This is a genomic window from Terriglobales bacterium, assembly GCA_035567895.1.
Classification (GTDB): domain Bacteria; phylum Acidobacteriota; class Terriglobia; order Terriglobales; family Acidobacteriaceae; genus Gp1-AA112.
In genome coordinates this window covers 1-55,000 of record DATMPC010000074.1, presented here as the reverse complement: position 1 = coordinate 55,000, position 55,000 = coordinate 1, and the positions used below count along the sequence as shown (strand labels likewise).

Genomic DNA, 55,000 nt, shown 5'->3' with positions numbered 1-55,000 from the left:
GGTTTTGTCTAAGCTGACAGTGAATTGCTCCACTGGTTCCCAAGGGACTACTTTCATATCCACTCGCGCCAGATCCTGACTCTGATCGTAGTCCGTGCCCCACTGTCCGTTCTGCTTGTTGATAATCAGTTTCCACGAACCTTTGGACGGAATTGTGTACAGCGTATAGCTCCCGGCATGAACAGTGGCGTCGCCTATGACCAAGTCGGTGTCGGTCTTGAGAGACGTGGCTTCGTTTGCTCCGGTTCTCCAGACCTGATCGTATGGGACCAATCCACCGAAGATCTCGCGACCTTTGGCGAATGGACGGCTGTATTCGATTGTCACCTTCTTGCCGTCGGCGAAAGTAACCGTTGCCGTGCCCGGAGGGCTCGGACGTTTGCTCTTGTCCTGCTGTTGTGCCGACAAGCTCATCGTGAGCAAAACAACCAATGTAGCGACCGCAATATGTCTCTTCATAACGAATGATCTCCTGAACCAACGTCTTCCGTTCTACTCAGTTGTCAGTAACCGCCGCCGACAATACTAGAGGTTCTTGCCGGCGGCTTATGTTTGACGAGCGACTCCGATTTTCGTAACGGCGCTTCGAACTCGTGGCCGTGTAATCCGAGCAGGTACCCTCAGTCTTACTGCGGACTGACTACTGAATACTGATTAGTTGCTTTCAAACCCGCATAATCATAGTGCAGCAGTCAGATGAAATGGCAGCAGTCCATCCCGTTCAGGCCCGAGGGGAGCGCAGAAACCCTCGGCACGCTTCCGGAAACGCCGGCCGTCTTTCTCCTTCGCAGCGACGATCCCAGCGCCGAGCCGTACATCAACAAGGCGGCTAACGTGCGCAGGCGCCTGGAGCGGCTCCTTTCGCCGGCTTCGCCGGACAGCAAGCGTCTAAATCTCCGCGACCGGACGCGCGCGATTGAGTACACGCTCACTGGTTCCGATTTTGAAAATCGTTTGCTGCTCTACAAAGCGTTGCACGAACATTTTCCGCGCTCGTATCGCAAGCGCATGAAACTCATCCCGGCTCCACTGGTGAAGATTGGATGGGAAAACGAATACCCTCGGGCGTATTTCACAAGGCGATTAGGAAAGACGGCGCTGCTCACGAAACCTGGAAATGATCGTACGCACTCACCAAAGACGAGTGTCTACTACGGTCCCTTCGCTTCGAAGGCTGCCGCTAATAAGTTCCTGAACGATGCGCTTGATCTCTTCAAGTCGCGGCGCTGCACGTTCAACCTTCATCCCGATCCGTCATTTCCCGGCTGCATTTATTCGGAGATGAAGATGTGCCTGGCTCCGTGCTTCGCTGGATGTACTGATGCGGAGTATCTGAACGAGGTCACGCGGGTGCAAGACTACCTCGACACTCGAGCGGAATCACTGGTCGCGCAACTTGAAACAGAACGCGAGGCTGCGTCGGCAGAACTTGAATTCGAGAAGGCTTCCGCGATACATGCACGTATTGAGAAGGTCAAAGCATCGTGGACTGGTGTACCCGAAATGGTCGGGCGCATCGAACAGCTCCGGGCTGTAGTTGTGCAGCGGTCTGCGCTTGAGGATCACGTTGCTCTATTCGAATTCCGGGACGGCCTGCTCCATGGCCCCGTGCAGTTCAACGTAGCGGCCATTCAACACGCCAATCCCAATTCGGGATCCAGTTCTTTATTCGCGCATCCGCACGTGGCAGTACCAGTTCCACTCGACAGCGCGGAAGCTAAAGGTGCGAACAAATCAAAGCCGCAGACGCTCGAAGCACGAGTAGCCGAGGCCCTCACAACCATTGAGACGCGCAAACCCGAGCGCGGTGAAGTGGCCGATCATCTCGCTCTGCTGAAGCGTTGGTATTACCGGTCGAGCAAGAAAGGCGAGATCTTCATTACGCATTCAGGAGAACTGCCCTCGAGAAGGATCGCGCGCGGCATCTCACGAGTATTTCGTGGAGAGGCAGAATCGGAAGATCGGACTAAGGGGCCTACTCAAGAGCTGTCATCCTGAGTTCCTCTGTTGGGCGAAGGATCTCCCGCAATATTCGGGTGCAATTGCAGCTAGTGTGGCTCTCTCACTAGAACTTGGAGTATCGGCCAAAATGCCAGGACGCAGCAAATAAGTCTGACGCATTCCGGAGATCCTTCGCCCAAAAGAGGGGCTCAGGATGACAGTGGGGAAGATATCGAGTCTTGATGCCGCCCGATCCCCCGATCACCCGATCGTTTTTGCACTCTCTTCCTGAACACTACCTTCACCTCATCCCTCCAGCGCTCGTCCACAGCAATCAAAGTCCAATCCAGTTCTGGTGAAAGATAGCGCAGGATCGTGTCGGTTGCAGGGTGGATGCGCAACGCTGGCGCTACCAACAGCAGTAGTGGCGCTCGGGGGGAGAGCGTGAGCGGCTTTCCATCCTGGGAAACGAAATAGCCGAACCGATGGAAATCTTCGCGTTCGTGATGCCACTTCACCCGCGACCAATAGTCGAGACCCTGTAGCGGCAGGTGAATGTCTTCGTCGGCTTTGAGTTCGATCACTGCGAGCTGGCCCTCACGAGTGCTGGCCAGCAGATCGATCATCCCGCGATCGGAAGCAGCAAAGGCTGGAACCTGCGCATAGGCATAACACGGATCAAGTCGTGCATCCAGCACGGTAACGTTTTTCTTCACTTCCGATTCCAGCCATCGCTCCGGCTGCATGCGCCACAACGCATGCTTTTTGTCCCCATCGGTTCGACGAAGCTCGCGAAGGCGCCGCATCAGGTCTTCGAACAGCGGTTCGGATTGCTCGGTAAGCAGGGTCTCATGAGCACCGCTGCCGAAGACGATCTCTTCACCCCGTGCAAAGGTCTCATTCGTGGTCGCAACCCTTACGCGCGCGAATTCCAGCCCATGTAGGCGAAAGGCGAGCTCTGTTGCGCTGAGGACGACGCTTTCGCACTCAGGCACCGCGGTGCGGATGCGCTCGGCGGAGGCGTTGAAGCGCTCCTTGACACGATTCGTTTCGGGACAGCGTACCAAGCGGGTTGCAATATTTCCTTGATCCGACAGATCGAGTTGCTCAAGGCTTTCCCCTCGTTCGTCAAATTCGAATAATTCAAAGCGAAATGCGACGCGATTCAGGTAGTGCATCCGCGCCTGAACTACCGCCGAGCGCCCACGCGGAACGAACAGCCGCAGGGCTTCGATTACAGAGCGGGCTGCATCGCGCTCTCGGCAATAGTGAAACCAGAGCAAAGCAAAAGTGAGAGCTCCATCCACGGATGCCTGCAACTCTGAATCATTCACTCCAAGGGCGCATACCGTCGATCGTCCGCGACGCAGCAGGCCGCGCGTATACACGGGGCTGAAGCTGCGCTCCAGATCGGCAGTCGAGACCAGACCCTCGACATTCCAATCTGGGAAGCTGCGCTGTAGCGTTCGGCCGAGCAGCTTCTGGTATTGCAATCGCGTCTGTCGCTGCAGTGCCGGAGCACGACGCTCACGGTCGGAGACAATTTCCAACCAGGACGGTTACCCCTTCCCAAAGCGTTGGACGGCCAAATTGAGCTGTCCGTTCTTTCGCTCGAGATCGACAACCCGCCTGACCGAATTTCTTTCCTGTGACCACAGGTGAAGCAGGCACTTTCCGTTCTCGCCGGAGACGGAATATTTGGCGGCGCTCAGATCGAACGTTGTTTCGCCTTCTTCGAGAACGCATGCGCGCGGAGCGGTAGCGAGAAATTCTTCAAGTTCGCGGGCAAGGCGGGCGGGATCCATCGCAATCTTTCGTAATTGGCCAATTGCGGAAGGGGAATCGTATTCGTGAGCCGCAGATTACTCAATGAGAAACTGCATGGATCGATTTCAGCTTCTCGTAGAGACGCAGTCCGCCGCGGCGGACGTCTCTACCATGAAATCTTAAGCGGCGTTGCTGGAGGGATCGTCATCACGGCTGTTCAGCAGGTTATCCGCGAGACGCAGATAGCGGCGGATGGTGCCGGTCTTGTCGCTATCGATCTCGCGCTGGATGTGGGGCTCTTCTTCCGAAGGATGCGAGGTCGGATCTACAGAATCCAGCTTGATCAAACTACGTACTCCACTTCCCAGACTTGGACCCGGAAAATCACAACAGTTACAACAATTACGGCAGTAGAGGAATGTATCCCAGCGTGGATTTTTTTGGCAAGTTGATTACGGGAATTGTCGTAATTACTAGACGGGGAACGGCGAACACTCTTCGACTTCGCTCAGGGCAGGGTCCGGTCACGAGGGTAAACAGAAAGGTCACGAAGATGTCTGAGTCATTACAAGGAGTGCAAGCCGCAATGCAAGCTTCGTGACCTCGATTTCCGCCGTCGTGACCATTGTGATCGCTCTTTCCGGCTCACCGTGGCACTAAGACGCGGCTTCGGCAATCGACGCGCGCTGCTGCACCTGATGCAAGTGAATCGAGCGCACGCGCAAGTTCTCGGCGGGAAACTTTTTATCGATAGCGAGCTGTGCAACGTGCCAGGCGCGATGGATGTGGTCAGAGCACAGGTGGAGCACTACTTGCCTGGCATCGCTGGTCCGGGCTTCAATGCGATACGCAGCCAGCTCAGGGCAGGACTCATTCCCCATGACTAGCCCAAAACCACACAGCGCAACCGTTCGTGACATGAATTGTGACTCTATGAAGCGTAGAGTGCTAGCTTGTTACGCACGCAACCGAACCTGATTCCGTTCGAGTTGCGGCAGGATATATATGCCACTCAATCAGCCTTAAGAAATCTCTCGCACTCCACTGGAGGGGGATTTTCCGTTCGCGGAGTCAGTCCAAAAAACTTGCGCTCATCGAGATCATCTCGCGCCCTGAGCCGCAAAGAATTGTTCCTCGAAGTCTGGTAACAAGGTCGCAGTCCCGCGGATGACCCGAATTGCTTACATGTGCTGCTAGATGCCGGGCGGGAGCGATATGGTTGTTTCAATAGTGCCCTTAACTAGATGTGATTAAAGGACTTATAACTTACGAGTTACACCTTCGGCTGCTTGTTCCGTAGAATTCTGCGCCTGCAGGATTGCATCAGCCACTCGGGCTGCCTCCACCGTCTCTCTAACATCATGAACACGAACGAGATGCGCGCCCTGAAGGATACTGGCCGTCACCGTTGCGATGGTTCCGGCCAAACGGCTTGAATCGGGACCGCCTAGTCGGAAGGCTGCCGCCCTGGCAAGGAAAGATTTGCGCGAAGTGCCGCTCAGCAGCGGGAATTGCAACTGGTGAAGTTCCGCGAGCCCGGCGAGCAGGGAAAAATTCTCGTCCATGCGCTTACCGAAGCCAAAGCCAGGATCAAGCACGATGCGCTCGCGATGCAGTCCTCCAAGTAGTGCGCGTTCTGTTAGGTGACGCAAACCCTCGACCACCAACGGCACAACTTCCCTGGAATCCAACGGAGGCTGGTTGCGCCATTCTTCCGGACGCCCGCGAGTGTGCATGAGCACACATCCGCAGGTATTCGCTCTCAAAGTGGGAAGCATATTCTCGTCCCAGGTGAAGCCGCTCACGTCATTCACAACTTCGGCTCCGACATCGAGCGCGGCTTTTGCAGTTTCGGCTTTGTAGGTGTCGATTGAGATCAGGGCATCAGGAGCTTGGTTGAGAATGCCCCCAATCACCGGCAGGACGCGGCGCTTCTCTTCGTCTGCGGAGACGAAGTCCTTTTCTCCAGGACGGGTTGATTCCCCGCCTACATCAATAATGTCCGCACCTTCATTTAGCAGCTCGATGCCATGCGCGATCGCGCGGTCTGGATCAAGGAACTGTCCGCCATCAGAAAAGGAATCGGGCGTCACATTCACGACGCCCATGACCAACGTGCGCTCTCCGAGTTTTAGAGATCGAGAACGCAGCTTCCAGTAGAATCGCGGGCGCATGGTGCGATTGTAATTACGCGCTGCGCTACAATCCGGCGCGATGACCAATTTCTCCCTGCGTCTTATCGCGTTGTTCCTCTCGCTCGTAGTTTTTGCGCATTGTCAGTCTTCGCAATCGACTCCGGCTACGACGCCCACCCCTGCGGTTTCTCCGCAGGCCATGCAGGATTTGGGCACCCGTCTCGCGACGCGGATTAATCTGACCCGGCAGCAGGATCCGCGCGCACAGCACGCTGCGTGGGGAATCAGTGTCGTCGATCTCGCAACCGGAGCCCCGCTCTATGCCGAGAATGCGGACAAGCTGCTTCAACCCGCGTCGAATACCAAGCTGTTCACCACTGCGACGACACTCGCACTGGTCGGCCCAGATTATCGATTTCTTACAACGATTGAGGCGAACAGCCCTCCCGATGGCAAGGGCCGAGTTGCCGGTGATGTGATCTTGGTTGGCCGCGGAGATCCCAATCTCTCGGGACGCGTTCTGCCCTACGCAAAAAAGACCGAGCGCGTAACGCAGCATGCGCGAATCCTCGACGAACTAGTCGACCAGGTGGCCGGCGCCGGCGTGAAGGTCATCGACGGTGACGTAGTTGGCGACGACAGCTACTTCGTTTACGAGCGTTATGGCGAAGGCTGGGCGCAGGACGATCTGATGTGGGACTACGGTGCGCCGGTTTCGGCTTTGACTGTAAATGACAATGTGGTTTTTGCCAGTCTCAAGCCGGGCGATCGCGTGGGAGCGCGAGCGTTGCTGACGCTCGATCCCTACACCGGCTACTACACGATTAAGAATCTGGTCACTACAACGGGCCGGGGAATTGCCCGGAATATAGGCGTACTGCGCGAACCGGGATCGCTGGAACTAACTTTCTGGGGAACGATCCCGCTCGGCGACCCGGGCGATGACGAGGCTCTAGCCATCGAAGATCCCGCAACCGCGAATGCCCAACTGCTTCGAATGCTGCTGCAACAGCGGGGGATTCTTGTGCGCGGCAAGGTTCGCGCTGTGCATTCTCAAGCGTGGCAATATCCTCCGCCGCTGATCCATCAGCCACTCGTAGTGCCGCCTGTCACCATACCGTCCCGATTCGTTCTGGCGCAACATCAATCGGCGCCGCTGCTCGAGGATCTGGTTGTCATCAACAAGGTCAGTCAGAATCTCCATGTTGAACTCATGCTGCGCCTTTTGGGAAAACTGAAAGGCGTGTCTGGATCGCTGTCCGGCGGGCTCGATGCCGAAAAGAAATTCCTGATCGAACAGGTGCGAATCGATCCGGCAGAGTTCGCGCTGTACGACGGCTCAGGCCTCTCACGTTCCGATCTGGCAACGCCGCACGCCTTTACGCAGCTACTGCAGTACGCCTATGGGCAACCCTGGGCCACACAGTTCCGCGACACGCTTCCCATCGCCGCCGAAGATGGATCGCTCTCGACGCGCTTCAAGGGAACATTCGCCGCCGATCATCTGGAAGCCAAAACGGGACAGTTAGGCTCGGTGAATTCCCTGTCGGGCTATGCAGTAACGAAGGGTGGTCACAATATCGCGTTCTCGGTTCTCGTGAATCATCACACTCTGGGCAATGCTCGGGCGAAGCAGATGATCGATGACATCGTGAATGCGGTGCTGGAAGAAGACTAAAACATCAAAAGGCTAGAACACGGATTGAACGGATTTGACGGATCGGACGGATATAGACAAATGCGCTGTTGCCTCGATCAGCCGAATGGCTGTCGTAACCGAAAATCAGGGATCAGAATCTGGTTCTTCTTGTGTCCGTTCAATCCGTGTTCTATGGTTTTACTTTCGCTTGAGTACAATATTTCCAGATTATGCCAACTGCATCACATTCAATTTCTCAGCTTATTCAGGAGCTAGCTTCACAGGCCAACCTTACTGTCGTCAGCGCTGGAGCCGGAACTGATTTCACTGGAGCGCCGACGGCAAAGCTTCAACTCAAGTCTCCAAGCGGCACGACCTACTCAGTCGAAACGAGTGAGGGTCTCTCTGCTGAAATAGAGAAGCGCCCAGCGTTAGGCGACGAGTTGAAGACGTATCTCCACACGCTCGCAAGGCGCATGCAATCCGCGCGTCCCGATGTCTTCCTCACTCTCCACGGCATACCGCTGTCCCTGCAGCAATTCAGTTGGCCCTATCATCGTTCCACTTCGGGAGCCGATTCCTACATCCTGCATGGCATCGCGCAACTGGCGGAGGCAGGAAGTCCCCTGCACGCGAAAGTCGCAGCCAGTTTGACCGTTACTTTCGCCGAAGTCCTGCCGGCTCTCGAGCAGCCATACGCGGAAGGTGTGACGTTCAACGCCCTCCGCAAAACGCTGGATCTCGGCCAACTCGAGCTGCTCAAGAGCGGAAACCGCCAACCGGTGCCGGTGAGCACGCGCTATTACAGCTCCCGGCAGCAGCGATTCATCTTCAGCGAAACCGACGAGACCAAGCGAAAGGAGTTTGTCCGCGCCAAGGTTTTTTGGGCCACCGCACGCTTGGGAGAAGGCAAGCCAAGCTGGATCGCCGATCCTTATGATGCTCAGTATCTCGACTGTTCAACTGAAGACTTGGGCAAGATCGCGCGTGAGCTTGCGAATGAAGGATTGCTGACACTCGATTCGTCCAGAGAATTTGCGGTTGCGAGTGCAAAACTCTCCTCGCAAGCGGACCAGTTCGTGAAGCGAATGGAGTCGGCTCTCGCTCTCCTGAAACCAAAGTTCAATGAGGAGATGCGAGCGGGCCACACGAACATGTAAACCGGGGTTAACACAAGGCCACGCCAGAGCAGCGGAAATCACTCTGGCAGGTTTCACTTCACCCGATCACCCGATGGCCCGATCACCCGATTCTTCCTCAGTGTCTTTGCCGTCGCGCAGTCGGCCGATAATCCTCGCCTTCGAGCTTAATGACTCTGCACATCTCCTGGAGTCGCGAGCGCATTCGTTCGCCGATTCTGTCACCGAGCGTCTCTTCGCGCGCCGCGCGTCGTGCGGCAAATCTGTCGCCGGGCTCACCCTGTGCTCCTGCCGGCGGTTCATCAGGAAAATTCGTGGTGATGATCGTCGTCCGCTTATCGTTGTAGCGGGTGTTCAGAATCAGACTTACTGTATCCCAAACCCACTCTGTGGGTTTCACGGCGCCAAGCTCATCCAGCACGAGCACCTCTGCTTCGAACACAGGCTGCAGAATCTCCAGCTCCGTTGCCTGCACGCTGGGATTGTAGGAATTCTGGATCTGCTTCAACAGCTCTCGATAGTCCACAAACAGGCAGGAGGTACGTTTTTGCTCGATGAGCGCCCGGACGACGCCAACCGCAAGATGCGTTTTTCCGACTCCGACGGGGCCGATAAATAATGGCCCAGTTGTGTTGACTGGATAATCTTCGATGAAGCGTTCGGCCCGGAGCCGGGCGGTTTTCAACGACGGATGCACGCGTTCATCGACTTCGAAATTCGCCAGCGTGCAATGCTCATAACGCGCAGGAATGCGCGCCTTCTTCAGCAGCCTCTCGGCCCAGTTGCCGATGCGACAGTCACAGCGGGTTACGCTTTGCGCCTTGACCGTCGTTGCCGGGATCGTCTTCCATCCCGAGCCGCCGCATTGAGGACAAGCTTCAGTGGACACAAGCATATGACACGAAGAACTCGCTCAATCATAGGCGAGAGTGCACACGCCAACAACCTGCCCCGCGCATGCAGCATGGTAGAGACGCAGCATGCTGCGTCTCTACGAGGATGCACGGGCGGCCTCACGCCTGTTAGAGTTTCACCTGCATGGACCAACAGCACGGCTTTGCCATCAACTCTGCCTCTCAGAATTTTGATCCGAAGCGCGATCTCCCTAGCGGATTTTTCGAGTTTTTTGTTCCGCTGCACGAGCGGTTCACGCCGCGACAACGCGAACTGGTCGCTAAGCGCAAACGAGTGCTCGCCGAAGCTCACGCGGGCAAGCTGCCGAACCATCTTCCCCCCTCGGAGGCGACGACCGGCAAATGGAGCATCACGCTGCCGGAGTGGTGCCAGGATCAGCGCAACCAGATGACTGGCCCAGCAGACGATGCTGAACTTGTGGTGAAAATGCTAAACTCCGGGGCGCCCGGCGTGATGCTTGACCTGGAAGACTCAATGGCGAACTCCTGGGATCATCTCGAGCTTGGTATCAACAACATTCATGCTGCGCTGCGCGGCGAGTTGACTTACTTCGATAAGAAGCGCAACAAGCAGGTTGGGATTAATGAAAGCAAGACGGTGATCTTCACACGCGCTCGAGGATTACATCTTTCGCAGCGCTTGCCTGGCCTGCAAGGTGACGATCTGGCGTCTGCTTCGCTCTACGACGTCTGCCGTATGGCCTTCGGAGCCGACCGCAGCAAGCTGAAGCATCCTCTTTCGTTCTATATTCCCAAATCGGAATCAGCAGAAGAAGGTTTATGGTGGAACGATCTGTTCAACGAGATCGAGCACCTACGCGGATGGCAACATGGCTACATCCGATGCATGGCGCTGGTCGAGTCCCATCCGCAAGCGTTTCAGATGGAGGAGTTTCTCTATCACTTGCGCGACCACATCCTCGGTCTCAATCTGGGACGTTGGGACTACATGGCTTCGCTCATCCACTTCAACCTCGACGACCCCGAGTGGGTGCTTCCCGACCGCAACACCATTCCGCATGACGTTGCCTTCTTCCAGAACCTGCGCGACCTGCTGGTCTCGATCTGCCATCACCGTGGTGCGTTTGCCATCGGCGGCATGACGGCGCTGTATCCCGACCGCACAAATCCAGAGTTGAACACTCGCGCTTTGGCCGTTCTTGAAAAAGACAAGAGGAACGAGTCCGATCGCGGATTCGACGGGGCATGGACCGGACATCCCGATCAAAATCAGATCGCCGTCGATCAATTCCCATTTCCGAACCAGATCAAAACGCACAAAGCGGTAGGTGAACGCTATCCCAATCTTCGACCGAAGCCAACTGGTCTTGGCAAGCGTACGCTGGCAGGAACGCGAGCAGCCGTGCGCACCGTGATTCGTTACCGCAACGGCGTGTTGAACGGCAAGGGTGCGAGCCTGCTCGACGGCTACATGGAAGATCTCGCTACCGACCGCATCTACCGCCTGATGATCGCGCAGCGTGTTCAGCATCGTGACAAGGTGGAGTTCACCGATGACAGCGGCAAGCCGGTGAAGCAGACTCCGGAGCTGATCACACGCCTCTTTGACGAGGAACTCGAGAAATTGGTGAATGCGCTTCCCGACGGAGATCCGCAAATCAATACCTTCCGCCAGGCTCGCAAGGTCGCCCAAGCCATGATCGTGAACGGCGAAATCGATCCGGTCTGAACTAACGCCTCGAAGCGACGAAGCTGGGTTGATCTTTTTCCTTTTGCGAATCGCTCGGCCCCCGCGCGATGGATGTCCTCTTCCTTCTGTATCTCGGCGACGCCTGTCAAGGAATTTGCTGAAACTTTCGCAACGCGCAGCAATCTGAAATGTCTGTGGTCTTCTGCTTGCTCGGAAAGGGCACTCTGAGCGGGCCGCTGCGAGGAGGGACGAACTAGGTGCAGGCCACTTCACCCGATGGTTCAGTCTGGCACGAGGGAGAGCTCGCGGTTCAGCTGCGCGCAGGTGTAGAGCAGGTTTCAGGACGCGGGATTCGTTCCAGCATTCCCGATGGACTCATCGACTTTCTCCGCGAGCCCAGGCTGGTTGCTTTTGCCAGCGTTGATTCCGATGGCAGGACTTGGGCTTCGCTGCGAGTCGGCTATTCTGGCTTCTTACGCGTGGTTGACGCTGTCACACTGGAAACCGAACCTGCCGACCTGGACGGCGATCCGCTGCTGACGAACCTGAAAAAGAATCCTGATGTGGGCATGGTGATCGTCGATCTTGCGAGTCGACAGCGAGTGCGCCTCAATGGCGAAGCCCAGGTACTTCGGGACAATAGCTTGCGCATTCAGGCTCGCCAGGTTTACGGCAACTGCCCGCAATACATCCAGCTGCGTGTTCCGGAACGCGCTTCACGGAGCAACAAGGCAGCGAGTCTGATTTCGCATGCCACCCGGCTGAGCCAGGCACAGCGTGAATGGATCGCGCACGCCGACACGCTGTTCATAGCCAGCGCACATCCGGACCGCGGAGTAGACGCGTCGCATCGTGGAGGCAATCCTGGCTTCGTGAAAGTAGAAGGAACGCGACGGCTGATCATTCCCGACTACAGCGGCAACAACATGTTCAACACGCTCGGCAACATCAGCGCAAATCCGCGCACTGGCTTGCTCTTTCCCGATTTCGAACAAGGACGCACTCTGCAACTCTCGGGCACCACCACGATCGACTGGGATTCCGATCGCTCAGCATTCCCAGGAGCCCAACGCCTGCTGATCTTCGACATTGACAAGGCAATCGAAATCGACCAGCCTGCATTGGCGAGTTACACGCTGCGGGAGTACTCACCTTTCAATCCGTAACTTTTCGAGCCTGTAAGCCCTGTTGCTGGACATGGTTACCTGCTGTCCGTGCGTAATCTTTTCGGGCTTCAGCTACCTTCCTATACTTGCCGGGTGAGTCAAACCTCCGATCCGCGCCTGCAGGAAGCAGCGCTCCGGCCCGAGGCTGATCCCCTTTCGCCCAGGAACACCGGTGCGCCGCGAGGAGCCTTCCGTCTGATCGCTCTTGCGATTCTTGCACTGCTGGGCGGACTTTTCGTGGCAACGGGAACGGCGCGAGCGGCATGGCAGGAAGTTGCGCAGCTGCTTAGTCTCGGCGGCAAGCCTGAGCCGGCGTCTGCCAATGTGCTGTCTGAGCACGAGATCGAGGTGCTGGACCAGATGGCCCCACAGAGCCAGGCGCAGCTACTGCTGGAACGTTCGATCAATCACTATCGCGGCGCCAACGATCAGATCGCGGAGCGCGTATATGGCTGGCGGGGAAAAATCCAACTGGATCAGAAATTGGAATCGCTCTTCATGACCGCGCTCAACTCCGACGATCTCCGAGTTCGTGCTGCGGCCATTGAAATTGATATTGCTGGGCGCGACCTGGAAAAGAGTACGGCTACGATTGATCGTCTGGAGCCCGATGCCCGTTCTGGCGAGCAAGGACCACGCGCCAATGCGCTGTGGGATATCGGCCTGCTTGGAAACCGTGGCGTTGAGCCGCAACGCGCGGCGCAGATTCTGCTGTCGTCGATTCACGACAGCAATGTGAACGTCCGCTACTGGGCGGTTGAGGGCCTCGCCTACCTGGGCAGCGACGAAACTATCGCCCCGTTGCTTGAGGTATTCCACGACGATCCATCGGGAATGATCCGTGAGCGGGCGGCATGCGGACTGGCCCAGTCGGGCATGCTAAGTGAGAAACAGCGCCGTACCGCGGTGCCAAAATTGCTCGATTATGCTGAGAATCCTTCGCTCGATCCTGAAACCCACAAGTGGGTCTTCCAGGCCCTCCGGGACATCACAGGCGAGTCTCTGCCGCATGATCCAGCAGCGTGGAGAAACTGGTACAACTCCAACGATGGACACTGGAACCCGGTGACCCGCGACGGTCGCTAACCGCGCTTCTCTCCTAGGCGTAATCGTACTTACAAAATTTCGTCCCTGATTCAAGCCCTCGCAGCGTCCGGCTCGGGCTTCTCACCGCCAGGCACTTAGCAAGTATTTCCAAAAATAAAGAATACTGAAGTTGTCGATTACGGCATTGCACATTCGCCGTCTGAGTGAGGCGAGATCATAAGAAGGAGAAATAACAATGAGATTCATGGTCATCGTAAAGGCGAGCGAAGACTCTGAAGCGGGCAAGATGCCGAGCCAGAAGCTGCTCGCCGAAATGGGAAAGTTCAATGAAGAGCTGGTGAAAGCGGGGTCATGCTGGCAGGCGAGGGCCTCCATCCCAGCTCAAAGGGTGCTCGCGTGAGATTCTTGGGAACGAAACGCACTGTCATCGACGGACCGTTTACCGAATCGAAGGAGTTAGTCGCCGGTTTTTGGATTTGGAAAGTGAAATCGAAACAAGAGGCGATCGAATGGGTAAAGCGCTGTCCCAATCCCATGGAAGGCGAGAGCGAAATCGAGATCCGTCATGTGTTTGAGGACGAGGACTTTGGCGCTGAGTTCACGCCGGAGCTCAGGGAGCAGGAGAAACGACTCCGTGAACAAGCCTCGAACGCAAAGAAGAACTAGCGGCCCCAGGAGAACATTATGCGATTCATGATCATGGTGAAGGGCAACAAAGAAACGGAATCGGGCAAGCTGCCCGAGGACAAGCTGATCGCAGCTATGGCCACCTACCACGAGGAACTGGCAAGAGCGGGAGCGCTGCTGGACGCGTCTGGGTTGCAGCCCACGTCGAAGGGCTGGCGCATGCGCTACTCGGGCGGCAAGCGCAACGTCATCGACGGTCCTTTTACCGAGTCGAAGGAGTTGATCGCCGGCTACACGTTGATCCAAGTGAAGTCGCGTGAGGAGGCGCGGGAATGGGTGAAGCGCTTCCCTGCTCCTTTCGGCGAAGGCGCGGAGGGCGAGATCGAGGTTCGGCAGTTGTATGAGCTGGACGATTTCGGGCCCAGCAGGGCAGTGGAACGCTTTCGCGAGATGGAGAGGGATTTCGTGGGGAAGAAAAAGTAAGCAGGGGTATCGAGCTGCATTGTCAAGATGTACACGGCGCCGGACTTCGTCCCCACGATCTCCACGGCCAGGATTGCCTCCCCATCTCGGCTACGTCTTTCAGTTGAGCGCGCGATTGCGCGCATTCATTCCGTTGCGGGCTAGTGGAAAGGAACACTTCATGCAAAAAATTACTCCATTCTTGTGGTTCGATGGCAACGCTGAAGAGGCAGTAAACTTTTACGTTTCGCTCTTCAAGAATTCCAGAGTTGTGAACATGTCCCGTTACGGAGATGGAGGCCCGGGGCCAAAAGGAACAGTAATGTCCGCGACATTTGAGCTCAACGGACAAGAGTTCATGGCGCTGAACGGTGGTCCACATTTCACCTTCTCTCCGGCGGTCTCATTCTTCGTGAAATGCGAGACTCAGCAGGAGGTAGACGAGTTGTGGGAAAAGCTTTCTGCTGGAGGCAAGAAGGAAAGATGCGGCTGGCTTAAGGACAAGTACGGTCTCTCGTGGCAGATTATTCCCAATGCTTTGGGTCGGATGTTGCTGGACAAGGATCCCGCCAAATCGCAACGGGTAATGAAAGCAATGATGGGAATGGACAAGATCGACATCCAGGGTCTGAAGCAGGCGTACGAGCAACGTTAGGGCCACGGCGGAAGCCAGTGCCTCTCCCTAGAAGTTGTAGAAGAGTTACATTGTGAACTTCGAGAAGGAGCTCTGAATGCCAGCTCAATCGGCAGCACAAATGGCAGACGCGAATGAGCGCCCCCAGAACATTGGGCGGAGCGCAGTCGCGCTGCTAGTAGGATTTGTCGTGGGTGTGGTTCTCTCGCTCGGGACAGATATGGTCCTGCATGCAATTGGGGTCTTTCCGGACTTCGGACAGCCCACGGCCGACAAGCCTTTGCTGCTTGCGACTATCTATCGCACGATCTACCTGGTTCTGGCGACCTACATCACCGCGCGACTCGCTCCCGAACGGCCCATGGCACATGCACTGCTGGCCGGCGCTATCGCCCTCGTGGTGAGCACCATGGGTGCTGTCGTGACGTGGAACAAAGGACCGGCTTTCGGTCCACACTGGTATCCTGTCGCGCTCATCGTGCTGGCGATGCCCTCCGCCTGGCTCGGCGGGAAGCTGCGCACGATGCAGACGTAACATCCACAGAAATTTTCAGCGCAGATGTCGTGAACATTCATGCTCGTCCGTCGTATCACTGAAATGTGCAGCGACATTACGTTTTCGAAAAGGAGCAAGGAATGAGTAAGGTGCGGGTTCTGGTTGGTACGCGCAAAGGCGCGTTCATTCTGACGTCGGACGGAAAGCGTGAAAAGTGGGATGTAAGTGGCCCCCACTTTGCGGGTTGGGAGATGTATCACCTGAAGGGATCGCCCGCAGATCCTAATCGGATTTACGCGTCGCAGACGAGCGGATGGTTTGGACAGATCATCCAGCGCTCGAGCGATGGTGGGAAGACTTGGGAGATACCCGGCGGCGCGCCAGCCCCGGCGCCAGATGGGAGTCCCAGAGGCCAGAGCAACAAGTTTGCCTACGACACCTCTCCCGAAACCGGCAAGCCCCTCACCACTCACCAGTGGTACGACGGCACGCAGCATCCGTGGGAGTTCAAGCGTGTGTGGCATCTTGAGCCTTCGCTCACCGATCCAGACACGGTGTACGCTGGCGTCGAAGACGCTGCCCTGTTCAGCTCAAGCGACGGCGGAACGACATGGAAGGAACTCTCTGGCTTGCGTGGACATGGAACTGGTCCAAACTGGCAGCCGGGAGCCGGCGGCATGTGTCTGCACACAGTCATTCTTGATCCCAGCAATCCCAAGCGGATTTTTATTGCCATCTCGGCCGCCGGAGCCTTTCGCACGGACGATGGTGGCAAGACCTGGAAGCCGATCAACCGCGGGCTCCATTCCCAGTACATTCCCGATCCGAATGCTGAGATCGGCCACTGCGTTCACCACATCGCCATGAACCCGAAGCGTCCGAACGTGCTGTTTATGCAGAAGCATTGGGACATCATGCGTAGCGATGACGCTGGCGACTCCTGGAAAGAGGTGAGCGGCAACGTGCCCACTGACTTTGGTTTCGCGATCGACGTTCACGCGCACGAGCCCGACACGATCTATGTCGTGCCGATCAAGAGCGACTCCGAGCACTTTGTGCCCGAGGGAAAGCTGCGTGTCTACCGCAGCCGCAGTGGCGGCAATGAATGGGAGGCACTCACAAAAGGACTGCCGCAAAAGGACTGCTACGTAAACGTGTTGCGCGACGCAATGGCGGTGGATTCGCTCGATAAATGCGGCATTTATTTCGGCACGTCCGGAGGGCAGGTTTACGCATCAGCCGACGCGGGCGACAGCTGGGCTCCGATTGTTCGAGATCTTCCGGCCGTGCTCTCAGTGGAAGTTCAGACGCTGTCGTGAACATTCGAGTCGAACTTCCCCAACATCTGCGAACGCTGGCGCAGGTAGGTCGCGAAGTCCAGCTCGACGTCCCAGCTCCAGTTACGCTGCGCTCGGTGCTCGACGCACTTGAAGCCAAGTATCCGGCGCTGCGTGGCACGATTCGTGATCACGACACGCAACAGCGCCGGGCATTCTTGCGCTTCTTTGCTTGTGAGGAGGATTTGTCGCATCAATCCCCGGACACACCCTTGCCCGATGCGGTCACATCTGGGAAGGAACCCTTCCTGATCATCGGCGCGATTGCGGGTGGCTAGGGTGCGGCGCTAACCGGCTGCATGGTAGAGACGCAGCATGCTGCGTCTCTACAAGGGTGATGGAGCAAAAAAAATTTTCGAACGTGTCGATTTTCAATGCCGGCGTTCGCTGTGTAAATGAGGGCAGGAAGAACCGGCGAGAGTGCTCGGAAATCCAGCTCGAATTCGAAAATCAAGTCAACAAGGAGAAGTGACATGCCGCGATTTCTATCAATCTATAAGACAGTCGAGAGGAATGCGCCTCCATCGCCGGAGGAGATGGCCAGGATGGGAAGGCTCGTCGAAGATGGCTTTAAGACTGGCTTCCTGGTCGCAACCGAAGGATGTTTGCCGACCGCATTAGGATCTCGGGTACGACTCTCACAGGACAAATTCACCATTACCGACGGTCCCTTCACCGAAGCGAAGGAAGTGGTCGCCGGCTTCGCAATACTGAATGCGAGTTCGAAGGAAGAGGCGATCAAGTTGACTAAGGACTTCCTTCAAGTGGCCGGCGAAGGTGAGTGCGAAATTCGCCAGATCTTTGAGGCCGATCAGGGCTGCCCAGGTTTGGCGACTGATGCCACGGCAACGAAGAAGGAACCGGCACTGGCGAGCTAAGACCAGTAGAGACGCAGCATGCTGCGTCTCTGCCATGCCCTCGGGAATATGCGGGAAGCGAGGCTTGCCTCTGCTTCATGATGGAGACGCAGCGTGCTGCGTCTCTACCTGAGATTGCGACTTGCGCCTTCGCTGCCGAAGATGGTGTGATGGGTAGCTGTGACGGCTACGGACACCCATCGCGCCATCGACGCAGTTTGGAAGATCGAGTCCGGCCGGCTCATCGCAGGGCTCACGCGAATCGTGCGCGACGTCGGCATTGCCGAAGATCTTGCGCACGATGCCCTCGTCGCCGCGCTCGAGCGGTGGCCCGAATCGGGTATTCCCGAGAATCCCGGCGCCTGGCTTATGGCTGCGGCCAAGCATCGCGCAATTGACTTCTTCCGCAGGAATAAGCGGCTGGAGCGCAAGCACGAAGAGCTTGGCCGCGAACTCGAGGCGCAAGAGATGGCCGTGCCCGATCTCAATGCCGCCCTCGACGACAATGTTGGCGACGATCTGCTGCGGCTCATCTTCATCTCCTGCCATCCAGTGCTCTCCAAGGAAGCGCGTGCCGCGCTCACGCTGCGCCTGCTCGGCGGACTGACGACGGACGAGATAGCACGCGCATTCCTGGTTCCGGAACCAACGGTTGCGCAGCGAATCGTGCGCGCCAAACGAACCCTTGCTGAGGCGCGCGTCCCATTTGAAATGCCGCGCGGAGCGGAGCTCGCTTCACGTTTGTCGTCCGTTCTCGAAGTTATCTATCTCGTCTTTAACGAGGGCTACTCGGCAACCGCCGGAGGCGACTGGATGCGGCCTGCGCTCTGCGACGATGCACTGCGACTGGGGCGCATTCTGGCTGAGCTCGCTCCCAACGAGCCGGAAGTGCATGGCCTGGTTGCGCTGATGGAGATCCAGGCATCGCGCGCCCACGCGCGAGTCGGGCCTTCAGGAGAACCGGTCCTGCTGCTCGATCAGGATCGCGGACGCTGGGATCAGCTTCTCATCCGCCGTGGTCTCGCAGCGCTGGACCGGGCCGAGAAGCTCGGCGGAGGTGGGCCGTACGCATTGCAGGCTGCTATCGCAGCGTGTCATGCACGTGCCCATACTAATCAGGAGACGGACTGGCCGCGCATCGCCGCACTGTACGCCCGCCTTGCGCAGCTCACGCCTTCTCCCGTTGTGGAACTGAACCGCGCCGTTGCGCTCTCATTTGCGTCTGGTCCAGCAGCAGGGTTGGAACTAGTGGACAGACTCACGTCGGAACCTTCAATGAAGGCTTATCACCTCTTGCCGAGCGTCCGCGGCGATTTGCTGAAAAAGCTGGGGCGCCTCGATGAAGCGCGCACGGAGTTCGAGCGCGCTGCGTCACTCACGCGCAACGCGCGCGAACGGAAGCTGCTGCTCGATCGCGCCGCTGCGTGCGGAGCTTGACTTGTTGTCCTGGGACAATTGCCTTCGCCTTCAGCAAACCAAACACGCGAGGACTCTGTCATCCTGAGCCCTGTTTGGGCGAAGGATCTCCCGGAATGCATCTGACTTAATCGCGTCGTCGAGGCTCTTTCACGAGATTCCCTGGCCGAAATGCCGGAAGAGAGCGTCGCGATCCGAGACATCGCGGGAGATCCTTCGCCCAAAACAGGGCTCAGGATGACAGAGAATTCACGGAGCATGCTCGCGAAGGGCAGGGACAACAATTTGCTCCCAGCAGATCTCTGAGCAGAGGGTTCGTTGGTTCCCTAAATGGATTTGTGACGGTAACTCCGCCCCATGTCAAGCCGTGTTGGAGGTCTTCAGAAAGGAGCGACCGACACTGGCGCTTGGCGCTTGCGTCACCGCAGACCTCAGCTACTCCGTTCGATAGCAAGCGCAGGAACCACAACTCTCAAAACGGCACAATCTTCTTCAGGCCTGTCTTCTTTTTCTTCTTGCTGGAAGAGCTGCCCTGGTCGTTTGTCGAATTGGCTGACGAGGCATTAGCAGCGTCGGTTGAGGATCCTTTCTCAATTTCGTTTACCTGAGCAGGCGCCGCCGGAGGAGCGCTGCCAGTGCCACTGGAAGCATCCGAAGCTGCAGAGGCAGTTCCGCCAGCACTTGCTGCACTCGGCGCATTTCCACTCTGCGCTGCGGGTGCGGCGTTTGGAGTGAGTTCGCCAATTCCCGTATCGGATCCAGCTGCGTTGCTCGATGCCGCGGCAGGCGTTGGCGGCGCAGCCGACTCAGGACTTGAGTTTGGAGCAGCCTCGGAACGAGGAATCGGATCGCTCTTCCTCGCATCGGGATTCGTAGTCTTTTCGACGCTGACTGTTCCACCGCCACCATCGGGAACCCCCAGGGCCATATTCTGGGCTTCACGAATAAGTTGCGGTGCGTTGGTCGGCGCGGGATCGACAAGCGGTGGCTCTCCCACTTTGGCAGCACGCGCAAGATTGTCTGGCGCCTTGTGGAAGGTCGACATCATCTTGCCGAAACGTCCCATTTCAGAACGGCTCTGCTCTTCGGCTTTGTATTGTGCAATGGCTTCGGGAGTGGGAGTGGGCACAGGCAGTCCCAAGTCCTTCAAGCGCGCCTGTGCGTCCCCGGCGTGGTCGCTGGTTGGGTAACGCTCGATAATCCGTGCGTATACCTTGCCGGCATCCCCGTCATATTGCTTGATCATCTTCACTTTGCGTTGTTCGTCCAGCTTGCTAGTTCTCAGCAGTCCCGCTTCGGCTTCATAAGAGCGGCCCAGCATCATGAGGACGTCATCTGCCTGGCTGTACAGCGGATAGGTATCGGCAAGACTCTTCAAGCGCGCAACTGCCGCCGGATATGACTCGCGCAGATAATAAAAGCGTCCAATGCGGTACTGACGCTCCGCAAGCACTTCCTGAACTTCACGCAAGCGCTGCTTAGCTTCTGGAATCAGCTTGTGATCGGGGTACTGCTGGATCATCGCGCGGTACTCGTCTTCGGCGCGCATGGCGTGCGTGTAATCGCGATCCGGTTTCTCCATCTGCTTGTAGTGCATGTTGGCGACTTTCAGCTGCGCCTCAGCGGCCTCAGGCAGATTGGGAAAGAAGGTTTGAAAATCCTTGTACTCGACTTCCGCCTGCTGATACGCAGCGGTTGTTCCCTCGGCGTACCACGAATCGCCGACTGCCAGCTTGGCTCGCGCGATAAATTCCGAATCGGGATAGGTGTTGATCAGAGTCTGCAGGGTAATGCGGGCGACGTCGTACTTACCCTTTTTCATCGCCTCCATGGCGCGGTCGAACAAAACTTTGTCCGGCTGCTTGGAATCCACATTGGCGATTGGATTGGCGACCTTGTTGTGATGGCAGCCAGCCACCATCAGCGCGATGCTCAGAGCGACGACGAGTTTTGTGAAGCGATAAATCATGGAAATCCTTGTTTAGGTCTCGGAGCTGCAAAGCTCCGAAGCCTGCTTAGGCCCTCACGACCTCAGGTTGTTTCTTTTCCGGCACCGCAGCTTGTGCTGCCCTCAACAGGTTCCGCGCATTCGCTGCGATATCGTGCCCGTTAAAAACGGCGCTACCGGCAACCAACAGTTCCGCGCCAGCCCTCACAACATCAGCGACGGTGTCTAGACCTACGCCGCCGTCGACTTCAATGCGAAAATTCAAACCGCGCTCCCGGCGAATCTTGGCGAGTCGTGCAATCTTGTGCAACGCGCCGGGGATGAACTTTTGTCCACCGAATCCGGGATTTACCGACATCACAAGGACAACATTCACCATGTCGAGCACTTCAGACAGCATTTCCACTGGAGTTGCCGGGTTAATGACGACACCCGGCTTGCAACCATGATGGCGGATCAATTCCAGTGTCCGGTTTAAGTGGACACATGCCTCCTGATGCACAGAGATCCAGTTAGCCCCAGCTTCGGCAAAATCTGGAATAAAGCGATCGGCATTCTCGATCATCAGGTGCACATCAAAGACGGCATCGGTCACCGGCCGCAGCCACTTCACAATCGGCGGACCGATGGTGATGTTCGGCACAAAATGCCCATCCATTACATCAAGATGAACGATGGTTGCGCCACCCTTGATCGAGGCCAAGACGTTATCGGCCAGGTGGGCAAAATCCGCAGAAAGAATCGAAGGTGCGAGTTCGACCAGAATACGCGCTTCCCGATGTCAGGAGACTCTCACGATTTTAACAAGAGAGGCGTGAAAACCGGGGAAATTCCACTTGCTGAGGTTATATCGAGCGGGCTAGGGCGTCGGCCCTATAACAACCTTCGAGGCCAAGCGGCTTACGCGCGGAAGAATGCTTGCGGAGCCACAGCATTGTCAGAGCTAATTGGAAGCTCATTTTGACTATTTTTTCAGCAGGCTGTTAAGCCGCGAACGCACAAAGCTCCCTAAACACTGTTCCGCTTGCGGCGGTCCTTTTTCTTGCCAGACAGCAACTTTTTGTCTGAACGCGTCGATTCGCCCGACCTGTGCCTTGTGATCTCTTCGCAGGCGTGAGCGTCTTCCATCAGTCGCAGTAACTCTCGGCGAGGGGAGGCCCCCACAAATGTGTGGCAGAAAACGCAGACTGAATCAATGATCCCGGAATTGGTGCGATTCGTAGTACGCAGAAAGTGAGCATCGGGCGGCATTTCGTTCGTCCAGAATATAGAGATGCGCAATGGAAGCAGGGTGATTCGCTTCTCTTACGGATATTCATTGCCACCGCGCAATCTTATTTTCAGCTACTTTGGGCGCTTGGTGGCGTTTGTTCCGTACTTCAAAGAGTTGGCCAGAAGTTCGTACTGATCGCTGGCGATGAAATCCACCCCTGTAGTCTGCGCGGCCCGCCAACGTTGTTGTGCAGCCGAAAGGGACCCGAAGTTGTAACTGCGGAACCAGCCGTGGCAGCTCAATTCGTCCTTGGTTGCGCCATCGAGCGTGTAGAAGCGAATCCACAACCCGTTTGCGTGGGCATGTTCAACCAGACTGCGCAACCGTAGTTCATCCTCCTTTGTCCAGTCGCCCGCCTGCGTTTGCCCTCCTTGCTCCACAACCGCCCAACTGTTGTTCCACCAACGGCGATAATTCGATGCCTGTTCCGGCTCCAGCACGTCGGGAGCGGCCATCGGATTCGTCGTATTTGTGTGCACCGCACCAAACACGAGCAATCGCTGACGTACGGGCACATCGTTATAGAACACCTTTGCCTGTTTGTCAGATTCGCCTGTGAGCACTAGTAGCGGTCTTACATCAAGGGCTTGAACTTCTCGTTCGTCACCACTCTTTACCGCAGTCGTAAGCCAGTCGCGATATTTGTTCAGCAAAGCCCAAACTGCGGCCAAGTGCTCCGGCTCCTCGGTCTTGAAGTCGAGATTCAAGGTGATCAAAGGCCAATCGGCTCGGTTGCCGCTGCGTAGTGCGGCTTCGATGACTGGGCGAATGCGCTCGAAGAAATACTGTTCTAGCGCTGGCTCCTGGCCCGTGACCGGAGCTCCATGGGCAACAACCGACCACGAACGTCCGCTGCGCCGATCGGTATACCAGAATGGATCCTGCTCGATGGCGAGCGGCATCCCGGTGGAGAGCGCACGATCGATCCGGTCTGTCCACCACTCGAAGTAGGGATAGCAATTGTGAGCATCCATGATGCTGCGCGCTCCAGGTTCAAAAGAGGAATGCTGGGCAACGGCTGGAATGAAACAAACGACACAGAGGGAAAAGAGTAATCCGATCTTCAGCGCAGCGAGTGTCTTGTGCATTCGTGACAAGAGTACACTTGCACGTCCGAATCGTTCCCACCGCATTATTGTGGAAGCCTGCGTCCTCTCAGTTCAGCCCAGGACGGCCGCGAAACATGGAGGCATCCTCATCTGAGGCTGCAACGGAAATAGCGCCAGCTAAGAGGAGTAGGCAGAGTGGTCGCACAGAGTGTGAGCGTTAGACGGATGGAATGGCGCGCGTCGGGAACGCCGGGATAGCTCGTCGAGAGCTCGGGACGGTCAGGTACTGAGATGGTCGCATTCACTTGGAACTGTCGAAGAGCGGTTCCAGGCTGTCCGGTGCGGGATGATACAGAGCGAAGTGATTTCCCTGATCACCAAAAGCCCGAAATAGAAGTTCCCCACGGCTGTTTCCCCGAGCATCGACCGCATCGATGATCTCGAGACGGGGATAGACATCGAGATGATGATCGTCCGTTATCTGCGTGAAGGCTTTGCGCAAACTCTCATCGATTTCTTCCCACGCCGCGACGGTGATGTACCTCTTCAGTCCGTCGACCAGGGCTGCTGCTGAATAAACCAGAATTGGAGCATTGTTGCCGTTGACATCAAAGACGCCGAAGCTTGGATTCTGTAACTCTAGCGCCGGGAATGAAGTTGGACCGTGGAATCGTTGCTTCTTTCCGGCCACACCTTGGGTCGCGGGTGGCTTGGGAACTTTCCGCAGCTTATCCAGCTCGGTTCTCGCCAGCTTTTCCATCTCTGCGCGTAACTTGTCCGTTTCCCCTGGCTTCGCGCGAAAAGTGAATGGCCGAGCCTCAGGACCTCCGGCATCGGAGATGGCCACTGCCATATGCATTGCCGGCGGAACGAATTCTTTCGTGGGCGTCGCCGCTGCCACTTTCGCTTTTCTCTCCTCTGCCGTTTGACGTCTCAGCGTCGGCCTCTCCGGATCGCGATCGATATTGTTTAGAACTTCGTCCGTCTGCTGCTTCGGTGGTGGTGGAGGGGCAGGTCCGCGACGCAGCCGAGGACGATCATCCTCCGACGGCGCGGAAGCCGCGGGCGTAGCCGAGGCTGTCTTGGCAGGTTCCGCCGACTTCTCCTTTTTGGCCTCGAATCGCCCAAGGCCGTACCAGATTCCCTTGTCTTGCCGCGAGCCACCGACATTGAACGTACCGATTGGATCACCGTTCTTGAAAACGTCGTAAATCACCCCGCCATCCACCGCGAGCGGCTCCGGCTGAGCCTGATAAAGTTCCGCATCGTAGAAGCGTCCCTCGACAAGAATGGCAACCGGAGTCAATACCGAGGTGCCAGGCTCAGGGATCGCGCTGTCGCCATTCCAGGTAACGACGCCCAGAGCGCGAGGCCCGCTGTTCTTCTTGCGTTGAGCCTCGGCGGGAAATAAACCAACGCAGACCGCGACTAGAAGAAACAGTGCGCGAACAACGGCGGTCCGACGGTTGCGATATAAATGAGCGAGAAAACTTTTCGAGGAAAAATTCTGCATGGAAATTGGCGACAAGGTACCCGACATCAGTGTCCCTAACGAGAATGGCGATCCGGTGAGTCTGAAGGATTTTCGCGGAAGACCGGTCATTCTCTTCTTTTTTCCGAAAGCCGATACCCCGGGCTGAACCATCGAGGCCTGCGGCTTTCGCGATCAATTCGAGAAGCTGCAACGTGCCGGCGCGGTCGTGCTGGGCATATCCAAAGACTCACCTAAAGCTCTGAAGAAGTTCAAAGACAAATATAGCCTCCCTTACTCGATGTTGGGCGATGAAGAGAAAAAGCTCTGCGAAGCCTTCGGAGTGCTCAAAGAAAAAAACATGTACGGCAGGACGTCGATCGGAATCGAACGCACGTCGTTTCTGATTGATAAGCAGGGCCGAGTGGCAAAGATATTTCCCAAGGTCAAACCCGAGGGTCACGCTGAAGAAGTGCTAGCGGCAATCAAGGAACAGAAGTCATAGGTGTTACATGCAGCATGGTAGGACGTCCGCCGCGGCGGATGTCCCTACCAGTACAATCGTGATAATTCTCCTATGTCTCAGGCTCTTCTCCAGCGCCTCACGCACAAGCATCAGAGTCTTCGCAACTTTCGTCATTACGACATTCTGGTGCACATCTTCGTGGTGGTGCTACTGATCTCGAATCTGGTTGGATCGAAGATTTGTGCCATCGGACCTTTTCGGATTTCAGGCGCGCAACTTCTCTTCCCCATCACCTACATTTTCGGCGACGTTTTCACTGAGGTCTACGGCTACTCCGGTTCGCGGCGTGCGATCTGGATTGGCTTCTTTGCCTCAGGTCTGATGGCCCTCATGGGCTTCGTGACAGTTCACATACCTCCGGCGCCGGATTGGCCGAATCAGCACGCGTTCGAGGTTGTATTCAACTTTGTGCCGCGCATGGTGGCAGCCAGCCTGGTTGCATTCTGGTGCGGTGAGTTCGCCAACTCTTACACGTTGGCACGGATGAAGCTGCTGACGGAGGGGCGTTGGCTCTGGACGCGAACGGTTGGATCTACTGTTGTGGGTCAGGCCGTAGACACGACGATCGTTATGTTTCTCGCGTTCGCCGGCACAGTAAGTGCAAAGTCGATTCTGATCCTGATTGGGTCGGGATACTTGGGCAAGGTATTGTATGAAGTGCTGGCTACGCCGCTCACGTACTTGGTTGTGAATTTCCTGAAGCGCAGTGAGGGTGTGGATGTGTACGACACTCACACGAACTTCAGCCCCTTTGGGAAGGAAAAGCCGGGCGAAACGGATGTTGCAATGATTTCAGCGACCTCTCAAGAAGCTGCCGTCGCTGGGAAATGATGAGAGTTGCACAGGGTCGCCCGTTCTTCGCTATTGAGAGATCACGCAAAGCGGCACTTTCAGTATGAGATCGCAAAGGTTGGGCCGATGCACTACTGGAGCATCCGGGCACGCCGTCGCCCGGCGTGCCGGCTTTGAATAAAAAACTAGCCCCTACGTCAGTTCCGGTTTGGGAAGATTGCTGTCGCTACGCGTGATGGTCCCATCGCTGTTAACTTTCATGACCATCAAAACCTTATCGTCGGCCTGGATGCCGTGACACCATTGATTCACCTCTGCGAGCACGGCCTCGATGATTCCTTGTGCAGTCTTGTCGCCATGTTTTAGTACGGCCGCTGCCAGCTTTTCGGAACCAAACTCCTCATCGTGCTCATCGCACGCTTCCAGAATACCGTCGGTACAGCAGACGAGAATGTCACCGGCCTTTAGCTGTGCCACACCACGTGTATAGTCCGTTTTTGGAAACAGCCCGATTACAGTGCCGCCTTCTTCCAGCAGGGAGTAGGTTCCTGTAGCTCCATCCACAAGGATGGGAGGAACGTGGCCGGCGTTGATGTAGTGCAACCCATTGCGGCGCGTGTCCACCAGGCCGAGGAAGCAGCTCAGATACTTTTCCGATTTCGTGTCGTTGTAGATCATCTCGTTCAACGACAGCGCCAGCACCTCAAGGGAATGGAGGTGCATCACCAGCGCGCGCAGCGTCGCTTGCAGGTTCGACATCACCAGAGCCGACGAAACGCCCTTGCCCTCGACATCGGCAACTACCAGCAACAGCGATTGAGGACCGAGGTGAAGGAAGTCGTAATAATCTCCGCCGCACTCAAAGCATGGTTCGTTCGCGACCGCTAATTCAAAGCCGGGAATCACCGGAGGCTGGTCGGGTAGAAGGCTGCGTTGAATGCCGCGGGCCAGCGCCAACTCTTTTTCCATGCGCTGTTTTTCCAGCGACTCGCGGTGCAAGCGTGCGTTCTCCAGCGCCATGGCCATGTGGCCGGAGAGCTTGGAGAGAAAATCCTCGTCTTCTTCGGTGAAACGGTTGCCGGTAGTTTTGTTAAGGAGCTGGATGACGCCAACAACTTCACCCGTGTAGTGCCGGATCGGCATGCCAAGAAGCGAACGAGTGCGGTACTGAAAACGGTGGTCAAAACTCGACTCGAAGAACGGATGCTGGTATGCGTCTTCGACGTTCACAGTCTCTGCCGTCTCGGCGACATGCCCCGCAATCCCCTTTCCCCAGGGCATGCGAATTTCCTGATGATCGAGGCCGAAGGCCACAATCGACCACAGCTCCTTCTGCTTGGCGTCAACCAGGAACACGCTGCCACGATCGGCCTTCACCTCCTGGCGCGCGATCTTGAGAATCAGCTCGAGCAGTTCGGCGAGATCAAGCGTGGAGTTGAGCAAGCGCGTCGCTTCAAATAGCAGTGAGAGTTGCGTGATCCGCTTTTGCTGTTGCTGCGCCGCGAATACGTCGGGGACTTTGATGTTGCACATCTCCGAATACGTCCGCCAGAGCGAGAGTAAAGTCGGAGACGCGCTTGTCTCGGTATAAACGGCAAGCGTACCCAGCAAAGTCTTGCCCCCGGAGAGCAGGGGGTAGCAGGAGATGTACTTAAAGTGATTCTTGCGCGCGAATTCTTGATCCTCAGCGCTGAAGGAGGAGAGAGAAATGTTCTCGATCGATTTGCGGCTCTCAGCCACTTTGCCTAGCGCACCTTCCCCGGAAGGAACGGAGTCGAGCCGTCGCTCAGCCGGCTTCCCGGCGGAATGGACCAGATAGGAAGAATTCGAGGTCTCGTCCCAGAGCCACAATTCGGCGCGCTCGCCTTGAAACTCCGAGACCAGAAACTCTGGAATCCGTTGAAGAATTTCGTCGTTTGGATAGGTTGAGAACGATGCGACGACTCCGGCCAGAGAATCGAGAACGTCCTGACGCTCTAATTTGGCCTTTTCAGTCGCCACGGCAGAGGATTCCACGCGCGTTACCGCACCTTTGGCGCACCTGAAGGCGCCCAGGAAAATAGCAAAATGTCCGATTTTGCCCACCAACTATATGCGGGCTTTGGAACTTTGTAAATCCGAACAACCCCTTGGACTCGTACGTTGCAAATGCGTGTCCTCGGGATTGCAACGCTTTGCCCGGATGTGCAAGCGGAGTTCTAGGTAATCTGGCTGAGACCTGCCCTACGATGATGTTTGAGAATCGCTTCGTTAATCTGGAGAGCCAAGGCCAGGGCTGCGCGGCCATCCTCGAGTGAAACCCCCGGAGGACGACGGCTGCGCACCGAAGCAAGAAATGCTTCGATCTCAGTCCGCAGTGGCTCCTTTGCTTCTACTTTCGGCTTGTTAATGGCGATGCCTGGAGCGGGTCCAACCTTAGCTGGAGGCGCTTCTCCTCGCAGTAGTGCGGCGGCGGCGCGTTCATCAACACGAATGCTGATCACGTCCTGGCGCGCGTAGTCGATAGAAATGTATTCGTGCGGCTGAAAAAACCGCAGCTTGCGGACTGGCTCTGTGCTCACGCGACTCGCGGTGAAGTTTGCCACGCAGCCTGTCTCGAACTCGATGCGCACGTTCGCGATGTCCACTTTGTGGCTGATCACAGGCAGCCCAACGGCATGGACCTCTCGAACCGGCGACTTTACGAGTGACAGTACCACGTCGAGATCGTGGATCATCAGGTCCATCACGACGTCAACGTCCAGCGAGCGCGGAGTGAAGACGCTCAGCCGGTGAACTTCGAAAAACATTGGTCGAGTTACTAAGGGCAACGTCGCTATAACGGCGGGATTAAAACGCTCCAGATGACCTACCTGTGCGACTCGGCCTGTGCGCGAAGCCACGGCGACCAGTTCGTCGGCTTCCGCGAGAGTTGAGGCGAGTGGCTTCTCGATAAGCACGTCGGCACCGCTCTCAATGATTTCGCGTGCGGTGCTGAGGTGATGGACGGTTGGCACCGCGACCGAAGCGGCATCGATTTTGCCTCGCAGATCACCGATTGAACCTAGGAACTGCGTGCCAAACTCGGCTGCGAGGCTCTTGGCGCGCTGGGGGTCGCTGTCCACGACTGCAACGAATTCGACGCCGGCGCCGTCTTGCTGAAGCTGCCGATACACTCGAGCATGATTGCGGCCGAAGGCGCCGCAACCGACAACGGCAACGCGAATGTTTGTGGCCGCACTCATTCAAAGAAACGGAACTTCAGGATATGCCACACCGCGGCCACTCCGTCGCGCCAGGTAATCTTCTTGCCTTCCTCATAAGTCCGGCCGTGGTATCTGATGGGAACTTCGTAGATACGGCAGCCCAGCCGTGCGACTTTGATGGTGAACTCAGGCTCGAAGCCAAAACGGTTGCTACGAAACTGAACTGAATCGAGAATCTCACGACGAAAGACTTTGTATCCTACCTCCATGTCGGTGAGGTTCAGGTTTGTCAGCATGTTGCACAAGAATGTCAGGGCCTGATTGCTGATGTAATGCCAGAAATACAGCACGCGATGGGAGCCGCCATGAAATCGGTTTCCGAATACAACATCGGCATAGCCCTCCATAATCGGCTCCAAGAGGAGCGGATAATCTCGAGGATCGTACTCGAGGTCCGCGTCCTGGATCAAAATTACGTCACCAGTGGCATGCTTAAATCCTGTTCTTAAGGCTGCGCCTTTACCTTGGTTGCGATCATGCATCACGAGTTGAATCTGCACGCCGAAGGAGTTCTGCATTCGCTGTACCAGTTCGGGAAGAATCTCCCGTGTGCCGTCGCGCGAGAAATCGTCCACGATTACCAGTTCAAGCTCCATGGGCGATGCCGCCTGTAACACACGCTTGATGGTGGTTGCGACGGTCGCCTTCTCGTTGTACACCGGAAGGACAATCGAGAGACGTCGCAGTGGCTTGTCGTGGTCAATGGCAAATTGTCGCAAGGGCACTAGTCTCATGAAGATTCGTCACTCTTGGCTGGCGCGGCATGTTTTGCGCGTGATTCCGCGTAGAAAAACAGTCCCACCATCAGGATCAGCATCTCCGGTTCGATTGGAGCACGATATCGTGGGTGAGGGAAAGTAACGTAGTAGATGAGTGGGGCAGCAAACAGCAACGACGCAAACAAGAAAGTGGCGGGATGCCGGTGACGCCACATGGCCCACAGTCCACCGAATGCCAGAATCGACGAGAGGAGAAACCCGACATTTCTACCCAGCGTAAGAACCTCAAATCCCGTGTCGCGTGGTGTGCCATACCAAAAATAAGTCGCACGCCTGATGCAGAGTTTGGCGAAGAGCAATGGGTGTGAGCGAATGAAATTGATCGCTTCCCGGTGCTTCATTTGGACATAGGCAATCTCACCCATTTCCTGGAACTTTTTGCGCTCGAGCACGTTGCTGCTCGGATGCATCCAGAAGCGCCACAGACCGACGGCGTTGTCTCCATTTCCCATCCGCAGCTCCGCCCCAAAGTTACTGCGTAAGGGAATGAAGCGATGAAAAACTACATAGTTCCTAAGTACCCAAGGGCTCATTACAACGAGACATACCGCACCAGCTGCGAGAGCCGACCATACAGGCTTACTTGTGCGCTCAGCTCGCAACTGCGCGATCAGAATCCACACAGTGCAGAACGGTAGCCAAGACAATAACGACGGATTGGTTAATGCGATTAATCCCCACAATAATCCGAACCATAGCCATTCTGCGCGGCGCGTTCGTGGGGAGTGTTCTGCTCGCGACTCAGACAGCCTCGCTTTTGTCAGCCTCGGCGGAGCCACAGCCGAGGGCGGCTGTGCCACAAAACCTGCCCAGTCTATTCCCGCCATTCGCAGTGATAACAGGAAAACACATGCCAATAACAGTGTGGCTAGACTGGTTTCCCATGCCCATTTGATCGCCCAGTACCACGCATACGGGAACAAAGCTGCAAGCCATCCGGACCATAATGCTGCGCGAGGCCCGAATGCTCGCCGCGCAATGTAGAAAACCGGGATTATCGTGAGCGCCGAGAAGATGGAATTGATCGAGAGAATCGCAATTGCCGACGCTGAGGTGTAAACCCCGAACAGCTTGAATACGCCCGCCAGTAGATATGGGTAGATCGGGGCCAGCCACGCGGTTGGTCCACTCGTGTCGTGGAATGGCGAACTAAAGCCTTGACCCAACGCGATGGAGCGAGCGATGCGCCCCGTCTCCCAACCGAATCCGAAGCTTCCCTCGAGTTTGGAGATGCGATAGGTGTGCCCAACAAAAATCGCTACTTCGCGGGCGATCAGCCCAACCCAAACCATGGTTGCGCAATTCCGCCAGCGAGGATGAGAGAAAAAGCGCGTACCGGAAGGAGGTGACGAGACCTGCCGCAGACTGTTCTGTTGAAGATAAGAAATCGAACTCTTCCTTGCGGGTTAGTAAAGCGAATATAGCTCAGCGCCCGTGATGATGGTGAGCTTCTTCCATTCCAACCGGCATCACGCAGCCATGGGCGGTCTCGCAGTTCTCGTGCTCGAACTGGATGGTGGTGTGGTGAATGCGAAATTGCATTGCTAAACGTTCTTTCACGTCGCGCAATATCGCTTCGCTCGCCGAGGGCGGGATGTCGGCGATTGCAATGTGGCAGGAGAGCGCGTGCATCTCCGATCCAATGCTCCAGACATGAAGATCGTGCACATCCCGCACGCCATCCACCTGCTTCATCGCATCGGCCAAAAGATCCATGCTCACTCCCTTTGGAGTGCCCTCCAGCAATATGTTGAGCGTCTCGCGAATAATGCCGAACGAGGACCACAATATAAGAGCACCGATTCCGAACGAGAGCACCGGGTCAACCCACGTCTTTCCGGTGAAAAGAATCACCCAGCCGCCGACGATCACGGCGGCAGTGGAGAGTGTGTCTCCCAACATGTGGATGAATGCGCTGCGGACGTTTACATCATGGCTGCTGCCGTGAAGCATGAGCGCGATGATTCCGTTCATGACCACGCCGGCGGCGGCCACGATCATCATGGTGCGGGCGTGTACAGCGACAGGGCTCACCATGCGGCGCGCGGCCTCAACAAAGATGTAGATCGCGACCACCACCAGGGTTAGCGCATTCACAAAAGCAGCGAGAACCCCAGCGCGTTGGTATCCAAATGTTTTGGTGGCTGTAGGTGGACGTGTACCCAGGTAAACCGCCACCCAGGAGAGCAGCAAAGCAAGGAAATCAGAAACGTTATGTCCCGCTTCCGACAGCAGGGCCAGACTGTGGGCCTTGATTCCCGCAATGACCGTTACGGCGATGTATGCAAGGGTAAGAAGCAGAGCAACGCGCAGGAGCTTCGAGGTTCTCGCCGAGCCGTGAACATGCGCGTGCATGGGGATAGTGTAATGAGAATCGGGCGATCGGGCCATCGGGTGAAGTAGCACCAGCTCCGTCAAGGCTTTCTCCGACCTTAAGCATCTCTCAGCGGATGCCCTGGAATCTCGAACTTAGCCAGTCTTCACTTCAACCGATCACCCGATGGCCCGATCACCCGATTCCCCAACGCCTTACTCTGCCAACCCTCTCTGGCGCAACAGCATCCGGGTAGGGGTGAAGAGGTACTCAGACCCAGAGTGTAGGCACCCAGGAGATTTCCCCATGAAGAAGACAAGTATTTTCCTAGCGTTAGCGTTGGCAACCGCCACTGTGCCGTTCACGCTCGCGCAGGACACGACTTCGAACTCGGCGACAACAGCGGGTTCCCAGAGCACGGCTACATCCAGTCAGGCAGCTAGCGGAAATGACATGACCGCCAGTACTTCCAAGAGCGGATCAAACGACGGTGACCTAACCCAGCAGTTGCAATCGAAATTCAGCCAGGATCCCGCATTTGCCAACGTGCAAGTGTCGGTCACCAACCGCACCGCCATCCTGACGGGCACCGTCGCATCCAAAGCAGACAAGAAGCGGGCCAAGGAAATGGCGAAGTCCATCGCCGGGATAAAGAAGGTGGATGAACACCTGACGGTCAGCGCCAGCGCAGGTGGCTCTGCCAGTGGTAACAACAACCCAACGACCGCCAGCACTCCACCAAGCTCTTCGAGCGAATCCAGCGCCTCAGCAATGCCGCCCAGTGTGGCTTCCACGTCGAGTGCGGGCACGGCACCGAGCACAACTCCGGAAGTGAGTGGCAGTGCGTCTCAAAGCACGTCCACCAACGATTCCAGCGCGCCGAGCTCCGCGAGTGCCACAACCGGCACCACTGGACATACCAGCGCCACGGCCCCGACAAGTCCACCACCTGGCACAACCAGTGCTACCGGTAGCTCAGCCACGACGCCGTCATCGAGCTCGACGACACCAAGCTCCACCGCTGGCGAGGCAGCCGGCATGACCGCAACACAAAGCGGCTCAACCTCTACAACTTCCAGCGCAAGCGCGACTACTGGAGCAACCCCTTCCGCCCCAAGCGCGAGCGCCAGCGCAGCCGGAGTGCCGAGTAATCAAACTGGATCGGCTGCTGCCGGGACAACTGCTTCCACGAGTTCGGGGGTGGGCGAAAATCCATCGAGCGCTCCGCAAACGAATGCCTCCAACGAAGGCAACATGGCTGGCCAGAACTCCGCTTCTACAGCGCAATCGACTACAAGCACGCCAGGCACGACGGGTGGCATCACTGGAGCGGCAACAGCGGCTGCGCCCAGCACCGCTCTGTCCGGCGCTAGCACGGGGGCAATCGGCTCCAATGCTGGCGTGAGTGCAAATGCAGGCGGTACTGCAGGCGCGCCCGGTACGACGACTACGGGAGTTGGAGTGAACGACACAGCAACTCTGCAAAATCAAATTCAGAACGCACTGCAGAATGAACCGACGCTGCACAACGACAACATAAACGTGAATATCACCGAGAGCACGATCGAGTTGAGCGGGACTGTTCAAACCGGTAAGGAAAAGCAGACTGCCCAGCGAATCGCCAGCTCATTTGCAGGGAACCGGCGTGTTCGAGACCGAATTACAGTAAGCGGCAAAGGCAGCGCCTCGAACAGCAGTCCAAGCTCAAACAACGTGGGTACCAATCCAGCCAGCAACCAGAACAATCCGAACAGCAACAATCCCAACAACAATCAGCAAAACCAAAACTCGAACGATGCCAAGCCGCGCGGGGATGCGTCGACGAATCCTCGTTGAATTGCAGTGCGCATTAAGGACAAGGCGGCCTGCGGGCCGCCTTTTGTTTTTCCTCTGAGGCATGCGAAGTCCCACGCCGCATGGTAGGCTGATTGCTTCCCGTCGACCCGGACAACGCGAGATGAGAAGGCAGCAGTCAGCATTCAAGCCTTGATGCAGTTTTGGGATAAGCAGCATCGCAGAACGTACTGCACCGAGACGCATCCAGCTAAGTTGGGACTGCCGAGGATCAACTCTTGTGCTGAGCGCTGAATGCTGAGTGCTGAATGCTCTTTTCCCGCTCAGTGGCGCCTTCTCCACCAACTCGCTCGTATTCGCGAAGAATAAAGTTGTCCGTCATCCCGGCGATGTAGTCGCAAACCACTCGCTCCAGTTTCTCTCCGGGCAATTGGTCCTGGTAACTCTGGGGAAGCTCCTCGGGATGCGCCAGCCAGAACCGGAATAACTCTGAAATTAGCTCTTCTAAGCGCACTCGATCGGAACTGAGCACTGGACTGTCATACAGATGCGCGTGCAGGAACGCCTTCGTTTCCCGCCTCTCGGCGTCAACTTCGGCGCTAAAACAGAGCAGACGTTGCGGGTAGGCCCGGGCCTCGCGCGATCGGTTGATTCGCGCCGCCCGGATGCGGTGTCCGCTGGCGTGGATAAGATCGCTGACCATGCGGTCGAGTATTCTTCGCAGACATTCGCTCAATTTCAATTTGGGCAGAGCCTCGGGATAGTGCTGCTCGACTTCGACCCAGACGCGCTCGAACGATGGCAAATGCTGGCGGATTATTTCGATGGTAAGGATTCCCGATTCGACACCGTCGTCCAGATCGGCGACGTTGTATGCGATTTCGTCCGCAAGGTCGATGAGCTGCGCCTCGAGCGGGGGCCTTTGCTCCAGCAGATACTCTGCCAACTCTGGGAATTCGTCGGGATTCCAGTCGCGCGAGTGCTTGATGATGCCTTCGCGAACCTCAAACGTGAGATTCAAGCCGCGGAATTCAGGGTAGCGCAGTTCGAAATGCTCCACGATGCGCAGAGCGTGCAGGTTGTGATCGAAAATGTCGCCGAAGGCGCGCATTTCGCGATCAAGCGCCTGCTCGCCGGCGTGGCCGAACGGCGGATGGCCGATGTCATGAACCAGTGCGAGAGTCTCCGCAAGATCGGAATTCAAGCGCAAAGCCGAAGCAACCGTACGTGCGATCTGCGCGACCTCTATCGTGTGTGTGAGGCGGTTGCGGAAGTGGTCGGAGCCCCTATAGGTGAAGACTTGCGTCTTGTTCTCCAACCGTCTAAAAGCGCGGGAGTGGATGACGCGATCGCGATCGCGCTGGAAATCGGATCGATAGGGATGTGGCGGCTCGGGATGGCGTCGCCCGCGCGATTCATCCGGAAGCAGCGCGTACGGGGCGTACATGTCTTGGAGTCTAGCGCACAATAGTACTCAGTTCTCAGTAATCAGTTTTCAGTAATCACTACAGGACAAGGGAGGTTCTGTCTAACGAGAGACCTACGAGTACACAAAAACTAAAGCCCGGCCACGAAGGCCGGGCTTTACCTGACAACTGACTACTCAAGACTGACTACTTAATCCTTCGCACCTTCCTGCTTCGCCAACTTCACTTTCGTGCTCTCGAGCTGCTTCTGCACGCGAGCGACGTCATTGCTCTCGACGTCTGCCGGTAGCGAACGGTTCCATTCCTCGAGCGCGCGCTCCCATTGTGCGGCGGCCAGCTTTAGACGGCCCGTCTTGGCATAAACCTCGCCCATATGATCATGCACGGTGGGATCTTTGCTGATGTGATCCATCGCTCGCCGCAAGTTGTCCTCGGCCATTTCGTAATTACCCATCTTGTAGTAGGCCCAGCCGAGGGAATCGAGGTAGGCGCCATTTTGCGGCTCTTCCTGGACGGCTTTCTTAATGAGAGAGAGCGCTTCTTCAAGGCGAGAACCGCGGTCCGCGAGCATGTAGCCGAGATAGTTCAGGGCCATCGCATTGCGCGGATCGGTGGCAAGCACCTTGCGAAACATCTCTTCCGCGGCGTCGTACTTCTTCTGCCGCTCAAAATACGACCCACGCAGGAAGAAGTCGTACTGCTTGTCTTCGGGTTTCGTGGCCAGCGAGTCGGCTTTGTTCAACGCCTCGTCCGCATCGGACCAGCGGCGTAGACGTGCATAGATTTGGGAGAGCGCCAGATAGACATCGCGATCTTCGGGCGTGTTCTTGAGCAGTGCCGTCGCCATCGCGATACCTTGATCGGCTTTGCCATTGTCCGCAAGCTGACCCGCGAGAACCAAGCGCATAGTTCGGTCTTTCGGCAATGCCTTCACGGCATCCTGCGCGGTGGCCGTGGCCTGATTCCACTGCTTGTCTTCGCGATAGGTGTCGATCACCTGGCTGTAGCCGCGCTCGGTGCTTTCGTCTCCGAGTTCGATCATGCGTCGGAAGGTCTCGATAGCCTGCTGGTTCCGACCGCTCTCGCGATAAACAGTGCCTAGGCGCTCAAGGAACACTGAACGGTTATTCCGTTCGCTGTTGGTCATCGTGGCGATCGGCTTCGTATTCTTGTCGACCAGGTTCTGGAGGATCTGAATCGCGTCGTCGAACTTACCCTGGGCTTCGTTGAGCAGTGCCTCGTTGTACGGGATTTCTACCGAGTCCTGTACGAGAGCTTCAGCCTTCTTTAGCGTCGCCATCGCTTCGGTGTACTTACCCTGACGGCGATAGATCTCCTGCATGCGGATGTAAGCCTGCGCATCCTGGGGATCAGCATCGGCGACCTGCTTGTATTGCGCCAGTGCAGCCTCAATCTGGTTGTCGCCCAACAGGCTGTTGGCTAAACCGCGCTGCGCGTCCAGATTGTCTTTGTCCTGCTCAATCGCGTGGTTATAAGCGTCGATCGCCCGCTTGTAGTCTTTCTGCTGCTCGAACGTATAGCCGAGAACCGAGTAGACCTTGCCGGTGCGCTGCGCATCGGGCATCGACTGCAGCACTTCCACGGCTTTCTTGTTGTCGCCCTCTTCGTTATAGAGATAGGCGAGGTTCACTACGGCCTCTTCTGAATCCGGCTGGATCTTCCGGGCGGCCTTAAACTCTCCTTCTGCCTTCAGGTAATCCTTGTTGAGGATGTACAGGCGACCGAGTAGCAGGTGGTCGTCGATCTTATCGGGCTCCAGCTTCACGATCTCGCTGAACTGCTCGATTGCGAGCTTCAAGACTTCAGACGACTGAACTCCGCCCTGCATATCGCCGATTGAGCGGAGATAGATTCGGCCGAGAAGCTTGCGCGCATCGAGATTGTTAGGATCTCGCTTTACGATCTCCTGCGATTCCGTGACGGCGTCGCGAATGTGTCCGGTCTTGAAATAAAGCTCAGCTAAACCTGCGTTTAGCTGTTCCGATCCGGGATCGTTTTGCAGGGCAAGTCTGTACTCTTCGATGGCCTTGCTGGCGTATTCCGAGTGGCCGTAAACCGAGACCATCTCCTCATACATGTGCGCCAGCGAGTAGTGATAGTAAGCCGCGGCGCGATCACGCTGTTCGGGAGGAGTGCTATCGGTTGCTCGCTTGCCTTCGGCCGAAGCCGGAGCAGACTTGGCCTTCGCCGGCGGTGCAGGCGTGTCAGGAATCTGGTTCTGGTTATTCGGAGCCTTGTCTGGACTCTGCGCCGCTGGCGTAGCCGGGGTAGAGGTCGCCGGGGTCTGCGCTGCGGGAGTTTGGCCGAAGCCGATCAACGAGCTAAGAAGAACAAAGGAGGACAGATGAATACCGAGACGTATCATGAGTTCGCTTGACCGAATGAAGCTTTACTCCCGAGTTATTGGATGCGCAGGCGGCAGTTTCGCATCTGCACTTAGTTCGATGCACGACCAGTCGCCTGGCGAAGCCCGGTCAAATGCGATGATGTCGCCAATGTAAATTGTACGCCTTAGTTGGCCCCCTGAGGCCCTGGTATTAGTGACGGAAGTGACGCACCCCGGTAAACACCATCGCTAGTCCCAGCCGGTCAGCGGCCTCTACCACCTCATTGTCGCGGACCGACCCACCTGGCTGGATTACGGCAGTAGCGCCGGCCTTGGCAATCTCTTCCACCCCGTCCGGGAAGGGGAAAAATGCGTCTGAAGCCGCGACGGTACCGTTCAGCGGCAAGACCGCCTTAGCAGCGCCGATCTTGCAGGAGTCAACCCGGCTCATCTGACCCGCTCCCACACCTACGACCTGCCCATTGCGGGCGTAGACGATCGCATTCGACTTCACGTGCTTGCAGACCTTCCAGGCGAAAAGCAGAGCTGACATTTCTTCTGGCGCGGGCTGTCTCTTCGTCTCGATCTTCAAATCGGCGGACGATAAAGAATGGACGTCCGCATCCTGAAGCAACATGCCTCCAGAAACTTGCTTGAGTACCGTTTTGGGCGCGTCGGCAATCACTTCGAGCAGACGAAGGTTCTTCTTGGCGGCAAATCGTGTCAGGGCGGCAGCCGAGTAGCTCGGAGCCGCGATGGCCTCCACGAACAGCTTGGCAATTTCCTCGGCGGCAACTTCATCGATCTCGCGATTGATTCCGATAACGCCACCAAAGGCCGAGACCGGATCTGCCTCCAACGCACGCTTGTACGCAGTAAGAACGTCGGGACCAGTCGCAGCGCCACAAGGATTCGTGTGCTTGATGATCGCGCACATGGGCTCATCAAACTCGCGACAAAGCTCCCATGCTGCGTCGAGGTCGACGAGATTGTTGTAGGAGAGCTCCTTCCCCTGAAACTGTCGCGCATTCGCAATTCCGCGATTTGAGCCGTCCGAATAAGCAGCGGCCTTCTGGTGAGGATTCTCTCCGTAGCGCAGATCTTTCAGCTTCGAGAACGCCAGGCGCAAAGTTTGGGGAAATTGATCGCGTGATGGAAGCTGGCCGGGCGCCGGGATCGTCTCAAGCACAGACGCAATAGCACTGTCGTAAGCCGCTGTGGTAGCAAACGCTTTCTTCGCTAAATTCCATTTCGTAGCCAGGGAGAGTCCGCCGGTACTGGAAAGCTCGTCTGCGATGCTCCGGTAATCCGACGGCGAAGTCACCACTGCAACATCTTGAAAATTCTTTGCTGCCGACCGTAGCATCGACGGTCCGCCGATGTCGATGTTTTCGATGAGATCTTCAAAGTTGACATCCGGACGCGCAGCCGTCTTTTCGAACGCATAAAGATTCACCACGACCATGTCGATTGCGGGAATGTCGTGCTCGGTGACGGCCTCGCGATGCGCGGAGTTCTCGCGAACGTGCAGAATTCCGCCATGCACTTTGGGATGGAGAGTCTTCACCCGGCCATCAAGCATTTCGGGAAAGCCGGTTAGGTCCGAGATGTCTTTCACGCGAACGCCGGCATCACGCAGCAACTTTGCAGTGCCTCCGGTCGATACTAGCTCAACGCCTGCCTTCTCCAGGTGACGCGCGAATTCTACAATGTCGGTTTTGTCGGTAACGCTCAGAATGGCGCGCCGTACTGGCTTAACCTGCTTTGCTATGGCCTTGGAGGGAGTCTCGAGAATTTCGGTCTGCGACAAAACTGGGTTTCCTCGTGAGGTGGCTTATACCTGATTTTAAGAGTTCGACGACTCCATGTCATGCGCACGGAAGAGTAAAGATCTGTTCAGCGATGCTGATTCGCGGGTCGATTAATCGTCGATACACAGGGGTAACCAAGCTCTCCTTCTCCTAGGTGACCCCGGTTCCCTGCGCGCCTATGCTGGGAGGCAACCTTTTTGTGGACTGCCCGAATGCTCGCAATACTTCCTTTCGCGAGAAGATTTTCCCGGTTACCAAGGGTCATTGTCCAATTTCGCGTTACCGAACCTAAGTCCCTGAAAAACAACCATGTACTCCCAATTCAGCATCTACTCTGCTTGTGGCATCCGATCTGCATTTCAAGCTTCCGCCGATAGGAGGCGCCATGAAGTCAACGATTGCAATTTGCTTTTTAATGCTCGGCTCTTTCGCATTCGCTAAGGATGAGCCGATTTTCCGCCAGACTGGGACTATCTCAAACATGGACGCGGTGACCTGCGGAATCGATGAAAACAGCGGGAAGAGCTTTGCCGGAGAAATCCTCGGCACGGACGGAGCACACAAGAAACAGCGCGAGATGCTCTGCCAGGAGTACGTGCTCAAGACTGATCGCGTGATGTACCGCATTCGTCCCCGCGAGGAAAAGCACCCGGTGCTGTTGCCGGTGGGGGAGCGTGCGGAGTTCCGGATTAAGAAGGACAAGTTGCTGTTGGCTGTACCTGAACTCGATGGCAAGGAGCGGGAGTATTCCGTGACCTCGATGCAGATCATCAACACGGGCTCGACGCACAACGTCAGCGAGCGCGCAGCCAAGTAGTTGCGGCCCAAAACTTAAAACATTTTCCGAGTCAGTTAAGGAGAAGACAATCGCATGAAACTGTTACTAGTTGCAGTTGCGGCAGTCAGCCTCGTAAGTTTCGCGTCCGCCCAAACGGATGCCCAGGCCAGCGGTTCTGCGAATAGCAGCACTAGCGTCCAGGCCGGGCAAAACAACGCAAACGTAAACTCGAACACCTCGGTCGATGCAAATGCACAGGCAGATCGCAAGCATCGCAAAGGGAATGCGGATGCCAGCGGAAGCGCCAGTAACGACAACGCTGCTTCCGTAAATGGAAAATCCGTAGGCACCAGCGCCAACGGCGCCGGTGAGTTGGCAGCGGGAACAACAATTCCCGCGACCCTCAGCAAGCCGGTTGATGCGCGCAAGGCCAAGCCTGGGGACGAGATCACGGCCAAGACAACGCAGGAAGTTCATTCCGCGTCAGGCGTGGTGATTCCGCGTGGATCGCGCTTGGTTGGACATGTGACCGACGCGAAAGCCAAAGCGAATGGAGATTCCGAATCCGCATTGGGGATCGCATTCGACCACGCCGTGCTGAAAAATGGACAACAGGTTCCCCTAAACGCGAGCATTAAGGCAATCGCCGCGGCGGCCAACAGCGCGTCCGCTTCGACGGGGGACGACACTCTCGCCGGTAGTTCATCCTTGGGTAGCCAGGCCGCCGGAGGCGTGTCTGCTGGAGAAGGCGGAGGTGGAGGCCTGCTCGGTGGCGCCGGTCGCACCGTGGGTGGCGCGACGAGTGCGGTCGGTAGCACCGCGGGCGGAGTTGCAAGCGGAGTTGGCAACACGGCCGCTGGCGCTGGCGCGAATGCGGGCGGGGCCGTGAATGGCGCCACGCGCGGCGCTGCTGGTCAGCTCACTTCGAACAGCCAGGGAGTCATCGGACTGAATGGGCTGCAGCTTAGCGGCGCTGCGTCCAACGCAACCCAGGGATCGGTAATTACCTCGGCCGGAAAGAATGTAAAGCTTGATAGTGGCACACAGATGCTGCTGCAGGTGAATCAGCAGTAGAACTTCGAGCGACTAGAAACAACTGGCCGTCCCCTTTTTGGGACGGCCTTTTTTATCTGCTGGAGCTACCTATGCCCCTGCTTCGCCGCCTTCGGGCTTCACCGTGACCTTTACGTGTGCCGTAACCTCGCGATGGAGTTTCACGGGAACGTGGAACTCGCCCAGGCTCTTAAGCGGATCATCCAGATGAACCTTGCGGCGATCGACCTTGAATCCCTTGCCTTCAAGAGCTGTTGCAATATCGGACGACGTAACCGAGCCGAACAGGTGATCCTTCTCCCCCGTTTTGCGCTCAAAGGTAAGCTGCACTTCGTTGAGTTGTTGAGCGAGCGCCTCGGCGCCGGTCTTTTCCTTGGCCGATTTGCGCACTGCAGCGGCCTTCATCTGATCGATCACTGCCTTATTCGCTTTGCTGGCCTCAATGGCGAGCTTGCGCGGCAGCAAAAAATTGCGGCCAAAACCTTCAGCGACCTTCACGATGTCGCCGCGGTGGCCAAGCTTTTCTACATCTTCTTTCAGAATGACTTCCATTGGATAACTCCAAGCTGCTGGCTGCTAGCTCCTAGCCGCTAGCCAAAGCGCAGCGCGATCTCACTAGAATTTGACCTCGATACTGGCACTCTTGCCGTATGCGCGAACAAGCCAGCAGCTAGTAGCTAGCAGCCAGCAGCTTCGTTTAGAACCTCGCTGCAAATGGCAGCAGCGCGATATTGCGCGCCTGCTTGATGGCGGCGCTCAGGCGACGCTGGTGTGGCGTGCAGACTCCGGTCAGACGGCGAGGAACGATCTTCCCCCGCTCGGCAACAAACCCGGAGAGCAGGCGCACGTCCTTGTAGTTGATGGAGTCGATCTTCTCCACGCAAAACTTGCAGACTTTCTTGCGGCGGAAAAATTTGCGTCCGCCCTCGCGCCCGCCTTGGCCTCCGGGGCCACCCCGGGAATCGCGACGCGGTCCGCGGTCCTGCCGGTCTTGTCCTCCGCCCGCGGTAGTTGGTGTGGGTGTATCTGACATGTTTCTCCTTAAAATAGCTGCTCGCTTCTAGCTGCTGCTTCTGGCTAGTTGCTGGTTCTTAGAGCTAGCGACTGGCCAGCAGCAAGCGCCAGTGGCCAGAAGCTTCTTACGCCGTTGCTGCCGGAGCCGCTGCTGCAGGTTCCGGCGCTGGCGCGGATTCCGCCGTCGAGCGCTTCACGCGCGTCGAGCGAAGCTGCTTGATCTTCTCCAGACGCTTCTGCTCTTCGTCGATGCGCACGCTAATGAACTTGATCACAGGCTCTGACACGCGCAAACGGCGCTCGATCTCGTGAATCGCCTTGCCGTCGGCATCAACCGTCAGCAGGATGTAGAAGCCATCCGCGAACTTGCGCACGACGTACGCGAGACGGCGCTTGCCCATGCGCTCCACGTTCTTCACAGTTGCGCCGGCATTGGTCGCCTGGGATTCGAGGTTCGAGATCAGCTTGTCGATCTCCTCCTCCTGCAGGTCAGGCCGGACAATAAACATCACTTCGTAGGTACGTTGTTGCATTCTCTTCCCTTCTTATGTGGCACAGCCGCCCTCGGCTGTGTTCTTCGGACGCTGGTTGAAGCGGTTCATCGCCGCTGCCAGGCCGTCCTTCAAAATCGCTTCTACTGCATCGGCAGCGCGCTCGATCAGTTCATCCACAACTTCCAACTGCGACTTCTTGAACTGTCCCAAAACGAACTTCGCGCCGTCGCGTACCGGATGATCCGGTTGGATCCCCAACCTCACCCGGATGAACTCGTCGGTACCGAGCGAGCCGACCACTGACTCGAGTCCGTTGTGGCCCGCCGTCCCACCGCGTTGACGAATCCGAATCGCACCGAACGGCAAATCCAATTCGTCGTAGACGACGATCAGATCGCTCGCCGGATTTACCTCAAGATCCTCAACCAGCTTTCTTACCGAAAGCCCGCTGAGGTTCATATAGGTCTCTGGCTTAGCCAGCAGGACTTCGTGTCCTGCAAGCCTCACCTTGCCTGTAGCCGCCTGGCATCGGCGGCTTGCGACATCAACCTTGCACCGCTCGGCGACGCGATCGATAGTCAGGAAGCCAAGATTGTGCGGCGTGAACTGGTACTCGATGCCGGGATTGCCCAGACCGACGACCAGCTTCACTCTTTCTTCTTGCCCTCAGCCTTCTTACCGCCTTCGGGCTTAGCCGCGGCCTCAGGAGCTGCACCTTCCTCGGTCTCCTGCTTGCCTTTCTTGATGACCTCGGGCTCAGCCGGAGCTGCTGCTACCTCGGCACCAGCCTCAGCCGGAGCTGCCTCAACCACTTCCTTCACCGACGTGATGTGCGCTACAGGCTGCGTCTCGTCAGTGATGAATTTGAGCTTGCCGCTATGAGGCAGATCGGAGACGCGGAATACCTGGCCGAACACCAGCGGGGTCACATCGACGTCGATATGGTCGGGAATGTCTGACGGCAGACACTCGATTTCCACTTCGCGCACGATCTGCTCGAGAATTCCGCCCTGCGTCTTCACACCTTCGGGCACGCCGGTCAATTGCACCGGCACCTTCACGCGAAGCGCCTTATCCATGGCGATACGCTTCAGATCGATATGGAGCAGGCTGCCCTTAATAGGCTCGTACTGCCAGTCGACGATCATCGCTTTGCTCTGCTCGCTGCCCACTTTCAGATCGAACACGGTGTTGTGACCGCTCTCAGAGTGGAGAATGCGGCTGATCTGCTTGGGATTCACAGTCACGGCGACCGACTCTTTCTTCGCGCCGTAGACTACAGCCGGGATATTTCCGCTGCGACGCACGCGGCGCGCAGCGTTCTTCGAGCGAGCCTCATCTGTGGGCCGCGGTTGTGCTTCTACTAGTTCCTGAGTTGCCATTCCTTTTCCTTAAAAGCATGTAAAGATGCAGCATGCTGCTTCTTTACTGCTGAGATCTCTAACTAAAGAGGCTGCTTACCGACGTCTCCTCATGAATGCTCTCGATCGCTCGTGCCAGGAGCCCAGCGATCGACTTAACCTTGATCTTCGGCTCGTTCTTCGCCGCTTCGCTTAGCGGGATCGTGTCCGTCACAATCACCTGCTCGATGCGGGAATGGTGAATGCGCTCCAACGCTTGGCCTGACAGCACCGGATGCGATGCGCACGCAAGCACGCGAATCGCTCCAGCCTCGAGCAACGCATCCGCAGTCTTCACCAGCGTGCCCGCTGTGTCGATGATGTCGTCGAGAATCAGCGCAGTGCGGCCCTTTACATCACCGATCACGTGCATCACTTCGGTCACATTCATGTCCGTGCGCCGCTTATCGACGATAGCCAGCGCCGCGTCCATCTTTTTGGCAAAGAAGCGCGCGCGCTCCACGCCGCCTGCATCTGGCGATACCACCGTCAGGTCGGGCAAGTTCAAATCCCTCACCGCCGAAACCAGTACCGGCGAGGCAAACAGGTGATCCACCGGAATATTGAAGAATCCCTGAATCTGCGGCGCGTGTAAATCAACCACCAGCGCCCGATGCGCACCAGCCGTGGTTAGCAAGTCCGCCACCAACTTCGCCGAAACAGCAACGCGAGGCTTGTCCTTGCGGTCCTGCCGCGAATATCCGTAATACGGGATCACCGGAGTGATCCTGCGCGCCGAAGCCCGCTTCAGCGCGTCGATCATCAAGAGCAACTCCATCAAGTGCTCATCCACCGGGAAGCACGTGGGCTGCACGACGAAAACATCGGCGCCGCGCACGTTCTCCAGCAACTGAAAGTAAACCTCACCGTCGGAGAAGCGCTGCAAGTGCGATTGTCCGCGCGGAATCTCGAGAAACCTGCAAATATCGTCTGCAAGCTTCTCGTTGGCCGAGCCGCAGAAGATCTTGAAACGGTCGTTATCGCGATGACGCTGCGGCTTGCGCTCGGTCTTCTGCGCCGGCGGCGTCTGCACGGTTGCTTGACCCTTCTGCTGCTGCTTGTCGACTGCGGTTGCGATCGTCGTCATAGTTGCGCTAAGCCTCGTGAAAGCTGGTTTTCTTTCATTTGCCCGGGACTAAGTGCTTCTGGAATTTCCTGATTAGAAAACTCCCCGCTGTCTTCTTACTTGGCTGGGCGGCTAGGATTCGAACCTAGACAAAGTGCTCCAAAGGCACTTGACCTACCATTAGTCGACCGCCCAAAGATCCTGTGCTGTTAGTTAAATTGTCTGTTGGGAGTTTCAGCGTTAACGGCTGATTACCATTGTCTCCCAGTATTGCTTTCTTGTCAGCGTGCTTGTTACGTGAGCGGCAGGACCCATCGCCTGCACACGTTCCGCAGCAGCTTCTGCCTTCTCCCTGGAATCAAAAAGGCCATAAACGGCCGATCCGGAGCCGGAAAGCGAAGCATAACGCGCTCCATCGCCGGCTTGGCCGTAGAGCACACGCTTGACGTCACGCAATTCGGGATGTTGAGGAAAGACGACGCGTTCGAAGTCGTTCTCTATCCCGGTACGGACAAGGTCGAGCAGCTGTGTCTCGGCCCGGTCCCCGCCATATGCGGGAACACCGGATACTGGAGTCTTATAACCGCCGCTCAGCCAGGAATACACAGAGCGGCTGAAAGATAAGATTTTAGCGGATTGTGGAGTGCTGGTCAAAGTAGCGGTGCGGCTTGAAGAAGCCGAAGACCGCGATTCGGCTTCCTCAGAGGATTCGCGTTCTGCAAGGGCGTCCCAATCGGCAAATGCTTTTGGAGTCGAGACGCCGATCTCAGGCGTGACTACGACGCAGGCCGCCGGCGGAAGTTCCTCCAGCGGAATCACCTGCTCGCCGCGTCCTTGCCCGTACACGGTTCCGCCCACCAGGAAGAGCGGCAGATCGGAGCCCACCTCTTCGCAGATGCGCAGCCGGTCTTCAGGATCGAGCGCCTTCCCCCACTCACGTTCCATGCCAAGTAAGGTAGCCACAGCATTAGAAGATGCCGCTCCAAGTCCGCCCTGCAAGGGAAGGTTCTTCTCGATCGTGATAACCACCTTGCCGCGCTGACCGATAGCCTTCATGAACCGATCTGCGACGCGGTAGCAGGTGTTGGACTCATCGGCTGGAACTTTCGGGTTCTTGCAGCGAATCTCGATGCCGGTGCCCCGCCCAATTTCGACTCTCATGATGTCATGCAGCGCAATCGTCTGGTAAACCGTGCGCAGCTCGTGAAAGCCATCGTCGCGACCAGAACCGATCGCGAGTCCGAGGTTGATTTTGGCGTAAGAACGAAGCGACGTCGGCATTGGACGATTGTAAAGGTACGGCAATCGAAGCCTACAGCATGCTGTGTCTACATTTTTTCAATCGTCTACCTGGCGCAAGTCATCTGGCGTGCGGGATTGTCAGCAAGCCGTTCTCAAACCTCGTTCAGGAGAAGACATGAAGCGCTATTTAGTTACGTTCATGCTCTGTGCAATTCCCTTATCGGCAAAAACCGTAAAACAAGATAAGGGCAAGAAACTACACGGAACTGGGACAGGTACGACCCAGCTAGTTCGCTACATCGATCCGCCAGGATTGGCTGTAAACCCGCGGTTTACTCAGCTAGTCGAGATCAACGGCGGGCGCACGATCCTGATCTCTGGGCAGGTCGCTGTCGACAAAGACGGCAAAACAGTTGGTAAGGGCGACATTCGCGCACAGTCGACTCAAGTTTTCGAGAATCTCAGGATCGCACTCAACGCGGTTGGTGCGACCTTCAACGATGTGGTCAAGTTGAATACGTTCATGGTGGACATGGCAGCAAACCTGACCGGCTACCGCGATGTTCGAACGCAATATCTGTCGAAGAACGAGCATCCGCCAGCCAGCACCACCGTTGGTGTCGCCGCGCTCGTGAATCCCGACTTTCTGCTGGAAGTAAGGCCGTGGTGGTGGTTCCTGGGGGTCGGCCGTAGTAGGAATCGGTGATCGGGTGAAGTGCCTCTGCCAGTCGGTAATCAGCGGCAAGAACTCTTGTATGGGCGACGCGGCACAGTCGGCAGAAAAGCGACGGCGGAATAGCCTGTTTTCACTTCACCTGATGACCCGATCACCCTATTCTTCCTTGGTTTTCCTCATACGGAACTTCGATCGTTTCTGTCTTCCAGGTGCCTGGCTGGGCGATTTTCAAAGGCAGTCGCGTGTGACTCTGGACTGCTTTCTTAAAGCCGTCAGCATCGGCATTAAAGCCGGCATGCGTGACCTTGCGGCCGTCGTTACTTCGAATCGTGAACTGTTTGTTGCCGGTGTTGTAGTGCAGGCTAGCCATGTCTTCCCAGCGGATCTTCTTCTCGCTCCCATACCACGCGCGCGATGACACGCCGTCCACGTCAATGGTCAGCACCGGGGGATACATAAACGGAACCATGGCAAGGAAGGCCACGAATAGAAATGGCACCCACCATTCATTCGGCTTGCGCAATGCGACGGCAGATCCAATTACAAGGCCTGTAAACACTATGCCGCACAGGACCGTCACAATCTGTATGGCGCGAGTGGGCCCGAATATTTTGCGGCCGGCTTCCTCTTTGGCCTTTCCGGTTCGTGACGATTTCCAGAGCCAGTTGAGAACCAGGGCTAGCAGAACGGCTGTCAAAACATGGCGTAAGGCGTCCATGCATCGCAGTATAGCGGCGCTGCTTGGCCGTTAGTGACGCAAGTATCTGACTCGTCAGGTAGTGTACGGTGGCCGATAAGCGATTCATGTTAAATGGAATGTGGACCGCTATTGGATGAGGTGAATAAATTCGAGCCATGAGTACAGACCGCGAAATCCTCGCCCGCATCTCCCGACAGTCTAACCACGCCGCTGGGTACAAGCAGCTTGTGCGTGAATTGGGACTGCGTGGTGGCGAGGAAAGGCGGCAACTGGATGAACGCCTGCAGAAGCTGGTCGATCGCGGGGAACTGGTTTTGATGGGACGCGATCGCTATGCTCTGCCGAAGGCCGCAGCCAAACACAACCTGGTGGCAGGCGAGCTCTCCGTTCATCGTGACGGCTACGGATTTGTACGCCCGCGAGATGCAGCGGTGCGCGACCGGATTGAAGGAGACATCTACGTCTCTCCGCGCGACATGAACGCCGCGATGCACGGCGACAATGTGCTGGTCGAAGTGGGTCCGGGACACGGAGACGGACGAACCGAGGGACGCATCGTCAAGATTGTGGGGCGTGCTCACCCGACTGTAGTCGGAATCTTCCATTACGGCGATCGCTACAACTACGTCCAGCCGATCGACGACAAGCTTACCGATCCTGTGATCATTCCCCGTGGCATGGAAGTCCCAAGCAGTGTAGAGAAGCCGCATGTTGCGTCTGTGCCAGAGCGCCCGACGACTCGTCATCGCGTGATTGGCAAAGAGGCGCGCCGGAAAGCGCCTGCCGATCTTGAAGGCATGGTTGTGGATGTCGAAATCGTTCAATGGCCTTCAGGCACGCAGAACGCACGCGGCAAAGTAATCGAGGTGCTTGGATACGAGGATGATTTCGGCGTCGATGTCGAGATCATGATTCGCAAGCACCACATCCCCCATGTATTTCCAGCGGAGGTCCTTGAGGAAGCCGAATCATTCACCGCGGTGCTACCTCACGACGAAGTAGCGCGTCGGCGCGATTTCCGCGAATTCCCGATCGTTACGATTGATGGCGAGACTGCGCGCGACTTTGACGATGCCGTTCTTGTGCGCAAGTTGCAAAATGGGAACTACCAGCTTCAAGTGCACATCGCAGACGTCGCCAATTATGTGACAGAACGCTCAGCAATCGATAGCGAAGCGCGGTTGCGTGGGACGTCTGTGTACTTCCCCGATCGCGCTGTTCCCATGCTGCCGCTGGAGCTTTCCACCGATCTCTGCAGCCTGCGTCCGAAAGTTGAGCGGCTGGTACTCTCCTGCGTCATGGAGATCGATCACGCCGGCGAGATCGTTGCTTACCAACTTCACGAAGGGGTGATTCGCTCCGCCGCCCGCATGACGTACAACGAGGTCCAGACGATTCTCGATGGCGACCAAAGCATGCGCCAGCAGTACGCTGCGCTGGCAGGTGAATTCGAGGGCATGGAAGTGCTCGCCAAAATCCTGAACCGCAAGCGCGTCAAGCGCGGCTCCATCGACTTCGACATGCCGGAACCGGTGATCGAATTTGACGAAGCCGGCCTGATGCAGGGCGTAGCACGCTCGGAACGAAAATTTTCCCATCGCATCATCGAAGAATTCATGTTAGCGGCCAACGAGTGTGTTGCCACTCATCTCGAGAGTCATAAGTTTGGGTCGATTTACCGCATCCACGAAGAGCCCGATGCAAAACGTGTGTACGACTTTGAGCTGCTCGCCGCGGCATTTGGATATTCGCTCGGCGTCGATCTGCCCGTCAGACGCTTCCAGACGCGTGGAGAGCGTCGGGAGCGGCACGGCAGCGGACGCAATCCACGGCAGCACGAAGTTCCTCAGGACATACACATCACCCCGCGCATGTACCAGAAGCTGACGCAGAAGATCGCAGGCAAGCCGGAAGAGCGCATTCTGTCTTACCTGATGCTGCGCTCGCTGAAGCAGGCGCGCTACTCAGAAGTGAACGAAGGACATTTTGCGCTGGCCGCTACGAGTTACACGCATTTCACCTCGCCGATTCGGCGTTATCCCGATTTGATCGTGCATCGGATCTTGAAGGCCGTCCTCAACAATGGATCGGCGGGTTCCCCTCAGCTTTCGAGCAGTGTGCATGGGGCACGAGCGACGAAGGCTGCGTCCGATCATCAACCTTTTCCGTGGTCAAAGCGCAGAGAGAAGAAGCAGAGTGAAGATGGCAAGAAGCACCTGACGGAAATCATTCCCCTGGATGAGCTCCACGATATCGCGGTCGACTCCAGTACAACGGAGCGACGTGCGGACGATGCAGAGAGAGAGTTGATCGAGTGGAAGAAGATCAAGTTCATGGAGGACAAAGTCGGCGAGGACTTCGTGGCCCTCATCGTGAGCGTGACCAAGTACGGCCTCTTCGTTGAACTTGACGATCTCTTCATCGAAGGACTGGTTCCAATCAGCTCATTAGCCGATGACCGCTACGCCTACCACGAGAACACGCGCCAGATTATCGGCGAGCGGTCCGGACACGCATACTCGATCGGCGATCGTGTTCGGGTGATCCTTGACCGCATCGATCGCGTCCAGCGCAAGCTGCAGTTCTCGATTCTGGAAGAGCAAAAGCCCGAGAGGCGAACACGAAGGGCACGAAGGTGACGGCAAAGCTCACGGAGCGGTGCTTGGTGACCTCTCCCTTCGCCTTCGTGACCTTCGTGTTCGCCTCGTCCGGTTCCTGTAAAATTGAATGTTCATAATCCTCCAAGGAGGACAGTAGAGCTGCATGGCACACATGGTGCGGTGTGTGAAGTATGGCCGGGAGATGGAAGGGCTCGAAGAGCGTCCTTTCGACAACGATCTCGGCCAGAAGATTTACGACAACGTGTCGAAGCAAGCCTGGGCGGAATGGGGTGAACATCAGAAGATGCTCATGAACGAATATCGCCTCCAGCCTTGGAAGAGAGAAGCACAGGAGTTTCTCGCGCAGCAACTACAGGCATACTTCTTCGGCGAAGGTTCGCAGTTGCCGCAGGAATACGTGCCGCCTTCACGATAAGCATTGGCAATCGCTCCCCCACCCGTAATAGAACTGCGCTCGCCGCAGGTTTCTCCGAACGCTTGGCCTAAGCTGCTTCGCCGCCACTGGCTGGCGTGGGCCGCCATCCTCCTGATATTCGCGTTCGTCTACCTGGGATCGCTCTCTTCTCCCGCGATCTTCGACGATGCGGACGCCACGCACGCCGAAGCCGCTCGCGAGATGGTTGCCAACAATGACTGGGTGACGCTGCATGTCGACGGCATCCGCTACCTCGAGAAACCGCTGCTCCCATATTGGCTCGTGGCGACCTGCTATCGCGTATTCGGAGTTTCAGAATGGGCAACCCGGCTGCCGACTGCAATCGCGATTCTGCTGTTGATGTTTCTTGCCGCCGATTGGGCGCGGCGTGCATTCGGGGCGCGCGCCAGTATCTACGCAGCGCTGTTCGTAGTCACGACGATTGGGTATTACCTTTTCTCGCGAATTCTCATTCCCGAAGCGCTACTCGCACTCACGATCGCCGGAGCGCTTTACTTTGCCGTGCTCGCGCTCGATCGTGGAAGAGCATCTCGGCTTTGGTATGCCTCCTATGCCTGTTTGGCTCTAGCCGTCCTGGCCAAGGGACTGGTAGCGATCATCTTCGTTGGCGGTACTCTGCTTGCATATTTGATCGTCACGGGTGAATGGAAGCGGTGGCGCGAATTCCACCTTGTTACGGGCACGCTTTTGTTCCTGCTGATCGCGGCTCCGTGGCACATTCTGGCTGGAGTGCGGAATTCGGGATTTTTCTGGTTCTACTTCGTCAACGAACACTTGTTGCGCTTTCTCGGCAAACGTTATCCGAAGGATTACAACAAGCTTCCCGCAATCGCGTATTGGACTCTGCACTTCGTGTGGCTCTTTCCCTGGAGTTTGTTCCTGGCGCGAGTCGTGGAGAACCTGCGCGAGCGCGCGAAGCAGCGAGTACCGTCAGCGTGGAGTTTCGCAGATCGCACGCGCATGATCTGCCTGGTTTGGTCGGGACTGATTCTGGTGTTCTTTGCGATCTCAACCAATCAGGAGTACTACACCTTTCCAGCTTATCTGCCGCTGCTTCTGCTTGCCGCGGACGCCCTAGCTTCCGATCGCCTTGGCAGTCGCTGGAGCAAAGTGGCTTATGCGGCTCTTACCATTATGGGAACCTCGGCTGGTATCGCATTGATTGCCGGCGTGTGGTCATCACGTCACCTGCCGGTTCCGTTGGATCTAGGGTCGGTGCTCGCGGACAGGCAGGTGGCCGACAACACTCTTGCGATGTCGAAGTTCTTCGATCTCACCGGCCCAGCGTTCGCTGGATTGCGCTTGCCTGCTCTGCTGGCCGCATTCGCGCTGCTGGTCGGACCCCTGGCAGCACTACTGTCCTATCGTCGCTCGCCGCGTGTTGCTGTATGGACGCTCGCCACTGCTTCGGCTGTGTTCTTGTTTGCCGCGCATATCGCGTTGGTGCGCTTTGGTCCGTTTATGTCGTCACGCATTCTCGCGGGCCAGGTGCAGCAGGTAATCCGCCCTGGCGATCAGGTGATGATTTATGGAGATCAAGCGTATGGATCGTCGCTGATCTTCTACCTGCAGCGCCAGGTAATGCTCGTAAACGGGCGAAGCACTTCGCTCCTGTGGGGTTCAAAGTATCCCGACGCTCCTCACATTTTTTTGGACGATGAGGATCTACTTCGCGCGTGGCAAGGTTCGCAGCGTGTCTTTCTATTTGTGCCTAAGGAACAACAGGCGCGAGCTAAGTCGGTTCTTGGCAAGGGAGCTTACTTATTTGCGCAGGTCTCGGGAAAAGAAATATTGAGCAATAGGCAATAGGCTGTCAGAAAATTGACACTGTCATCCTGAGGCCCGGTGTTGGCCGAAGGACCTCCCGGAATGCGTCAGACTTACTTGCTCTGTCCGGGCTCTTCGGCCCAGGATTCTCGCCGAAGAGCCGCGACACTGCACTCAAGTCCGAAGTACAGCGGGAGATTCTTCGGCCAACACCGGGCCTCAGAATGACAGTTGCTTATGTATTCGGTATCAGGTTTGGCGCTGTTTCTCTCTGAAGCCTATTCGCTGCCTGCAACCGCAGGTTTGGGAAGTTTGCCTGATTGTTCGTGTCGCAACATGAGCCCACCAGTAGATAATCGGTATTCCTCCCCGCGCCAATCAATCTTTGCGCTGAGATAGCTCCCGATCCACAAGAACGCTCCTAAAAGATCCCGCAACGGATACCGCCAGGCACGAGTTAGCGCCTTACGATCTCCGGCAACGAAATATCCCGCAGCGATCGACTGAATCACCCGATTTACGAACGCGGCGCCCAACAAACTCCAACCGAGCACGGTGTGTCCGCTAGCAAGGCCTGCGATGCATCCAAGCACGCCATACGGCATTGCATACGTCAGCACCGTTCCGAGATGACCTTTAGGACGCGAAAAACGAGTGCTTCGCATCCAGCGCACCTGATGACGCATCGAGGCCAGAAACGAATGATGGAAGACCATGTGATCGATGACATGGTGCGAGAGGACTACTTCTCTGCCCGAGTCAGCGACGCGGTTTCCGAGAATGTAATCGTCAGCACAGTAATCGGCCATGAACCCGAATCCGCCGAGCGCTTCCACGCATTCGCGGCGCACTACCATCGTCGGACCAAGCGCGAACTTCATGCCTTCGAGCATGTCCGCCACCACAACTCCCGAGGTCATCTCGACCGAATATCCGAATGCCTCGAGCTCCGTCCAGAAACCGCCTGCCGGCAAACCGCGATAGATGCACGTCGTCATTCCTACTTTGGGATCGGCGAAGGGTTTGATGATCTCGCGAAGATAATCCCGTGAAACGCGGACATCGCTGTCGCTGATTACGAGCAGGTCGTGAGCGGCTGCTTGCCACATCTTCTCGAGGGAAAAAAGTTTGGCATTGGTCCATGGCGGCTCCCCACAAGTGAGGATCCGAACCTTCACGTTGGGATACCTGTGTGCTAATCGCTGCGCCATCTGCAGCCCCGGGTCGTTCGATTGGCGCGCACAGAAGATGAGTTCGAAATCGGGAAAGTCCTGGCGAAAGAAACTCTCGAGATTCTCTTCGAGATTCGGCTCAAGTCCATGAACCGGCTTCAAAACACTGACCGGCGGAAAGTAAGCGCGGGCAGCGCGAAGTTGTCTGCGCATTCTCACAAAGCGCCACGAGCCGACTAAAGCCAGCACGAGAAATGCGGTCGAGGCTAGGGTTCCGAAGATGGCGATCGCCAGGAGTATGCGCAAAAACATATCGAGGTGAACTTTGATTTTACAGGCTGCGGTCGAACAGCTCCCCGGTCCAGGCACTGTCATCCCTTCTATAACCACGACGGCTCTGTCAAGGACGAAATAGGCAACACGAGTCCGCTGGCGTGGCGATGAACGTTGTTTGCCCCGGCCTTTCCCTTATTAGGAGGGGGTTGGTTTTGGTGTTGCCTTTGCCGCATGACCAAGTAGCTCGCTTTGCTTTGAATCAGAAGGGTGGAACACTTGCGGGCTGTTCCACCCACCATCG

The 55,000-nt window shown here is 56.7% G+C and carries 52 protein-coding genes and 1 tRNA gene (1 of these 53 cut by a window edge); 24 read left to right on the top strand and 29 right to left on the bottom strand.

The window, feature by feature from the left end:
* Nucleotides 1–459 carry the 5' portion of a DUF2911 domain-containing protein gene (locus tag VNX88_15605; protein HWY70096.1) on the bottom strand. Its footprint begins 75 nt before the window's first position, so only the first 459 of its 534 coding nucleotides appear in the window; its start codon is at nt 457–459; its stop codon lies beyond the left edge, outside the window.
* 237 nt (nt 460–696) lie between these two features.
* Here VNX88_15605 and VNX88_15600 point away from each other — a divergent pair, with 237 nt between their 5' ends.
* A complete protein-coding gene (locus tag VNX88_15600; GenBank protein ID HWY70095.1) occupies nt 697–1,998 on the top strand; it encodes a UvrB/UvrC motif-containing protein in 1,302 nt (433 codons plus the stop codon).
* A 152-nt stretch (nt 1,999–2,150) separates the two neighbouring features.
* Here the strand turns inward: VNX88_15600 and VNX88_15595 are convergent, their stop codons facing one another.
* The 5 genes from VNX88_15595 to folP form a co-directional block, all read right to left on the bottom strand.
* The gene (locus VNX88_15595) at nt 2,151–3,491 is read right to left on the bottom strand and encodes a hypothetical protein (protein ID HWY70094.1); all 1,341 of its coding nucleotides are present in this window, start codon (nt 3,489–3,491) and stop codon (nt 2,151–2,153) included.
* A 9-nt stretch (nt 3,492–3,500) separates the two neighbouring features.
* Entirely contained in the window at nt 3,501–3,746 is a 246-nt protein-coding gene (locus tag VNX88_15590; protein ID HWY70093.1) for a hypothetical protein, read from the bottom strand.
* A 141-nt stretch (nt 3,747–3,887) separates the two neighbouring features.
* A complete protein-coding gene (locus tag VNX88_15585) occupies nt 3,888–4,055 on the bottom strand; it encodes a hypothetical protein (GenBank protein HWY70092.1) in 168 nt (55 codons plus the stop codon).
* Nucleotides 4,056–4,364: 309 nt separating this feature from the next.
* Nucleotides 4,365–4,628, bottom strand: a complete 264-nt coding sequence (locus VNX88_15580; protein HWY70091.1) for a hypothetical protein — start codon at nt 4,626–4,628, stop codon at nt 4,365–4,367.
* Between the two features lie 339 nt (nt 4,629–4,967).
* Nucleotides 4,968–5,882, bottom strand: coding sequence for a dihydropteroate synthase (gene folP, locus VNX88_15575; protein ID HWY70090.1), 915 nt, complete (start codon nt 5,880–5,882; stop codon nt 4,968–4,970).
* Between the two features lie 40 nt (nt 5,883–5,922).
* On the opposite strand from folP, the gene dacB reads away from it, so the two are divergent.
* Together dacB and VNX88_15565 are read left to right on the top strand one after the other, a co-directional pair.
* Nucleotides 5,923–7,521 carry a D-alanyl-D-alanine carboxypeptidase/D-alanyl-D-alanine-endopeptidase gene (gene dacB, locus VNX88_15570; protein HWY70089.1) on the top strand — a complete coding sequence of 533 codons (1,599 nt, stop codon included), beginning with the start codon at nt 5,923–5,925 and terminating at the stop codon, nt 7,519–7,521.
* A 191-nt stretch (nt 7,522–7,712) separates the two neighbouring features.
* Nucleotides 7,713–8,642, top strand: a complete 930-nt coding sequence (locus VNX88_15565; GenBank protein ID HWY70088.1) for a hypothetical protein — start codon at nt 7,713–7,715, stop codon at nt 8,640–8,642.
* Nucleotides 8,643–8,739: 97 nt separating this feature from the next.
* On the opposite strand, the gene VNX88_15560 is transcribed toward VNX88_15565, so the two are convergent.
* Nucleotides 8,740–9,510 carry an ATP-binding protein gene (locus tag VNX88_15560; GenBank protein HWY70087.1) on the bottom strand — a complete coding sequence of 257 codons (771 nt, stop codon included), beginning with the start codon at nt 9,508–9,510 and terminating at the stop codon, nt 8,740–8,742.
* Nucleotides 9,511–9,659: 149 nt separating this feature from the next.
* Between VNX88_15560 and VNX88_15555 the strand changes: the two genes are divergently transcribed.
* The 12 genes from VNX88_15555 to VNX88_15500 all read left to right on the top strand — a co-directional run bounded on the left by VNX88_15555 (nt 9,660) and on the right by VNX88_15500 (nt 19,249).
* Entirely contained in the window at nt 9,660–11,225 is a 1,566-nt protein-coding gene (locus tag VNX88_15555; protein ID HWY70086.1) for a hypothetical protein, read from the top strand.
* A gap of 218 nt (nt 11,226–11,443) precedes the next feature.
* A complete protein-coding gene (locus tag VNX88_15550) occupies nt 11,444–12,352 on the top strand; it encodes a pyridoxamine 5'-phosphate oxidase family protein (GenBank protein HWY70085.1) in 909 nt (302 codons plus the stop codon).
* A 93-nt stretch (nt 12,353–12,445) separates the two neighbouring features.
* On the top strand, nt 12,446–13,438 hold the full coding sequence (locus VNX88_15545) for a HEAT repeat domain-containing protein (GenBank protein ID HWY70084.1): 993 nt from the start codon (nt 12,446–12,448) through the stop codon (nt 13,436–13,438).
* Between the two features lie 196 nt (nt 13,439–13,634).
* The gene (locus tag VNX88_15540) at nt 13,635–13,799 is read left to right on the top strand and encodes a hypothetical protein (protein HWY70083.1); all 165 of its coding nucleotides are present in this window, start codon (nt 13,635–13,637) and stop codon (nt 13,797–13,799) included.
* On the top strand, nt 13,751–14,065 hold the full coding sequence (locus VNX88_15535) for a YciI family protein (protein ID HWY70082.1): 315 nt from the start codon (nt 13,751–13,753) through the stop codon (nt 14,063–14,065). Before VNX88_15540 ends, VNX88_15535 begins: the two co-directional genes overlap by 49 nt.
* Before the next feature lie 18 nt (nt 14,066–14,083).
* Nucleotides 14,084–14,509, top strand: coding sequence for a YciI family protein (locus tag VNX88_15530; protein ID HWY70081.1), 426 nt, complete (start codon nt 14,084–14,086; stop codon nt 14,507–14,509).
* A 160-nt stretch (nt 14,510–14,669) separates the two neighbouring features.
* On the top strand, nt 14,670–15,143 hold the full coding sequence (locus VNX88_15525) for a VOC family protein (protein HWY70080.1): 474 nt from the start codon (nt 14,670–14,672) through the stop codon (nt 15,141–15,143).
* A 76-nt stretch (nt 15,144–15,219) separates the two neighbouring features.
* Nucleotides 15,220–15,657 (top strand): hypothetical protein, encoded by a 438-nt coding sequence (locus VNX88_15520; protein ID HWY70079.1) that lies wholly within the window; start codon nt 15,220–15,222, stop codon nt 15,655–15,657.
* Between the two features lie 101 nt (nt 15,658–15,758).
* Nucleotides 15,759–16,937 carry a hypothetical protein gene (locus VNX88_15515; GenBank protein HWY70078.1) on the top strand — a complete coding sequence of 393 codons (1,179 nt, stop codon included), beginning with the start codon at nt 15,759–15,761 and terminating at the stop codon, nt 16,935–16,937.
* The gene (locus VNX88_15510; GenBank protein HWY70077.1) at nt 16,934–17,233 is read left to right on the top strand and encodes a MoaD/ThiS family protein; all 300 of its coding nucleotides are present in this window, start codon (nt 16,934–16,936) and stop codon (nt 17,231–17,233) included. Before VNX88_15515 ends, VNX88_15510 begins: the two co-directional genes overlap by 4 nt.
* Before the next feature lie 195 nt (nt 17,234–17,428).
* The gene (locus tag VNX88_15505; GenBank protein ID HWY70076.1) at nt 17,429–17,833 is read left to right on the top strand and encodes a YciI family protein; all 405 of its coding nucleotides are present in this window, start codon (nt 17,429–17,431) and stop codon (nt 17,831–17,833) included.
* Nucleotides 17,834–17,992: 159 nt separating this feature from the next.
* Nucleotides 17,993–19,249, top strand: a complete 1,257-nt coding sequence (locus tag VNX88_15500; protein ID HWY70075.1) for an RNA polymerase sigma factor — start codon at nt 17,993–17,995, stop codon at nt 19,247–19,249.
* Between the two features lie 451 nt (nt 19,250–19,700).
* On the opposite strand, the gene bamD is transcribed toward VNX88_15500, so the two are convergent.
* From bamD to VNX88_15480, 4 genes are all read right to left on the bottom strand, one after another.
* Nucleotides 19,701–21,197, bottom strand: coding sequence for an outer membrane protein assembly factor BamD (bamD, locus tag VNX88_15495; protein HWY70074.1), 1,497 nt, complete (start codon nt 21,195–21,197; stop codon nt 19,701–19,703).
* 46 nt (nt 21,198–21,243) lie between these two features.
* Nucleotides 21,244–21,939, bottom strand: a complete 696-nt coding sequence (gene rpe, locus VNX88_15490; GenBank protein HWY70073.1) for a ribulose-phosphate 3-epimerase — start codon at nt 21,937–21,939, stop codon at nt 21,244–21,246.
* 581 nt (nt 21,940–22,520) lie between these two features.
* Entirely contained in the window at nt 22,521–23,423 is a 903-nt protein-coding gene (locus VNX88_15485) for a hypothetical protein (GenBank protein ID HWY70072.1), read from the bottom strand.
* Between the two features lie 376 nt (nt 23,424–23,799).
* Nucleotides 23,800–25,101 (bottom strand): hypothetical protein, encoded by a 1,302-nt coding sequence (locus VNX88_15480; GenBank protein HWY70071.1) that lies wholly within the window; start codon nt 25,099–25,101, stop codon nt 23,800–23,802.
* Here VNX88_15480 and bcp point away from each other — a divergent pair.
* Both bcp and VNX88_15470 read left to right on the top strand, forming a co-directional pair.
* Nucleotides 25,010–25,474 carry a thioredoxin-dependent thiol peroxidase gene (bcp, locus tag VNX88_15475; protein HWY70070.1) on the top strand — a complete coding sequence of 155 codons (465 nt, stop codon included), beginning with the start codon at nt 25,010–25,012 and terminating at the stop codon, nt 25,472–25,474. The two genes, VNX88_15480 and bcp, sit on opposite strands and share 92 nt — an antisense overlap.
* Nucleotides 25,475–25,546: 72 nt before the next feature.
* Nucleotides 25,547–26,326, top strand: coding sequence for a queuosine precursor transporter (locus VNX88_15470; protein ID HWY70069.1), 780 nt, complete (start codon nt 25,547–25,549; stop codon nt 26,324–26,326).
* Between the two features lie 153 nt (nt 26,327–26,479).
* Here VNX88_15470 and VNX88_15465 read toward each other — a convergent pair whose 3' ends face one another.
* The 5 genes from VNX88_15465 to VNX88_15445 all read right to left on the bottom strand — a co-directional run bounded on the left by VNX88_15465 (nt 26,480) and on the right by VNX88_15445 (nt 32,729).
* Entirely contained in the window at nt 26,480–28,303 is a 1,824-nt protein-coding gene (locus tag VNX88_15465) for a SpoIIE family protein phosphatase (GenBank protein HWY70068.1), read from the bottom strand.
* Between the two features lie 182 nt (nt 28,304–28,485).
* A complete protein-coding gene (locus tag VNX88_15460; protein ID HWY70067.1) occupies nt 28,486–29,511 on the bottom strand; it encodes a Gfo/Idh/MocA family oxidoreductase in 1,026 nt (341 codons plus the stop codon).
* Nucleotides 29,508–30,266: a glycosyltransferase family 2 protein gene (locus tag VNX88_15455; GenBank protein HWY70066.1), complete on the bottom strand. Its 759-nt coding sequence runs from the start codon at nt 30,264–30,266 to the stop codon at nt 29,508–29,510. Before VNX88_15455 ends, VNX88_15460 begins: the two co-directional genes overlap by 4 nt.
* The gene (locus tag VNX88_15450) at nt 30,263–31,603 is read right to left on the bottom strand and encodes a glycosyltransferase family 39 protein (GenBank protein ID HWY70065.1); all 1,341 of its coding nucleotides are present in this window, start codon (nt 31,601–31,603) and stop codon (nt 30,263–30,265) included. Before VNX88_15450 ends, VNX88_15455 begins: the two co-directional genes overlap by 4 nt.
* Nucleotides 31,604–31,736: 133 nt before the next feature.
* The gene (locus tag VNX88_15445) at nt 31,737–32,729 is read right to left on the bottom strand and encodes a cation diffusion facilitator family transporter (GenBank protein ID HWY70064.1); all 993 of its coding nucleotides are present in this window, start codon (nt 32,727–32,729) and stop codon (nt 31,737–31,739) included.
* Nucleotides 32,730–32,931: 202 nt separating this feature from the next.
* Here VNX88_15445 and VNX88_15440 point away from each other — a divergent pair, with 202 nt between their 5' ends.
* Nucleotides 32,932–34,461 (top strand): BON domain-containing protein, encoded by a 1,530-nt coding sequence (locus tag VNX88_15440; protein HWY70063.1) that lies wholly within the window; start codon nt 32,932–32,934, stop codon nt 34,459–34,461.
* A gap of 229 nt (nt 34,462–34,690) precedes the next feature.
* Here the strand turns inward: VNX88_15440 and VNX88_15435 are convergent, their stop codons facing one another.
* The 3 genes from VNX88_15435 to purH all read right to left on the bottom strand — a co-directional run bounded on the left by VNX88_15435 (nt 34,691) and on the right by purH (nt 40,003).
* Nucleotides 34,691–35,887, bottom strand: a complete 1,197-nt coding sequence (locus VNX88_15435) for a deoxyguanosinetriphosphate triphosphohydrolase (GenBank protein HWY70062.1) — start codon at nt 35,885–35,887, stop codon at nt 34,691–34,693.
* A gap of 149 nt (nt 35,888–36,036) precedes the next feature.
* Nucleotides 36,037–38,232 (bottom strand): tetratricopeptide repeat protein, encoded by a 2,196-nt coding sequence (locus VNX88_15430; protein ID HWY70061.1) that lies wholly within the window; start codon nt 38,230–38,232, stop codon nt 36,037–36,039.
* A gap of 172 nt (nt 38,233–38,404) precedes the next feature.
* The gene (gene purH, locus VNX88_15425) at nt 38,405–40,003 is read right to left on the bottom strand and encodes a bifunctional phosphoribosylaminoimidazolecarboxamide formyltransferase/IMP cyclohydrolase (GenBank protein HWY70060.1); all 1,599 of its coding nucleotides are present in this window, start codon (nt 40,001–40,003) and stop codon (nt 38,405–38,407) included.
* A gap of 386 nt (nt 40,004–40,389) precedes the next feature.
* Between purH and VNX88_15420 the strand changes: the two genes are divergently transcribed.
* Both VNX88_15420 and VNX88_15415 read left to right on the top strand, forming a co-directional pair.
* Nucleotides 40,390–40,821 carry a hypothetical protein gene (locus VNX88_15420; protein ID HWY70059.1) on the top strand — a complete coding sequence of 144 codons (432 nt, stop codon included), beginning with the start codon at nt 40,390–40,392 and terminating at the stop codon, nt 40,819–40,821.
* 54 nt (nt 40,822–40,875) lie between these two features.
* Complete coding sequence (locus VNX88_15415) at nt 40,876–41,856, top strand: hypothetical protein (GenBank protein ID HWY70058.1); 981 nt, start codon at nt 40,876–40,878, stop codon at nt 41,854–41,856.
* A 69-nt stretch (nt 41,857–41,925) separates the two neighbouring features.
* Here VNX88_15415 and rplI read toward each other — a convergent pair whose 3' ends face one another.
* The 8 genes from rplI to VNX88_15375 all read right to left on the bottom strand — a co-directional run bounded on the left by rplI (nt 41,926) and on the right by VNX88_15375 (nt 47,090).
* Nucleotides 41,926–42,387, bottom strand: a complete 462-nt coding sequence (rplI, locus tag VNX88_15410) for a 50S ribosomal protein L9 (protein ID HWY70057.1) — start codon at nt 42,385–42,387, stop codon at nt 41,926–41,928.
* 145 nt (nt 42,388–42,532) lie between these two features.
* The gene (gene rpsR / locus VNX88_15405) at nt 42,533–42,868 is read right to left on the bottom strand and encodes a 30S ribosomal protein S18 (GenBank protein HWY70056.1); all 336 of its coding nucleotides are present in this window, start codon (nt 42,866–42,868) and stop codon (nt 42,533–42,535) included.
* Nucleotides 42,869–42,974: 106 nt separating this feature from the next.
* A complete protein-coding gene (gene rpsF, locus VNX88_15400; protein ID HWY70055.1) occupies nt 42,975–43,382 on the bottom strand; it encodes a 30S ribosomal protein S6 in 408 nt (135 codons plus the stop codon).
* Nucleotides 43,383–43,394: 12 nt separating this feature from the next.
* Nucleotides 43,395–43,994, bottom strand: coding sequence for an aminoacyl-tRNA hydrolase (gene pth / locus VNX88_15395; GenBank protein ID HWY70054.1), 600 nt, complete (start codon nt 43,992–43,994; stop codon nt 43,395–43,397).
* Nucleotides 43,991–44,725 carry a 50S ribosomal protein L25 gene (locus tag VNX88_15390; GenBank protein HWY70053.1) on the bottom strand — a complete coding sequence of 245 codons (735 nt, stop codon included), beginning with the start codon at nt 44,723–44,725 and terminating at the stop codon, nt 43,991–43,993. The genes pth and VNX88_15390 overlap by 4 nt, the downstream gene beginning before the upstream one ends.
* Before the next feature lie 58 nt (nt 44,726–44,783).
* On the bottom strand, nt 44,784–45,830 hold the full coding sequence (locus VNX88_15385; protein HWY70052.1) for a ribose-phosphate pyrophosphokinase: 1,047 nt from the start codon (nt 45,828–45,830) through the stop codon (nt 44,784–44,786).
* 100 nt (nt 45,831–45,930) lie between these two features.
* Nucleotides 45,931–46,004, bottom strand: a tRNA-Gln gene (locus VNX88_15380).
* Nucleotides 46,005–46,049: 45 nt separating this feature from the next.
* Complete coding sequence (locus tag VNX88_15375) at nt 46,050–47,090, bottom strand: hypothetical protein (GenBank protein HWY70051.1); 1,041 nt, start codon at nt 47,088–47,090, stop codon at nt 46,050–46,052.
* A 136-nt stretch (nt 47,091–47,226) separates the two neighbouring features.
* Here VNX88_15375 and VNX88_15370 point away from each other — a divergent pair, with 136 nt between their 5' ends.
* Nucleotides 47,227–47,757 carry a RidA family protein gene (locus VNX88_15370; GenBank protein HWY70050.1) on the top strand — a complete coding sequence of 177 codons (531 nt, stop codon included), beginning with the start codon at nt 47,227–47,229 and terminating at the stop codon, nt 47,755–47,757.
* A gap of 121 nt (nt 47,758–47,878) precedes the next feature.
* Here VNX88_15370 and VNX88_15365 read toward each other — a convergent pair whose 3' ends face one another.
* Nucleotides 47,879–48,445: a PH domain-containing protein gene (locus tag VNX88_15365; protein ID HWY70049.1), complete on the bottom strand. Its 567-nt coding sequence runs from the start codon at nt 48,443–48,445 to the stop codon at nt 47,879–47,881.
* Between the two features lie 137 nt (nt 48,446–48,582).
* Between VNX88_15365 and VNX88_15360 the strand changes: the two genes are divergently transcribed.
* The 3 genes from VNX88_15360 to VNX88_15350 all read left to right on the top strand — a co-directional run bounded on the left by VNX88_15360 (nt 48,583) and on the right by VNX88_15350 (nt 53,293).
* Nucleotides 48,583–51,066: an RNB domain-containing ribonuclease gene (locus VNX88_15360; GenBank protein HWY70048.1), complete on the top strand. Its 2,484-nt coding sequence runs from the start codon at nt 48,583–48,585 to the stop codon at nt 51,064–51,066.
* Nucleotides 51,067–51,190: 124 nt separating this feature from the next.
* Nucleotides 51,191–51,463: an oxidative damage protection protein gene (locus VNX88_15355; GenBank protein HWY70047.1), complete on the top strand. Its 273-nt coding sequence runs from the start codon at nt 51,191–51,193 to the stop codon at nt 51,461–51,463.
* A 3-nt stretch (nt 51,464–51,466) separates the two neighbouring features.
* Entirely contained in the window at nt 51,467–53,293 is a 1,827-nt protein-coding gene (locus VNX88_15350) for a glycosyltransferase family 39 protein (protein HWY70046.1), read from the top strand.
* A 236-nt stretch (nt 53,294–53,529) separates the two neighbouring features.
* Here the strand turns inward: VNX88_15350 and hpnI are convergent, their stop codons facing one another.
* A complete protein-coding gene (gene hpnI, locus VNX88_15345) occupies nt 53,530–54,735 on the bottom strand; it encodes a bacteriohopanetetrol glucosamine biosynthesis glycosyltransferase HpnI (protein ID HWY70045.1) in 1,206 nt (401 codons plus the stop codon).
* Nucleotides 54,736–55,000 lie beyond the last annotated feature (265 nt).

Excerpts from the sequence above, each read along its gene's own strand:
- hpnI (HWY70045.1), bottom strand. The coding sequence starts at position 54,735 with ATGTTTTTGCGCATACTCCTGGCGATCGCCATCTTCGGAACCCTAGCC.
- VNX88_15450 (HWY70065.1), bottom strand. The coding sequence starts at position 31,603 with ATGGTTTGGGTTGGGCTGATCGCCCGCGAAGTAGCGATTTTTGTTGGG.
- folP (HWY70090.1), bottom strand. The coding sequence starts at position 5,882 with ATGCGCCCGCGATTCTACTGGAAGCTGCGTTCTCGATCTCTAAAACTC.
- VNX88_15485 (HWY70072.1), bottom strand. The coding sequence starts at position 23,423 with ATGGATGCTCACAATTGCTATCCCTACTTCGAGTGGTGGACAGACCGG.
- VNX88_15535 (HWY70082.1), top strand. The coding sequence starts at position 13,751 with ATGCTGGCAGGCGAGGGCCTCCATCCCAGCTCAAAGGGTGCTCGCGTG.
- VNX88_15420 (HWY70059.1), top strand. The coding sequence starts at position 40,390 with ATGAAGTCAACGATTGCAATTTGCTTTTTAATGCTCGGCTCTTTCGCA.
- bamD (HWY70074.1), bottom strand. The coding sequence starts at position 21,197 with ATGATTTATCGCTTCACAAAACTCGTCGTCGCTCTGAGCATCGCGCTG.
- VNX88_15360 (HWY70048.1), top strand. The coding sequence starts at position 48,583 with ATGAGTACAGACCGCGAAATCCTCGCCCGCATCTCCCGACAGTCTAAC.
- VNX88_15525 (HWY70080.1), top strand. The coding sequence starts at position 14,670 with ATGCAAAAAATTACTCCATTCTTGTGGTTCGATGGCAACGCTGAAGAG.
- VNX88_15480 (HWY70071.1), bottom strand. The coding sequence starts at position 25,101 with ATGACCGGTCTTCCGCGAAAATCCTTCAGACTCACCGGATCGCCATTC.
- dacB (HWY70089.1), top strand. The coding sequence starts at position 5,923 with ATGACCAATTTCTCCCTGCGTCTTATCGCGTTGTTCCTCTCGCTCGTA.
- rplI (HWY70057.1), bottom strand. The coding sequence starts at position 42,387 with ATGGAAGTCATTCTGAAAGAAGATGTAGAAAAGCTTGGCCACCGCGGC.
- VNX88_15460 (HWY70067.1), bottom strand. The coding sequence starts at position 29,511 with ATGAGTGCGGCCACAAACATTCGCGTTGCCGTTGTCGGTTGCGGCGCC.
- VNX88_15355 (HWY70047.1), top strand. The coding sequence starts at position 51,191 with ATGGCACACATGGTGCGGTGTGTGAAGTATGGCCGGGAGATGGAAGGG.
- rpsR (HWY70056.1), bottom strand. The coding sequence starts at position 42,868 with ATGTCAGATACACCCACACCAACTACCGCGGGCGGAGGACAAGACCGG.
- VNX88_15540 (HWY70083.1), top strand. The coding sequence starts at position 13,635 with ATGAGATTCATGGTCATCGTAAAGGCGAGCGAAGACTCTGAAGCGGGC.
- VNX88_15390 (HWY70053.1), bottom strand. The coding sequence starts at position 44,725 with ATGGCAACTCAGGAACTAGTAGAAGCACAACCGCGGCCCACAGATGAG.
- VNX88_15430 (HWY70061.1), bottom strand. The coding sequence starts at position 38,232 with ATGATACGTCTCGGTATTCATCTGTCCTCCTTTGTTCTTCTTAGCTCG.
- VNX88_15455 (HWY70066.1), bottom strand. The coding sequence starts at position 30,266 with ATGAGACTAGTGCCCTTGCGACAATTTGCCATTGACCACGACAAGCCA.
- VNX88_15520 (HWY70079.1), top strand. The coding sequence starts at position 15,220 with ATGCCAGCTCAATCGGCAGCACAAATGGCAGACGCGAATGAGCGCCCC.
- VNX88_15555 (HWY70086.1), top strand. The coding sequence starts at position 9,660 with ATGGACCAACAGCACGGCTTTGCCATCAACTCTGCCTCTCAGAATTTT.
- VNX88_15375 (HWY70051.1), bottom strand. The coding sequence starts at position 47,090 with ATGCCGACGTCGCTTCGTTCTTACGCCAAAATCAACCTCGGACTCGCG.
- VNX88_15565 (HWY70088.1), top strand. The coding sequence starts at position 7,713 with ATGCCAACTGCATCACATTCAATTTCTCAGCTTATTCAGGAGCTAGCT.
- rpsF (HWY70055.1), bottom strand. The coding sequence starts at position 43,382 with ATGCAACAACGTACCTACGAAGTGATGTTTATTGTCCGGCCTGACCTG.
- VNX88_15385 (HWY70052.1), bottom strand. The coding sequence starts at position 45,830 with ATGACGACGATCGCAACCGCAGTCGACAAGCAGCAGCAGAAGGGTCAA.
- VNX88_15370 (HWY70050.1), top strand. The coding sequence starts at position 47,227 with ATGAAGCGCTATTTAGTTACGTTCATGCTCTGTGCAATTCCCTTATCG.
- VNX88_15415 (HWY70058.1), top strand. The coding sequence starts at position 40,876 with ATGAAACTGTTACTAGTTGCAGTTGCGGCAGTCAGCCTCGTAAGTTTC.
- VNX88_15470 (HWY70069.1), top strand. The coding sequence starts at position 25,547 with ATGTCTCAGGCTCTTCTCCAGCGCCTCACGCACAAGCATCAGAGTCTT.
- VNX88_15365 (HWY70049.1), bottom strand. The coding sequence starts at position 48,445 with ATGGACGCCTTACGCCATGTTTTGACAGCCGTTCTGCTAGCCCTGGTT.
- VNX88_15580 (HWY70091.1), bottom strand. The coding sequence starts at position 4,628 with ATGTCACGAACGGTTGCGCTGTGTGGTTTTGGGCTAGTCATGGGGAAT.
- VNX88_15600 (HWY70095.1), top strand. The coding sequence starts at position 697 with ATGAAATGGCAGCAGTCCATCCCGTTCAGGCCCGAGGGGAGCGCAGAA.
- VNX88_15590 (HWY70093.1), bottom strand. The coding sequence starts at position 3,746 with ATGGATCCCGCCCGCCTTGCCCGCGAACTTGAAGAATTTCTCGCTACC.
- VNX88_15515 (HWY70078.1), top strand. The coding sequence starts at position 15,759 with ATGAGTAAGGTGCGGGTTCTGGTTGGTACGCGCAAAGGCGCGTTCATT.
- VNX88_15505 (HWY70076.1), top strand. The coding sequence starts at position 17,429 with ATGCCGCGATTTCTATCAATCTATAAGACAGTCGAGAGGAATGCGCCT.
- VNX88_15530 (HWY70081.1), top strand. The coding sequence starts at position 14,084 with ATGCGATTCATGATCATGGTGAAGGGCAACAAAGAAACGGAATCGGGC.
- VNX88_15440 (HWY70063.1), top strand. The coding sequence starts at position 32,932 with ATGAAGAAGACAAGTATTTTCCTAGCGTTAGCGTTGGCAACCGCCACT.